The following is a 57,671-nucleotide window of genomic DNA, read 5'->3' on the forward strand; positions in this document are numbered from 1 at the left end:
GGGAGTGTTAAATAAACTGTGTCAAATCGCATTTTTAGTTCAACTCGATTTTTAACCTACCAGGAAAAAAGATATCAAGTTGAGAGATAGTTAAAGCCCAATCATGTATAGGCATAGTCCATTTTTCTCTTACCTTTTTTATAGCACAATATACCTGTTTATACAAGGCATTTGTGCTAGTAAATGAGCCCTTGGTTTTAGTAAATTTTCTGATCTGTCTATGTAGTCCCTCAATAGGATTTGTGGTATAAATTAATTTTCTTACAGGGCCAGAATATTTTAAATAACTAGACAGATTTTCCCAATTATTCTCCCAAAACTAAAGTATATTTTTCTCCTATGATTATTGTCCAGTAGAAATTTCAAATTTTGTAAAATCTTTAAAAACCCAGTTATTTTTAAGAGTGTAGAAAATAGTTATAAGAAATTTTCTAGCAGTAGCAGTTATAGCCTTAGCAGAACCACGCTTCTTTTTTATATGTTCATAAAAGCTTTTCAAGTAAGGACTGTAACGTACAGCAATCCAAGTACATTGAACTAAAGAAGTACGAGCTATTTTTGACCCTCGTTTGGTAATTCTTCCAATTGTACATTGCTGATTAGATTGAGAAACTCTTGGTACAACTCCAAAATATGCAGTAAGTTTCTCAGGTCTACGGAAATCATTAATGTCTCCGATTGTTACAATAAAAACAGCTGCAGAAATTGGACCTATTCCCTTTATGCTGATAAGATTGCTGAACCCAGGAAGTTGTTTAGCGAAAGCTATAATTTCCTTTTTAAGCTTTTTAAGGCTTTCTCGGATAGCTTCTAAATGATAGCTAATCACTTCAATTTCAACTTTTTCTAAAGGATCCCAATTATGCTTTTGAGTAGCACGTTCAAATCCTACTTTAGTTGTAAGTACTTCTTTTTTAATTTTTATTCCATGGTAATTAAAAAGACCATGAACTTTATTGATTAAAGATACCCGTGACTTTACTAACTGATCTCTCATTTGAAGAAGAGAAGCTAACTGCTGGCATTGTTTGTTTTTGCACCTTGCCTCAGGCAACATATCTTTGCTGAGAAAGAAAGCAATAGCTCGTGCATCATGCTTATCTGTTTTGTTCACAGAGCGACGAACAACTTCAAACTGCCCAGGAGCAATTATTACTATGCGTTTAACGTAAGGTGAAACTGTATCATAAAAGAAACAGCTGTTACCTGTTGCCTCTATGGCTACTTCATCTGTTTCTTGAAGATCTTTGGTGAAATTATCCAAGTCTTTTAAGCGAAACGTTTGAATATGCTCAGGTTTCCCTTCTTGTAAGTAACAAACAGTAAAACTATTGGTATGTAAATCGACTCCAATGTGACGCATATTTTTTCCTCTTGTTCCAAACTCCTATACGAGGTCATCACATTTTGTGAGCCTCACGATGATTTTCGGTGGCAGGGGCAGTTAATCTCCCCCACGAAGTCTTCTTTCTACTCCCTAGGCAGAAAGTGCTTCAGAAAAACATCCAACCTGCCACCTATCCACTCTGAGAAGTCATTATCTTCTCTTGCTTCCAACCAAGCAATACTTATTCATACCATCTCCCTATTTTTCCTCCAGTTCAAGTAAATAATTCTCGGCTATTTCTCTACTTGATATGTTTTTTTCAAATCATTCATGAAAACTTTTGCTCGATACATATTTCAGTGAATTTCTTATCTGATGTACTATACATTTCTGCTTTAGGAAATACACTGTTTATTGCTTTAGGAAAGCTTTTTAACACATACAATCAGGATATCTTCTACTCCTTTCTCTTTTAAGTCATTTAACATCCCTAGCCAAAAGTTAGCTCCCTCACTTTCTGCTATATAAAAGCCTAAAACTTCTTTTCTGCCATTTTGCTAATATGTTATACATACATTTGCTTACACAATGCCCGTCCTCCTTGACCTTAAAAAACCATGAACACTATTGGATATACAGATTGCAGCGGACGACTGCGCCATTCGTTGATTACCAGTAACAATTTGTCAGTAATACTTGATATCTCTGCTGCAGATATTTTATATTTCTTCTACATGCGATGCTATATCCCATGCCACTGGCATATGTACTTAAAACCTTTGCTTCAAGTTCGGTTGTTTGCCTTTTTCTGACTACTTGTGGCTCGAAACTTCCTTCTCTATCTCTTGGTGTCAATAGTTCAAATACTTGTCCGTAAAGTCTTTGAATTTCTTCGGTTGTTTTCTTCGCTTTCAGCCGACAAATGGTTTTCTATCTCGCCTTCCCTCTAGCAGTTTTTTTATAAATGGTGTTAATGCTCCATCTCTTCCTGTCAATGGTTTTCCTTCTCGTATAGATGATAAGATATTTGTTTCTAATTCTTTATAGTCTACCAAACCGGTAGTTCTGTTTGCTTGACTCATTGTCAAACCTCCATTTTTTTATCAATTTATTACTTTACTTCTCGGTTTGACACAGTTTATTTAACACTCCCCAAGCTTAATAGACAAATGGTAGGCAAAAAGCTTGTTACACCACCTCCAACGTTTCCATTACCCTTTTCCTTAAGTCATAACTATATGCTACTGGCATCCTTACCTTCACTACTATAAATCCATATCTTACTCTTTTTGGACTATTATGAGAAGGGCTATAGTTCCTTCTTTCTTTATCATTTATTTTGATAGTTCCAATCCTATGTTTATCACTATAACCAACACTGCCTGGCTCTAAATTAAAAAGCATCTTCGCTCCTCTTGTTTTTACATTTTAGTATAATGCAGATAATTTGTATTATCATAATCCTGGACCATATCCCCTTGCATTTACTTTGAGTAGTTGATTTTTATTAACCCCCTCTAGAAAGCTAGATGGATTTTCTATTGTATAATCTGACTGTTTAATAGCCTTATCTAACTCTTCAAATACGCTGCTATTTCTTTTAAAATACCCATATTCTATAGCTGTTAAAACACTTTTCCCCCCTAATAGACAATTTAGCCCTAAACTTGATTTATTCTCTAATTTGTTAAATCTTACTTCATCGACAAGCCTCACCTCTATTTTATTACTATCTTTCTCATTAGGACATAGATGAATACTGATCTCTCCTACTTCAGTGGTAAAAGACATTTCAATGATATCTCCTGAGATGTCTGTATAATTTCTCCTTCCTTCTATGTTTTCAACTCTAATTATACTTTTTCCAACTTGAACTATACCAATATTTGGATTTAAATCTTTAGCTTTTTGATTATTGAATATCTTTGCAACTTCAATAGTACTATTTTGTGGGTAATCTATACAAAAATATCCATTATCTATTTCTAGTTCAAAGTCATGTTTATCAATTTGCTCACTTTTACTTATAATACTTTCAAGTGCTAACTCCTTCAGCTTTGAAAGGTTTGCTTTTCGCTGACCTAAGGTATCTTTATCTGAACAAATTACGTTTACTACATCTCCATGCTCTTCATCGCTAAATCTGTTTAAAGATGCACCTTCTGATATTATCTGAAATATTTTTTTCTTGTGTAAAAACTCATAAATTCGAGTAGTGTCAGCAGATAAATATAGCTTTGGGAATGTGTCAGCTATACGATCTATCAAGGACATATCAGATTTATATGGAAAAGTGAACATTATTCCTTGTTTTAGTGCTTCGTTTATAACTTTATCAAGTTCTTTTTCGCACTCCTCATAATCTTCTTCGCTACCAGAGTAACCTAAAATGTCCAGATAATCATGGATCTTATTTATTTTTTGCCAAATACTTTCATACTTTTCTTCTTCTCTTGTATTCGGTTTTACTTTCGCTAAAGAAAAAGAATCTTTTTGACGAATTAAAACAAAAGTATCTTTTTCTTTATGAATTATGGCTTCATCATAGAATAGTTGACTGTAACGCCTACCAAAACTTTCATCATAATCAGGGCAAGGGCTAACATTGTTGTCATCGTCACTTTCACTATCCGTTTCGTTCCATACTTCAATTGGGAAATCATTATTTTCAAGGTTTTCATCTTCACTTGTTCGGCAATTTTCTGTTTTTCCATATAGCCAGGTTGATTTCTGGTCATCGCTACTTTCATCGTCAGCTTCATTCCATACTCCAATCTCGAAATCATTATTTTTAAGGTTTTCATCTTCACTTGTTCGACAATTTTCTGTTTTCCCATATAGCCAGGTTGATTTCTGGTCATCGCTACTTTCATCGTCAGCTTCATTCCATACTCCAATCTCGAAATCATTATTTTCAAGGTTTTTATCTTCACTTGTTCGATAATTTTCTGCTTCTCTATCTGGTAAGGTTGATTCTTGGTCATTATTATCAATAATATGTTTAATTTTCACTTCAGGTACAAACTGAAGCTTTGCTATTTCTTCTATTACGTTTTCTTTGTTTATTTCATCTGCAAGAGACACTTCATTACTAATATAGAAATTTTTCTGTTTTAAACTTTCGTTTTCCTTCTGCAGTCTATTGAATTCTGCAAATAGTTCTTTATACTCTGATAAATAAATACAAAATTGATCTCTTACATCATTAAGCTCCTTCTCTTTTTCTAATATCTGATTTTCATAATCACCTTTCAAATCCTCTATACTGTTTATCAGCACTATACTTTCTTTTCTTACTCTATTTAACTCATCTTCAGTCAAAACCAGTTTTTGCTGTAACTCTTCATTTATTTTGTCTGTTAACTGAATTTCATTCTTTGCCTCTTTTAATTGATTATTTAAGTTCTTAATTATATCACTTTTGTTCTGAGTTTCTAATAATAATATTTCTATTTTCTTTTTTAGCTGTTCGATGTCTTGATCATTTTCAGTTAAATTTCTCGTCCTTCTTTGTAATTCAACTTCAAGCCTTTTAATTTTCCCTTCTAGGGTTTGCATTTCTCTGGTAAGTTCACTTACTTCTTCGTAATACTCTTCTACTCTTTTCTTATAGTGTTTTTGTAACTCTACATTTTTTTAAAGATCAAAATTTTCTTGTTGTAGATTTTCTATTTTACTTTTTAAACTATCTATTGCTTGATTTTCTTCATTGCTAATCTCAAATTCCTCTTCAGGAAAATCTTCAAATTCACAAGATGAATTGCCTTCAAGGTCGTTACTACCAAATAAATTATATTGTACTACCTGCTTTAAACTAAACATACCTATACCCCCTACTAAAATAAACAAGTAATATATTGTATGCGCTATATATCATAAATACAATCAATTTGAATATAATCTATTTACTAATTCGTATTGTGAATTTTTATAGAGTAGGTTTAGGTGTAAAATATTATAATACCATTAAAGCAGGTGAATAAAGCACTGTCTTTTTGAGAGGATAAATTTAATGAAAAGACCATACTAATTAGTGTTATAAGGAATTGAATTATTGACTCTTCTGAAATTGCAAAAAAGATCGTATATTTTTGAGAACAAGCAGCGTAAAAATAAGGTTATAAAAATAGAAGATTTAAATTATTTCAATAAGCTTAGGCAAAACAGTTCGTATGTAGATATGGATGAAATGGGCTAATATGGCTAGTTTTAGCGTATAATAAAATCACCATATAAAAAAGTTCGTATGGATTACGTGGTAGACCAATTGATTCCAAGAAAAACACTTCTCACCACCATTAGTTTTGAACACTGGAAATGGTCATATTGTTTAGGTTCTTAATAATACTTAATATTAAATTAACAGTAATCCATTTGAGAATAGCAAAAGACCTGCTGCAAAAGGTAATTGAAAAAGTGATGCGAGAGAGGTAGAAGAAGAATAAGCAGATCGAGTAAGGTAAAAAATGAGCTTTAGTTACTATAAAATGAAGAAGCACCCAAGAAACTTTCGTAATATAACAGGTTTAACTATAGAGGAGTTTGAAAAGGTGGTGGAAAAAGTGAGGTCTGAGTGGAAAAAACTTAAAAAACAGAAAAAGTGCCATGGTAGAAGATCACAACTACCAACTCTGGAAGATAAGTTATTTTGCGTAATTTTGTACTATCGCACTTACATAACACATAGATTTTTAGGGTGCCTGTTCAATATGCACAACGCAAATGTATGTAGGTTACTGAAGAAAATAGAGCCATTACTTGCCAAGAAAGTTACTATAACAAAAGATAGAAGTATGACATCAGAAAAAATACTAAAGATTCTGGCTGATGTTACAGAACAGCAAATACAGAGGCCAGAAGATAGTAAAAAACGGAAGAAGTCATATTCAGGAAAAAAAAAAGAACCAACACTATGAAAACTGAGATTGTTATCGAAGAAGATGGAAGAATTTTATCAGTCTCAAAGTCATATCGTGGTAGAATTAGTGATTTTCGCATAAGGAAACAAGGAAAATATCTACCACTCGATAGCATAAAATATGCCGATTCTGGATATCAAGGTTGGCAAAAATTGCAAAGTAATGTCATATAAAAAGTACCGTAAAAAGCCATTAACTTCAGAGCAGAAAGAGCATAATAGACGATTAGCATCATTTAGAATGAGAGTAGAAAATAAGATCCGTGAGGTAAAGATATTTAAGATTATGTCCCATGTTTACCGCAATTTTCAGAAAAAATATAACCTGAGGTTCAATATTATTGCTGGTATTGTGAATCTTAAGCACTCCTTTTAGTTAACCTTGATTTTAGTCACCCTCCTTCCCTTTTTTTATCGCTTGATTCGCAGCAGGTCTTATGCTATAGATACTCAAATTTATATAATTTAGTAACAGCTTTATAGTGTAAAGAAAGGTTAATATCATTGGGGGGTTATGCAAATATCTGAGCTTACTACAGAAACTTCAACAACTATAACAGAGGTTTCTATTGAGAACCCAAACAGCGAATTATTTGATGCTGTAAAAAAGGTAACCTTGATAGAGTTAAGGAGCTTATAGAAAGAGGAGCCAGCATTAACACTAAAGGTAGTGATGGCAATACTCCTTTACACTTAGCTGCTAAAGTTGGTAATTTGAGTGTAGTAACCTATCTTGTGGGTGAAGAAAGAGCTGATATTTATGCAAAAAATCAATACGGACAAACACCTATATCTCTTGCTGCTAAAAATAATCACTTAGAGCATGTCTTCAAACCAAAAAATTAGCTAATTTGTGAAGTATAATAGTGATCATATTAAAGAAGATATTAGTTTTTGAAGTGAGGGGAGAATGCTCATAATCCTTGTTCATACGTCTAAAATTGGAAAGCCAGGCAAATGTCCGTTCTACGATCCAACGTTTAGGAATAATCTGAAATCCTGTATCAACCAATTTCTTGGCAATTGTTAGCAAACATCCAGTTTCCAATAAACATCGATTTTGTAATTTACCTGTGTACCCTTGATCGGCAAAAAACTTTCGTAAGGTTGGGGCTTTGCATTTAGCCTGAGCAAAAAGATCTAGAGCACTATCGCGATCTTGAATACTTGCACTGTGTACTTCAGCAGCAATTACAAGACCCACAGTATCTACAATGATATAGCGTTTTCTGCCCTTTATTTTCTTTCCAGCATCGTATCCCTCTCGATCCCCTTTTTGAGTCGTTTTTACTGACTGGCTGTCTATTATTCCCACTGATGGAGTTTCATTCTTACCGATTATCTCTCTTACTTTTTTAACTAGAAAATCATGAATTTCTTGCCATATTCCACTTTTTTTTAAGCGCGAATCACAACTATACACGGTTTTCCATGGTGGAAAATCTTTAGGCAGTTGTCTTCATTGACATCCTGTTCTCATCATATAGCGGATTGCGTTAACAATTGTTCTAATACTATGTTTTCTTGCTCTGCCGGTCTTTTAAGGTTCAAAATATGGCTCTATTATCTTCCATTCTTTGTCACTTATGTCGCTTGGTACATCTTAAAATATATCTTATACCATACTTCTTAACTTCTTTCTACTCAGTTTCAAGACGGGCTCTAACAACCCCAACTTTGATTTTAGTATTTTTTCTTGTGTTGTACTCATATCTGACACTCCTTTAAAATTTGTTTATATTTTTATCTTACTTTATTACCCTGTCAGATTAAGTCTAAACTATTACATCTGCAATCTCTCCTATTTGACCTACCAACAATGAGTATTGGTATTAGCAATGGGATAAAAAACAAATAGCAAACACTGAAATTAAATAAGTACATAAGCAAAGTGCTCTAGTTCGTTTGTGTATCCCTATAACTATCAAGGGCTCTCTCTGCTTTTACATTATTTTGAATATTAGAGCTAGGTTTATCTCCTTTTTCTTTCTCATATAATGACCACCCACATAGTCCAATTACTGCAGGTACAATAAGTGCTGCTAAAAATATATATGTTTGTGTCACAAATGCTAATGCTATAATCAAAGCTGAAAGAGATGCTGATAAAGTGAAATACACAGTTGACCTGTGACGTTGAATGTTTTGTGTCTTATTTTGTACTCTGTCAGATTTTACATTTTCTCCCCTGTAACAATTTTTATCTAGCACCTTTTCATTAAATGCTCCACTAAACATTAACACAGTTTCTCCTAACGTTCTTCTAGTAAGATTTTCCTCCACTGCAATATTACCTCGTGCGGATAATGCACCATTACCAACGTATCCAACTCCCTCACCCATTATAGATTCTGCAAACTTTCCTTCTTTTGATACCCTACTTGGCGCGCTAAGATCACCATAATTAATAGCAATGCTTTTGATGCCACTGTCGCTTATCAGCTTATTTAAATCTTGAGTATTTCCAGTATTGACAAATATCCCACAAAATCCTGAGTATTTTCCACTATCTTGCTCTATTTCCTTAGCAGCTTCTATTGCTGCATTGACAAAAGCTATTTTTGCTTCTTTTTGCTCATCATTACTCAAACCACTCAAAAAAGCATTAGGTACCACAATGCTTAATCCTTCTTTATATTTGGCAGCCATTAAGGCATTCAGTTTTACTACGTTTTTAAACTTATCTTGTAGCTCAGATTTTCTGCTACCTATTAACTCTCGACTTCTAGCAAAATACTTGTAGTCTAAGGTATTTCCTTTTAACTTAGGAAAAGTAGTATAATGAACAACGCTTTCTATAGGATCATTCAGCAGCTTTCCTGAATGATCTAAATGTTGTGTTACTTCAGCCCTTATAACTATATAAGAAGATTTTTTTCTGTAGCTCTCTCCTATAATCTTCAAAACTTTTATATTTAGATGGTATTGTTACTCTTTTACCAGCCTTAAGAAGCTGAATATCATGCACTTCTTTTGCGCCAATACGATCCTTATCATATATTAAATCTATTTTTTGTTGTTTATTTTTAATCTCTTTTGCATATACTGTTTTAGTTGTGTTATCTATTACTATATCCGCATCCACTCCTTGTGTAAGCTGCACAATAGGGGCTAATTTATTATCAGTTATCATGCACTTCCCAGTGTACGGATTAGAACAACAGCCTTTTTTAGACCCTAGCCCAAACATTTCCATTAGTGGCCTTCGAATTTCATAATGCAATGAATAAGGAGTTGTGCAAAATGGAATTTCTTTTGTTTCTTCCTGAATTAGTCTAAGATTCATAACCTCCTCACTTTACACATTGTAGTATCATTAATGATAGCATTTTATAAATCAGGAGTCAAGCATTCCAAACAAATATAAGCTACATATACAAAGCACAAAGATTTTTGAAAATAGCTCTAAATAGAACTCTTGTATTGTGAATCAGATAGCTAAAATGCTGCTAGATAATGGAGAAAATGCTAACTTAAAAATCAGGATTGTGTACCATTACACCTTGCAGCTCAAAAAGGTTACAGAGAAATTGTCGAAATTCTGTTAAACAATAATGCAGATCCTGAATGGCTTTGTTGCATAGCTGTCAATAAGATGTAGAGATGGAAGGAATTTACAAGGCAAATTCGAAAAGAGGCATACCGATATCAGTAAATTTATTAAGTAATACCAATTCCCATTCCCACTATACAAAGAACGGATAGACAATAATGGAAAAAAAGCCATACTAAAGTAAGTGAAGTAGCGAGGTTTAAATGGCATTAAGATCAAAATTATTGGATGAAAAAGTGAGCAAAAGAAATGCTGAAGAAAGTAAGGAACAATGCATATGTTTCAAAAAAACTAAATGCTGTAATTGAGGCAAAAAAGCATAGTATAACGGCTGTAGCAAAAATATATTGCATTTCAAGAAGCGCACTAACTTCGTGGATAAAATTCTTAAAATTTGGCAGAGAAGAAAAACTGTTTGCTCCTCCACAACGCCGTAAAAGAACTAAATTAAATCAGGCTCAACTACAGCAAGTTGAAGCATGGATAGAAGAAAATCCTAATATTACCATTAAAGAAATGAGAATAAGAATCCAGGAAAAGTTCGGATTAAATATCAGCAAATCTACAGTACACCGCCATATACAAAAGATGAAATTTTCATATATTACACCAAGACCAGTACACAACGTACAAGATAAAAGTAAACAAGAGGAATTCAAAAAAAAATCTCAATGAAGTTATTGGCAAGTATCCAGAAAAAGAGCTATTTTTCTTTGATGAATCAAGGTTTGGCACACATTCGAAAGTTGGGCTCTGTAATATCTTTCTTCATAGGTAATCTCCTAAATTGAAAGAATTACTTGGAGTTTACCCACTTTCCAGCCTTTTTTCACTTCTTTCTAACCCATAGTTGGGGTTAATAGAATTTTTTTTGTGCCGTTAAACTTTACACAATTTTTTAGCTGTGTTTTATCTTGAACCGATAGAAAATCATAGTATATTGAGTATTTTAATCGGGTTAGGTAATGAATTACACTCTAATGCCATCACTTAAGCATAAAGCTCTTGTGGAAATAGCTATTACGTTATGGAATCAAGATGATGCCTGGGATTTAGCGTCAAAGTTTTACTTCTCATCACCAATCCTAAATGTCAGTGAAAGAAAAAGAGAATGGCAAAAGGTAGAGGATGAAGTGATAAAAAAGGTACTAAAACTTCCGCTGCCAGAATTGTTAAAAAAGGAACTATCAAGTTTTGTTGAAGCAATAGGTTGGCAGATACTCATATGGAAACAATATCATAAAAATCTTTTAGGTGGCAAAGATGCTAGAGCAAGCTTAAGCAAGCTTTGTTGGACACCACAAGGCACTATTGATAAAGAGAAAACAGCAAAGATATTAGTGCAAGATGAAAATTTAGATATTGCTAAGCGCTATAGATTAGCATGCACTTATTGTTTAGAAGATAACATTCTCACCCTATGGAAACAAATCAGTGGTAGGAAACTCTATGGAAAAGATCTTAGGAAAATAAGAATAAATGAATCACCTCTAGTATCGTTCTGGTCCCATCATATAGAAGAAGAAACAGCTCAGTTAGGCGATATAATAAGAAGATATTGTCAAGATGATAGTGTTACTCATTATGAGTATGCATTTCGACGTTCAGCAGTTAGTGGCAATGAAGCAGCAACCAGATATTTCCTACAAAAGTTAACTCCTGAAGAAAAAGATAAGGTCTTAGTAAGAACTGCAGAATATGTGGCAAAAAGACGTTGTGACTGTGTTAGTGAGTTTACAGATTTTTCCAGGGAGAATTATATTGATGTTTTGTGCTTTTTACTTTCAGAAATGGATAGAGAACAACAAATGGAAGTGTTCAAGAGCTGCTCTTATGAAGTGCTAAAGTGCTTTTTGGATTGGCCATGGCAGAGTTTTTTTATGGAAACAGCGCAGCATATGTGGGCTTTCCTTTCTGAAGAAGGTTATGATTGTTTATTGAGAGTAATCGTTAATAAGATGATAGATGGTAATAAAGATTACAATTATCAAAAGCTCTTTGGAATATTTTGGCAGCAAGGTCCTAGTACTCACACAAAACATGTAATAGATAAATGCGGATCAGGTGGGTTATTATTACTAGACTTATTTAAGGTTGAAGATGTGGAAAATATCAAACTGATCTTTCAAGATGCAACTCCCAAAGAGAAAGAAAGGCTTATTTTTTGTAGTAGGGGGCAAGATATTTGCCAAGATTTGATTTATGGTGATAGGGGGGGATTTATTGAGTTCTTCATTCGAGAATGTATATCATCAAAAAATGAAATGGTAAAATTTAGGGAGGAATTTAAAGAACGTATAACATGGTGTTGTTCAAGAGAGGAATTTACAAAGAGGAAAGATAAATGGGATAAGTTTTTTCAATTACTGGATAATCTTATTCAAGAAAATGACAAAAAGAGAGGAATAGAAGGAGAAGAAAGTAGTCCAGCAAAGAAACTTCGTAGTATAGAACTTGAGGAAGTGACACACAGTATGAAGAAATAGATAAGAAAATGCCAAGAGCAACAGCTGAAGCGAAACATATTGAACACAAGCTTGAGTTAATAGAATTATTACTCACTGAACCAATTAATCCAGGTAACAGTAAGGGTAACCCTGTTCTCTCAGTAAATTTCGATGCACCTAAGGGATTTGCTGAAAAGTTTAGTTTATTTCTTCGTGAAACTCCAAATATTGGTTCAACATCTAGTCCTGAGTTTTTTATTCATAGCATATTAGGATCGATTTTAACCCTTCCTAATAGTGGTCTAGTAGAAAAGCTTGGCATCAATAAGGTGTATATTAAACGTACTAATTTGAAAGTAGAGGGATTGAAAAATGAGATTAGCATTGTAAAACTATGCTTTTTTCTTGAAAAAAGTGGAAGAAAACAAGTGGTTCTTAGAGCTTTTACAAATGATCAAATTACAGGTTATGGGGATTTAAAACGGAAATATTGTTATAATGATGATGAACTTAAAGAGATAGCAAAAACACTAGAGATCTCTGACATAGATAACACAGATATAAATGAGTATTCGTTTCATATGCGTACTGAAGAAGATTTAGGCAACCTGTCATTCGAACTATATAGAGAACAAAGAGATAGAGTAAAAGAAAAATTTAAGGATTTGGTGTCTTCTCCATCTCAAACTAGTGAATTTGAGGAGATCAATATAGGTCGGTCTACAAGTCTTGAAGGTGCATTTAAACAGCTTTCTGATAAGAGTATAGATCAAGTAATAGTTGGTATTAGAGAAATTTTTCTTGAACTGGCCGAAATATACAAAAGTAATCAGGGAAAGTTTTCACTGGGCAACTCAGAAGCAGCATATCATGGGTTTGTTTATGGAGCTTTAGCATTAAATTTTAAATATCGTTATGGTCTTAATTGTTATGTTGAACGTGCTGCAGGTAACGGACGTGCAGATTTAATACTTATGTCACGTACAAAAGATGCAAATGGTAGGATAAATCCTAAACCTGTTCCAGTAGTTGTTGAGTTTAAAGGAGAAGGTCATACTGCTGATGAAGCTATAACACAGATCAAGAACAAAGGTTATTTGTATAACCTCAGCATTAGAACTAAAGCAGAAGAGGCGGTTATAGTGGGAATTAGTTATGCTGAAGTAAAGACAGAACAAGCTAAGATTTTTCAATCCCAAGGTTTTGTGCATCAATTATTAGAAGGTGCTAAAGATTTTGATGGCAATGAAGCAAAGGAAAATTTAAAGGCAGAACTAAAGAACTTATATCACTTGATACCAAGTAAGGATAAAAACTATTTAAGCAAACTAGTGTTCGGACAGATTTTAGCTATGGATAGTATAGATAAAAATATTTTCACTTATCAGAATGAAGATAGAAGTATAGGAAGAGAGGCTACTACATTTCTACTATTCAATCAAGGGGAAGATAGAGCAGTAATATTAAATATTATAGAACGTAGTGGTGAATTAAGAGAACTTAGAAGGCAAAAGAGATTTGACAGTAATAAAATTCCTCCAATTGATGAACTGGATATTGATTCTGCAGTTAAAATCGACCTGATAATAAACACAGGAGTAAAGAATAACCTAGGTGGGTTTGAAGTAGGAGAAAGAAAAGATAAGTCTTATTTTCAGGATATAAATATAAAAGAAGTCTCTCATAACTCTAAAAATAGATACAAGGGTAAATTTGAAAGAATAGGGAATGTTGACGTAAATAGCTTAATTGAACAATTACGTGGAATTGATGTTGTAGACTTGCTTAAGGAAAGTAAAGATGAAGAGATGATGGGAAATAAGTTAAAAGAGTCACTATCTCCTTTAGTAGAAGCTTTATTGCCTTTTAAGGAATTAATAAAAAGAGAAGTGGACTTTCAAGCAATAATGCAAGGGTTATTGATAAATGGAAAAACGCAAGATGGTAAAGAGATTAAAGTGTATGTGGAATCTAATATATCTTCATTAGGGAAAATGGACCTGGCGCTATCTTTTACATATTTGCAAGGAGATGAATCTACTATTGAGGAAGATGAACCAATTATCATAGAATTAAAATGTGCTAATAGTAGTGTAAAGAAAAAATTAGGACATGCAGAAAAACAGATGAGTGACAAATATAAAATTCTTAGATCTTTTACTGATAAGAGAACAGCCAAGTTTTTAGCCATGGTTTTTAATCAATCTAGTAGGTCCGATAAAGATTTAATTACAGCAAGCATAAAAAGTATTGAAGTCTATCATACCACATCTCAAGGTGAGATTAGCTCTCCCGAAAGAGGTGGTGCAAGAAAAAGGCTAAGGCTTAAAACTGGGCCTCAAATGGAATGTTTAGAAGCTAAAAGAAGAAAAATAAGAAATATAGGCATGTACTGCATAGACTCACGTGATGAAGAAAATATTACAGAGGAAGAAAAAGAGCAACGTATTAAAGAGTTGTTTAATGCTAACAAGGTAGCGGAAAGAGTAAAGAATATTGAGTTTTATGATCAGCTTTTCAAAGTTTCTGAACGAATCTCTAGAGGTGAAGCTACAGACCAAAATGTTGAAGAAGCATTTATTGCAAAGGTTAAAAATGTAGATCTAAATTCAATAGACCCAGAGATCAAGGATATTGTAAAGGAGATGAAAGAAAATAAAGAAGAAATCAAAAATATTCTCAGAGGATATGGGGTAGCAGAAAAAATAGGGAAAGTAGCAGAAAGTGCAGGTTTTGCCTTTACAGTATTTTTAGTTGGTAAACATATAGCAAATGGAGATGTAGAAGGCCTAGGTTATGATGCATTAAATCTCTGGGTAATGCCGAAGATTGGTGAGAAAATCTCTGGAAAAATATTAGGATTAGGAGAAAAACTTGATTCTCAAATGCTAAAGGGGTTTGCCCCAGTTATGGGACCTGCTATAGGTAACTTTGCAGCATTTTTAGGGTTAGCAGAGTCGATAAAAGCTCGGGAAAGTGCAACGAATCCTGTAGATATAAAGATTGCTGACCTAAACATCGCAACTAACTCCATTTTTATAGCTGCAGATGTACCTGCGATTGTTACTGAGACAATGTCAGCCGTAGGAATAGAAGCTGGAGTAATGGGAGAATTTGCTGGTCCAGTTGGTACTGCTATTTCAGTTGCTGTTATTATTATATCGCAATTTGTAGAAGCAGAGCTTGAGGTAGAGAAATTGGAAGAGCACATAAATCTTACAGATCAGGAGAAGCATGATTTGTATTGGGATTTCTTTCTTGCTAAAAAAGTACCAGATTATATAGAAAATGATATAGAGGCAGAAAGTATATATAAACAATATGTATTAAAGCTTATAAGCCAATATAAAGGTAATTATGATAAAATAGTTATGTCGCTGCCTTATATATTGGTTACAAAGGAAAAGCGTGTTTATGGGGAAATACAACCCTTCAGAGTTTATTGTCGTACTAACACAAAAATAGTTGATACTAAGTTTGATTTTGGATTCAATACGAATGTTACATATCCATTTCATATCAGTAATATTAATTCTAGAGTGATTCCTACGAACATTGAAAGTTATAGTGTCGTTTGCGGACCACACGATAGCGATATTAAAGTACAAATTGATAATCCTCCCTGTACTGACTGTGTTGTAAATGGAATTGGCTCAGGATGTGATAACTTATATGATCATAGTAATGTATTACTAAATAGAACATTTGAAAAGTGGTTTTTACAAGAATACCCTAGCGACTGTTATAATGCGGTTATATACAGAAATAAGAATTTCCGTGGGTATGAAAGCGTATACTATATAACAGCTCAAAATGCTAATATTAATGTTGTTTTTCAAGAAAAGGATATTTTAAATGGTGATCGAGGTAGAAGAGGTAAGGTAGAAAATAGGTACTATTTTGAAAAGTCATTAGATAGTTGCAAGGTGTATAACTCAGGTAGAAATTTCTTTTACATAGCAGGGAAGTTCTCTTGTGATTTAGGAGTAGATAGACAAAAGAATATAGTTATAACACAAGGTAATCTTACTACAGATTCAATAAACATACATTCTATTATCGGCAGTAATAGAACTAATTATATAAAGTTCTCTAATGCAGATTATGTAGATGGTAAGGGTGGAAATGATATAATAACAGCAAAAAACTTTGCTACAATAAAAGGTTATTTTGGTGATTCTATTCACGGAAGTGGCTTAGTATTATTGCCGATAAATTTTAGTGATATAGATAAAATAACTCATGTTAACGACAGAACAAATATTTATAATAAAAGTGGAGATTCTATAAGTGTAGATAAACAGACATTAATAAAAACAGCAGATGGTTTGTTTGTAACTCCAACGAAAGTAGAGAGTAATACTGGAACAGTAGCAAGTCTACAAATAACAAAAAGCGTTGGTAGTGATGTTATATTAGATGATGAGTTAGATAAGTTGCAAACAATAGATAATCGGAACTTTAATATTACAAAGCAATTATCAAGTACTAATTATCGTAGTACTATAGGTAGTTTTAGTAATCATATTTTTTATCCTGATAAAGAGCACCATAATTTTTACTGGGAAGCTCCAAGTAATATAAACCATCTTTATCTTTTCGATGAAAAAAGTGCTAATATTACGATTGCTCAAGCAAATGGTATATTAGACTTTAGTCAATTAAATAGCACATTAAATGATATACAATTTGCAGAGAATAATGAAGGAGAAATAAAGATTAACAAAAGTAGACTAAATGTAACCCTGCTACCAGATTATAAAGATGTTACGGTAACATTTGATAGGGAAAAATATTATAAACTTCAGAATGGTGAACTAGAGCGTGATTATTGTTCTCATAGCTTAAAAATAGATGGAAGATTTAGCGTTAATGGTACTGATCTGTTAAATCATTATAATTGTTTCACATTTGATTCAGATAAGGTGCTTTTTTTAAAACTCAATAATGATTTGCTATTGTTATCAGATAAAGGAGCATATATCACAGATTACTATTCTTTTGTTCATAGAAACTGGGATTTATCTATAGAACTAAACAATAGAATTATAGAACCAGAAGAATTTGGAGAAAGAGCTGATGATTTTAGTTCTTTCAGGTATTATAAACCAGATGAACAAGGGTTACAGATTTATCATAATCAGCCTATTAATAAGAATGATATTGGTTTAGTTGATTTGAAAGGTAAGTCTATATTAGATTTCGATATGAAAGTTATGAATGATACCTTATTGCTATCACATAAAAATAACACTCTTGTAAAAGTAGAGAACTGGAATACTTATCAACCAGCAAGAGAAATGATGTTTGCTTTTAATGATACAATAGTTTCTAACTCAAAATGTATAGCTTCTACTTGCAATCCACAAGATGTTATAATGGACTTTAATAAAGAAAAACAGAAACAGTATTCTCAGCTAATAAAAACCTCAGGGCCTGAAGAAGCAAAGTCACTTATAAGAAAAGCTATCCAGGAGAATAAGTCGAACTTGCTTGAAGCTCTTCTTGATGGTATGAGAAACAGGGATGATAGATATACTCTTATCAATGCTAAAAACGATTTCGGCGAGACATTTCTGCACCTTGCTATCTCTCAGTGTTTTGTTGATAACGGCGTTAATAACCTAAAAGATACTAAGTTAAAGATTGTAGAGCTGCTGCTTAACAGTGGTATTGATGTTAATGCTCAGGATACCCAGGGCAAGACGTCTTTGCACCGCGTTGTCCTTCTAATGGGTTATTTAGTTCAAAATAATCATGATTTTAGTTTGTTACAACTTCTGATTTTTAAAAATGCTGATGTTAATATTCGTGACAATAATAGTAAGAAGCCTTTAGATATTGCAAGAGATAAAGGTTTCACAAACATAATTTCCTTTTTAGAGAAGGCAGAAAGAAGAAATGAATACGTTGCACCAAAGCATATACGTCATCATAAAAGACATGCTTATCATAGAGGGAACCGTCATCGTTATTCACCTATTGAAAAGACAACAAAAGCTAGAATAGAAGGAAAAGCTATAGTAGGTAAAATTGAGTCTATGATAGATGAAAAAAGTCCTACAGTAGGATATGATGATGTAGAGGTTATGGTAGTAGGTGGCATAGAGATTGCTGCAATAAATAGAAAAAAAATCAAAGTGAATAAGGCAGAAGAGGTGCGCTATAAGAAAGCTACAAGCAGAGCAAGTGCACTATCTTCATGGATAAACAGTTTGTTCGGTTCAGTAAAAACCTCAATAGGTCGGTTATTAGATTCTAAACCTACATTGTCTGACGGAGTATCAAGTACTACAAGTCCAATCTCACAAGTTGATTCACCAGTAGATATAAACGGCACAATCATGTTACTTGATGTGCTTATTAGAAAAGTTACAGGTCAAAAATACATTTCTACAGCAGATCAGCACGTATCATTACTGGAAGCGCAGGGCTATGCATTAAATATTACAGAGGAATTTGAGAAAGTAGTAGAACAAGCTGCATTAAAAAGTGGCATATCAATGCATCGGTTAAATATTGATTTTGTTGAAATACAGAAAGAAGTTACAGGAAAAATCATGAGTGGTAAATTTGATGAGATTTCGGGGATTTTTAACTCATATGTAGAGAAAGCATGTTCTGGTAAAGAAGCTGGTAAATTAAGTCCGAAGAAATTTGAAAAGTTTATAGCTCAATTTAATAAGGGTCTGCTAAATCAATCAATAGAGCAGATATTACACAACAGAGATGGTAGATTAGAAGTTGATGATGCAAAGCAAATGAGTTTAGAGCCTCAAAGTTATTTAAGTAATGCTTCAGTTCACAGCCATTCAAAAGTATCAACTTGTCTTTCTGAGATAGGAGTAACTAAGCTTGGAGTTAATCTCAATAGGTAGGTTATAATATAAGAGGTGGAGCTATAATATGCCAAGTAGTGGAAAATTTAAAGTGAGGGTAGCCAAAATAATTAGGGAAACAACCAGTAGCAAGTTTGATAGTCTTAATCCTAAAATGGATGAAGTAGACATTAAATGCTAAGTGGTTAATGTGTTTTCCATATTGAACTTACAGTACGTAGCTTTGATATAGAAGTTTGGGTAATGTTATGATAGTAATTTATATAATTCTGTGTGCAATCTTCATAGCTGTTTTAGACAGTTCACTAGATTCTTAATTAGGGGACATGTCTAACTTAGAAAAGGTTTTTATAAATGTTAAAGTGAATAATTATGTTTTTTCCCTGAGTTGTAAAATTTCAGAATGAGAGAGACCGGTAATTTGAGCTATAACATCTATAGGAACACCGGCCTTGAGTGAGTTTTCGGCCACAGCTATTTTAGCCTGTTGTTCACCCTTCTCTTCACCAATTTTGATGCCGCGTTCTTCACCAATGAGAATGCCTTCTTGTCTACCTTTGTGAGTAGCATCATCGAGTTTTTGAGCAAGGATAGCCTTTTCTTTCTGCACGCTCAATATTCTTTCTTCATATGCGATCAAATCCTTTTCATTCCAGCGAAACCTGTCTAATTCATCATATGCTAGCTTTATTATCGGAGCTTCTGCTGCTATCTTTTTTAGATCTTCTTCAGTTGTTTCTTCTGCGTATTTAAAAAAGAAACACCATCTCTCTGTAGTATTCTCTAATTGCTCTACCTTATTTTTTGAAAACTTAGGCAACTCAATAAAGACAAATTGTAGATCTTTTAAGTAATGACCATTGGTTTTGATATCCCGTATATTATGAGTAGAAATATAGTCAACTTCTCCAGGCAGAAGGTTACAATTGGAAATAGCAATAAAAAAGACTTTCTGAAGATCAATGTAATTACCAGATTTATCTAATTGTCTTGAGTAAGCCTTAGCAGCATAAAGTTGAGCACGTTTTTCAAAGCCTTTATCACGAGCGAGCTGCATTTCGATGACAAATCTATTACCAATAGAGTCTTTGCAAAGAACATCAACAATGCTTTGTTTGTCAGAAGCAATTTCAGGATCCATGATAGTACTGAGGAATTCAATCTCCATTATTTGATCAGAAGTAGAAAAACCTAAGATATCGTTGAGGAAGTGAATGAGGATATTTTTATTCTTTTCAGAGCTAAAGATTTTCTTGAAACTAAGATCGTTTTTTGGATCAAGAAATTTAGATAAAGTCATAGGAAATCCACTTAAAAAGCATTAGTAATTATACACAATTGTGAAGAAATATTCAACGTTTTTGTGCTAAAGTCTATTAAGGTTAGCTAAATTTCAAGAGTCGGCAAAAAACTACCTTCATAAATGACCCTAGAATGCTACCACGCACCTTAATGTTATATTTTATCATCTTTTACAACTCCCTCTATAAACCCCAGCAAATGAATTCATGAGCTATTAAGAGCTTTAAAAACAATTATTTTGGGTATGAGAGACTAACCTCCTAATAAAAATACGAGCCTAAAAGCTCAATTACGATTTACCTAACATCGTGAGGACAGGTTCATTAGCCTCCCACACCTTTACATGATAAAGATCTTGAAACTTAATGTCAACATTTCGGTGGCAAATTTACGTTGAATCTATATTCTGTAAGTATGGGCGAAAAAAAAAAGGTTATAATATATACAGATGGATGGAAATCCAGGTCCTGGTGGATGGGCAGCTGTGATGATGTATGAAAAAAAAGTGTCTTTATCAAAAAACGTATCTCTGGAGGTGAAGAAAACACAACGAACAACAAAAAGGCTGTGATTAACGGGCTAAAGATGTTGAAAGTTTCTTGCAAAGTTGTTTTACACACTGATAGTCAGTATATTAAACGAGGTATAACAGAGTGGATCAATAAGTGGAGAACAAATGGTTGGAAGACAGCCAATAGAAAATCAGTAAAAAACGTTGAGTTATGGAAGGAATTGGATGAAATTGTCTTGCAGCATGATATTAACTGGAAGTGGGTTAAGGCTCACAGTGGTAATACCTATAATGAAGAGGCAGATAGACTTGCTAGAAAGGAATCTAAAAAGCTAAAATATAGAGATTGTGAGATCAAGAAATCACAAAAAAATAGAGGGAGCTCTAAGTTTCATAGATTGGAGGGAGTGTTATGGCAATAATTCTTTTAGACACAAAAACTATAAACCGTATAGCAGCAGGAGAGGTAATAGAAAGGCCAGCGAGTGTAGTAAAGGAATTAGTAGAAAATGCAATAGATGCTGGAAGTTCAGAGATAGAGATCAAAATAGAAAGTGGTGGACGTAACCTTATAACTGTGACAGATGATGGAAATGGAATAGAAAAGAACGATCTGGAACTAGCACTTATGAGGCATGCCACTTCAAAATTAAGTGATAGTGAGTTAATAGAGATCAGACATCTTGGCTTTAGAGGAGAGGCTCTGCCTTCAATTGCAGCAGTAAGCAGAATGAAATTATCATCTAAGGCGAGTGGAGCAAAGGAAGCATGGTCTACAAGATATGAGGGAGGAGAAAAAATAAGAGAGATTATCCCTTGTTCTTTGTTGCAAGGTACATATATTGAAATTCGTGACTTATTTTTTGCCACACCAAATAGATTAAAATTTCTAAAAACCGAGAGGGCAGAAACACAAAGCATTGTTGACATTGTAAATAACTTAGCAATGATTAACTATAGTATTGGGTTTACTCTCACTTCCGGTAATAAAAAGCTCTTAAAATATGTTAAGCAAACTTCATTATTTAACAGATTATGTGAAACAGAAGAAGAATTTCAGAGCAATTCGCTGGAAGTTAAAGAGGAAGAAGACGGCATCAAACTTACGGGACACATCTGTAAACCAACTATTAGTCGTGGTAATTCAACTCAGATCTATACGTTTGTTAATGGCAGGCCAATAAAAGACAATCTACTTATTGGTGCAATTCGATATGCGTATCAGGACTTTATTCCAAGTGGGAGGTATCCTTTTGCAGTGCTGCACTTAGAGATACCATACGATCAAGTAGATGTAAATGTGCATCCAAATAAATCAGAGGTAAGGTTTCAGAACAAGAGGCTAGTATATGAAATAGTGAGAAGAGGAATAATAAAAGCATTATCGACTAGAGTAGGCACGTTTGCAGCAAGTGATGTTGAGTCTCAAAGTATTGAGGAGTTTGATAGCCAAGAGCCGGTTAATAGTAAAGAGAAAAAAAATCAAAAAGAGTTTTATGAAAAGAGGCCGAGTCTTTTAGAAAATCGTTTAATGAAAGAATTCAATGCACCAGATGAAAGAAGGCAAAGCTTACCAGAAACGTTTAAATATGGAGAATCTCCACCCCAAAAGGGAACGATGGTTCTAGAAAAGAAGCAAATTGATTTGATAGAGGATCACCCTCTAGGATATGCACGCTGTCAGGTCTACAATACTTACATTATTGCTGAGGCTGGAGATAGGCTGATTATAGTAGATCAACATGCAGCCTATGAGAGATTGATATACGAGTGCTTAACAAGCATAAAAAGACAAAAACTTCTCATTCCTGAAATAGTTAAAATTAAAAACCAAGCTGGAATGGAGATGGTTAAAACTTATAAAGATAAGCTTTTTGAAATGGGTTTTGGTATTGAAATAGAATCAGAAGATAAAGTAAGGGTAAAAGAAATACCTGCAATCTTGGGAACAATAGATATAAAAGAGATGCTAGTTGATATAGTAGATAAGTTAATGGAAATAGAAGATACGCTACCAATAGAGGATAAGGTGAACAAAATATCATCCATAATCGCTTGCCACGGAGCAGGAAGAAAAATGAAATTGGAAGAGATGAATGAGATACTAAGACAAATTGAGAAAACTCCATATTCTGATCACGGAAGACCAACGTATATAGAAATGAAACTAAGTGATATAGAAAAATTGTTTGAAAGGAGATGAGTTCAGTTTGTCAAAAAGGTTCCCAATTAAGTATACGTAACAGCTCTTCTGGTTATGGAGTATAAAATGTGAAAAAAGAGAATAAATGCTCTAATTTTTTAGATTACAAAGTAATAGGACAGGAAGTAAGAAATCGTAGATTAGCAAAGGGATATACTCAAAAAGATTTAGCAAAAAAAAAATCGGTGTAACGTATCAAATAGTACTACAATATGAAAAAGGAACACGTAAAATTTCGATTGAAAAGTTGTATGCTATAGCAGAGATATTGTCGATTGGTATTGTAGACCTAATTCCTGTATCAAATGAAAAAATCTGTTTTGAAGATGAGGGAGAGGAAATATTAAATCTAGTAAGAAAATATAAAACGATTAATGATCAGGAATTACGTAGAATGTTTTGTTTACTAACCAAATTTGTTCAAGTTAGTGAGAAAAATAGTAAAAAAACGGAGAGAATAAAAATTGCAAAAGGTCTGGTTAAAGCAGGAGTTTCTGTTGATACTGTTTCAAAAACAATTGGTCTATCTGCTGATGAATGTGTTGAAGAAAAAACGGGTTCTATCTACTACCAAATAGGAAAAAAGATAAAAGAATGGAGACTAGTGCGGGAATATACTCAGAAGGATTTAGCAGAAAAAATGAGTACAACACGTGATGAAATAAGCAACTATGAGCAAGGACGTGTGGCCATTCCACTGGAAAAATTATATGCAATAGCAGAAACATTATCAATTAGCATTACAGATCTGCTCATAGAAGAAGATGAGATAGTAGAAAATGAACTACCTGATTTAATAAAAGAATACAAAAAGATTGAAAGTCAAGAACTACGTAATGCATTAATAAGATCTCTATTTGAAGGCATACGGATTTGCGAAGAAAAAGTGAAAAGAGCAGAAAAGATCAAAATTGCAAAAGACTTAGTAAAAAAAGGAATTTCTATCAATATTATTTTAAAAACAGTAGGCATCTCTTTAGACGAAATTCAACAAATTTAAAATAAAAAAATCAGTATCTATCAATATCTTTACCTCTTGATGAAAAAATAAGTAAAAAGGATTGAGAAATTGATTTGACTTCACTCGAAAGCTATGGCCTTATGCCAATGCTGATAAAAAACAGCAGTAAATATTTAAAAAAAGTTTGTTGTTAGTGAAAGGTAAATTATATGAGTAAAAGTAAAGAGGAAATAGAGTTCAGAATATTAGAAAGCAAAGGCAAAGCACTACTTGATCGTGAAATAATGGAAACATTTTTAAGTGCAGTACATGAAAGGCCGCAAGCTCAAGAAATTGCTAAAAATCTGGTGAATACTTATGCAGGAGTAGGAAGGATTTTAGGTAGAGAAATGGATGACCTGAAAGTCATAGAAGGAGTAACTGATTCTGCAGTAGCAATGATTATGTGTGTTAAGGAAACACTAGAAAGGGTACTGAGAGAAAAGCTCAAAAGTGAGCCAATAATGGACTTACAAGGGCTAGTAGAGTACTTAAACGTAAGTATAGGCCACTCAGAAAGGGAATGTGTAAAAATACTGTACTTGAATAAAAGGCGCCAATTAATCGGAGAAGAATCCTATATTGGCGAAATGGAAAAAGCACCAGTATACATAAAGGAGATTATAAAAAAAGCATTAATAAAGAATGCAACATTAGTAATAATGTCACATAACCATCCTGGAGGAAGCTTAGAGCCTTCAGAAGAAGATCAAGCAGTAACAAAGAGCTTAGCAGCAGCGTGTAGTACTGTAAGCGTTAGATTATTTGATCACATTATCATCACAAGTGGTGGCTATTTTAGCTTTAGAGAAAACGGATTGTTATAGCAGAAAGTATTTGCAAATCTACTCACTATAATTTATAATGAGTAATAGAATATACAAACTAAGGTTTGTATACTTAAAAAGTATTTTTAATAGTGGGGATAATATGGTTAATAAAACAATTGTACCTTTTAATGATAAAAAGGGAGGTACTTACGAATTAAATATTGATCTTGATAAATTATCAAAAGGTGAGATGTTGAATACTATTATAGGAATTGGTCGTGTTAACCAGCAGTCCACTTTTGTAAGCAAAATTAATAAGGCTAAAAAACCTGGAGAAGTGCCTTCCCTAATAGAGACGTTCAAATCAACTACGGAAAGGGACTTGATTACATATATGGCACAAAACCTATAAGTGATCAAGAAGATAAAAATCCATTTACCTCTGCCTTGCAAAAAATAAAGCCAAGTAGAGGTGAAAGTGAAAAGTTAAGCTGGTTTAAAAGTGCTGTGGTAAGAGCAAAAAGTCCAAATGAACTGCACAAGGTTGTAGACGAAGCACTAGCTGCTGGAGCAAGGCTAAATGCATGTAATGATGGAGAGTGGAGCATTGCAGAGTATGTAGTATTGGGTACACATTTTCATAAATTTGATAAGACTGATCGAAAAAAGATAATGCGTAAATTAATGCTAAGTGGTGCAGATTTTCATGATACTTTATTGCAGAATAAACTAATAGGTGAAATCTATAATGAGCTACAGCCAGAAGTTCAGCCACAGATAGATAAGAGACTAGAAGAACTAGAGAAGGCTGGCGAAAGTGCTGTGCAAGAAGGAGAATTAATAGATATCGAGATAGACAATGCAACATTATATATAGAATTTTCTGAGGACAGTAAAGTAGAGGTTGCCAAAATACTGAGAGAGTTAGGAAGTAATATTTTAAAAATTGGCAATGATGCAGTTGAGGTTAAAAGTGAGAAGGGAGGTATAAGAAACTATACCGATATTTCAGATGGCAGCTCTGTCATGTTAGAATTTCCTACAAGCATTGGTAAGCTAAATATTGTATTGTACCAGGACGTAAAAAACTGCAGTCAGGTACAAGTAAAAGTAGCGGATAAGGAAATGTGGGCTGAATTACAAAAAAGAGGAGAAGAAATTGGAAAAAATTGCCTTTTTGGGGGAGTGAAACTTAAGGAAGTGGTAGAAAGAGGTAATTTCACTAGATGTGGCATATGGAGTGAAAAGCAGAAGGAAGTAAGTGAAAAATTGTTTTCATGGGCAGACAAAGTACGTGAAAATAGTAAAGAAACTTGTAGGGCACTTTAATTTAAAGGTTCCAGAGTCTGGCTATTATATCTGGAGCCTTTGAGCTATAGTAGAAAATATTATATATGGTTCTTTGCGTGGAAAGAAGTCTAGACTATGAAGTAGGGCAAAAAGTAAAAAGTTGGAGGTTAGAGAGAGGGTATACTCAGAAGGATTTAGCTAAGAAAATTGGTGTAAAGTATTGGGTAATACTGCAATATGAGAAAGGGAATCGTAGAGTTCCAATTGAAAGGTTATATGCTATAGCTGAGGCACTATCAATCAGTATTACGGATCTCATTCCTGTATCAAATGAAAAAATCTGTTTTGAAGATAAGGGAGAGGAAATATTAGATCTAGTAAGAGAATATAAAAAGATTAATGATCAAGAGTTACGTAAGATATTTTGTTTACTAACCAAGTTTGTTCAAATTAGTGAGAAAAGTAGTAAAAAAGCAGAGAAAATAAAAATTGCAAAGGGTCTGGTTAAAGCAGGAGTTTCTGTTGATATTGTTTCACAAGCAATTGGTCTCTCTGCTGATGAATGTGTTGAAGAAAAAATAGGTTCTATCTACTACAAAATAGGGAAAAAGATAAAGGAATGGAGACTGGTAAGAGAGTGCACTCAAAAGGATTTAGCAGAGAAAATGACTACAACACGTGATGAAATAAGTAACTATGAGCAAGGAAGGGTTGCTGTTCCACTTGATAAATTATATGAAATGGCAGAGGCGTTATCGATTAATATCGTGGATCTACTTGAACCAGCAGAAGATGCAGATGAAAGAGTAGGAAATGAATTACCGAATTTAATTGAAGAATACAAAAAGATTGAAAATCAAGAACTACGTAATGCACTAATAAAATCTATGTTTGAGGGAATACGTATTTGTGAGGAGAAAGTGAGAGAGATAGAAAGGATTAAAGTTGCAAAGGATCTAGTAAAAGGTGGAATTTCTATTGATATTATTTTGCAAGGGTAGGTTTACCTGTTGATGTAGTTTTAGATGGATAGCTCGTAAAAAAATTACAGCAATAAAGTTTTTTTCTTAAATGGAGGATAAATGTTTGTTTCTGCAAGCAATGTTAGTTACGGAATAGGGCAAAGAATAGAAAATTGTAGGTTAATGCGAGGGCATACTCAAATAGGATTAGCAAGTCAAATAGGTTTAACATACCAAGAAGTAAACAGCTATGAAGATGGGTATATTCCTATTCCAATTGAAGTACTATATATAATAGCAAGAGTATTATCAGTTGACGTTGTAGATTTATTACCTGAACCAGTAATAGTAAGGGAAGACAGCTATGAAGACGAGGAAATACTCTATCTAACGAAAATATACGAGAATCAAAAGTTAGGCAAAATAGTACCTTCATTAATCAGGTTTGTTCATATTAGCGAGAAAATCAATCAAGAGGAGGCAAGATTAGAAGTAGCAAAAAATCTAGTTAAAGAAGGAGTTTTAGTTGACATAATTTCCCAAGCAACCGGCTTATCTATTTATGAGTATGATAATACAGAGAGAGAAATCTGCACTGATTCTATATATTACAGAGTAGGGCAAAGAATAAAAGAATGGAGATTGATAAGAAGGTATACTCAAAAAGATTTGGCGGATAAAGTTGGTGTAACACTCAAGGAAATACACGAATATGAAAAAGGATATACTGAAATATCATTTGATAAATTATATGAAATAGCAGGGGAATTATCAGTGAATATTAAAGTTCTGCTGCCTAAAACAAGAGAAAGCAAAAAGCTATTGAGTTTAATGGATGAGTACGGAGAACAAGAATCATTAGTCAAATCTCTATCTGAAGATATGAAAAGTGGCAAGGAAAAAGTTAAAAAAACAGAAAGGATCAAGGTTGCAAAAAATCTAGCAAAGGAAGGTGTTGCTATTGATATTATTGTGCGAGCAAGTGGCCTAACTGCCGATGAGTGTGAAAATTGAATTGTGTTTAAGATATAAGTAAAAATGGTTAATATATTATCTATTCTAAACCCTTATTTAGCTCTGCAGAATTTTTTTGGCATTTCTACGTATCAAGATAAAACATCACAGAATTTATCGACTACTTTTTGATTTTCCTCTATCATTGCATTTGCTTCTTGCTGAAGAGATTTGATATTTTTTGATGTAATATTATCCATGTCAGGTGATGCTATTTTTAGTTGCGATTGTATACGTATATATTTATCAGCTATAACTTGATCAAGTTGGTAATTTACTGCATCTAAACTTGAGGCAAACATTACGTTCAACAGAGGTTTTATCCAACCTATCTTTCCAAATCTCCTTGAATTAGCTATGCTTCTATCTCTTCTTCCAGTACCTATTGATAACAGTAGAATATCATCATTTGGAAATAACCTCTTACCACTTGCATATGCACAAGCCGCTGGATTATTGGCAAACACCCCACCATCCACTAATACTCTTTTTATCTGGTTAATTTTGAGATGTTTTGGCATGAAATAAGTAGGTGCAGCCGTTGCAGCTCTGAGTGCATCTTTCAGCTTAATATTACCTTCTTTCCAGCTTTTAAAGAAAAATGGACGATTATTGTGAATATCATAACTTGTTATCAGTACCTTACTTAATGTGTTTTTTAGAATATCCTCTCCAAAATATTTATCCAGTACAGATTCAATATTTTTATGTGGGTATTGTGCGCAGTTAAACCAAGATAATATTGATCTCCTAAAAAATGAAGACTTAAAAATATATGCTCCGTACTCTTGGTAAAGCTCAACTAAATCATTGGCTGAATATTGGGGATTTCCTCGTTCATCTTTTCTACATAATCCCGCTACAACAATTCCACCGGTTGAAGTACCTGCTATAAGATCAAAGATTTCAGCTATAGTTCTTCTTGTTCTTTTTTCTATTTCTGCTAGTATAATGGCTGGTATGATGCCCCTTATGCCTCCACCGTCAACTGAAAGAATATATTTGGCCATGTTTAGATATTTATTGATTTTTTTGACTTGTTTGCTTTTATCAGGTTGTGTTTCTTGTCCAAGTACTACTGTATGTTTCACTCCTAGAGAAAATTGCACCAACCTAATAATTGATTCCGTGGGTCATGCTAAAAAATCCGTGTTGGTTCAGGCATACCAATTTACCTCAAAGCCTATTGCTGAATCCTTGGTTCAAGCTAAAAAGCGTGGAGTTGATATTAAGGTTATTCTAGATGAATCACAAACTATAGTATTTCCTAAAGTAAATGATAAAGGTATAATAAAGTATTTGAGTTATAATGGCATATAGTGTGGATTTAAGGGAAAAGGCAGTATTGATGATAGAAAAAGGGAAGACAAAGGTTGAGATAGCAGAGCTCATGGAGATAGGAATAGCAACTCTGTACCGCTGGTTAAAAAAGAAAGCTGCTGGTGAAAGCTTAAAGCCATCTAAAAACGGTAGCTTTATTCGAAAAATAGACCCAAAAATACTCGAAGAATATGTTACAAAGAATCCAGATCATACTCTGGCAGAGATGAAACAAAATCTTGGATTTGGAATAAATTCAATTTGGTATAGACTAAAACAGCTAAAAATTACTTTAAAAAAAAGTCACACTATATCAAGAGCGCAATCAAGAAGATAGGCAGCAATTCATTGATAAAATCTCAAAAATAGACCATTCCAGCATCTTATATATAGATGAAGCAGGAGTTGATAATAAGTTATACCGAGAATATGGACGTGCTCCAAGAGGAAAGAAAATTTATGCAGATATTCCAGCGAGAGAGAATCAGTATAGTAGCCGGGTGGATTGGAATGAGATTTATTGCACCAATGACTTTCAAAGGTGGGTGTGACAAAGAGGTATTCAATATATGGTTGGAGAAACCTAAATTGCCACTTGGCACAACCATAGTTATGGATAATGCTACATTTCATAAGACCACTAAAACAAAATCATTAATAGAGTCTTTTTGCTGTCATGTGCTGTATCTTCCAACATATTCACCAGATTTGAATCCCATAGAACACTGTTGGCATACCATCAAAAGCCGCCTCAGACCTCTAATGTATAAATGTACAGACTTACAACTTTTGGTTGGTAATACCATAATGGAAATTTATCATTCATTTTAGAAAATACTATAGTTCAAAACATAGTGTAATTAACGAATTATTTGAGCACAAAATCTCGATATGGATTGACTTTAAACCCGCTATTGCTCATAGCAAGGTAATTATTATTGATGAGCAAAAAATCATAACCGGATCATTTAACTTTTTAGATGCCGCTCAGCAAAGAAATGCTAAAAACCTACTGATCATAACAGGAGATTCTCCACTAGTTGAACAATACGTCAAAAATTGGAAAAATCGCCAATCGCAGTCTAAGCATTATACACCAGACTTTAAGTTATCTTTGAATTCATCTAATTCCTCAGAAAGATTTTTTACCCTTTCCTCAAGTACTAACACTTTTTCCATTAAACCATATTCAATGAGTTTATCGTGAAATTGTACCCTTGAGTCTAGCTTGGATAACCACCATATGATTGCTACGGTTTGGATTAATAACGTGATAATTACTGTAACTGGAACTTTTTGCTTTTTTATGTGAAAGTATTAATCTGTTATGGATAGTTTTGGAAGTTTATATAGAGATCATAGAAAACTTATAGCTTTAATGATTACTTTTTGTTGATTCGTATCGGTCCTCTGCTTCTGCAAGTAGCTTTATTATTTCTCTGTAAGGTTTATCTTTGTTGTGCCTTGATGCCATTACAGCTATTCTTCTAGGGCTTTTTCCATTGCTATCCTTTATGTTAGGATTCGCTCCTTTTTCTAATAGAAACTCAACGATTTCTAAATAGCCTTGATCTGCAGCAGAATGTAGCGCTGTCCATTTAAATTTATTAGTAGCATTAATATCAATACCATCTTCTACTAAAAACCTTACGATTTCTAAACATCCTTCTCCTGCAACATAACGTAATGATTTTTCACCAATACTTATATTATCTTTTATCAAGGATTTTACAGTTTCCAAGTCACAGTTCTTAGCTGCGATTTCTAATGTGGCGCTGTAACTCTCATCTCCTTTTTTAAACAAGGAAAAATATATAACCACAATACACACCGTTAGCACTATAAGAAAAATTAATCCATCAAATTCTCCTTGACGTATAATTGAATTTTTATGAAAAAGCCTTCTTACATTTCTGCTCATGTAGTACTGCAATAATTATACCCATCTAGAATTAAATAATCATTTGCTTAAGTTTCATTTAAATAGCTTTGCTCACTTTTGCCTCTACTATAGTTTGATATCCTCTATTATTCAGAATATGTTCTGCCTTGCTAATTATCCATTCACCTTCAATTTCCTGACAAAATCCTGAAAGGCTGATCTTAGCTTCTGCAAATAATTCTGGATTACCAGGAACAGTTACATTTAAGTTTGATGTACTACGTTTTAGTTGTCTTAACTTAGCTGCTGCTGCACTAATTGCTGATTCTACGGTAGAGTAAAGCGTTTGCAGGGTATAACTTGGACCCTCATTTCCCACTTTCTCTTCTATAGTTTCTCCCTTTTCATAACTGTGCCATTTTGCAATAACAGATCCATATTTGTTACGCACATTAAAATTTACCTCCCAATTTATAACATCTTTAGGTGTAAGTACTGTTGTGCCTAACATCTTTCCAGTTGCTGATCTTGCTTCTCCCTTTGGAATAAAAATTATATATCCTCCTGCTGGTTTTACTAGTGCATCATATTTTTTCCCTAACCCTTCCAAAAAACTCATGTCGCTTTCATCTGCTTGAATGATATGTGGTATAAATATATTTTCAAATCTTTCAGCGACTTTACCTTCATACCCATGCTTTTGTGCTATTTCTTTAATTAAATCTCCTAAGGTAATGTCCTTCCATTCCTTTGATTTTCTTTCCTTTAATGATCCTCTTAAACTTGCAGCATCACATTTTATTCTTAAAGTTTGCGGTGGACTTTGTATTGTAATTTGATTTGCCTTATATACTCCCATAGGCAATAAACCTGTTTCTTTGTATCCGAGAAAAATTTGTAAATTACCCTTAAGTTCTAAAGCGCTAGAGTTATAACTAATATATATCTCAGCTTCGTCACTTGTAGTACCGGATCCATCAGTAACACGTAATAATATTAAACTCTTTTTTAAAACCTCTGTTACTGGGTTATTTTTTGCTACTATATCAAAGTCTGGCGTCATTCATCTAAAATATTTATGACAGATTCTTTCGATATTTTCTGAATTTTAGGAAGCTTAATTCTTAATCCAGCGGGCAAAAAGCTTGCGTATTCTGCAAGGCCTGGATTTTTAAGCAATACTTCCTCCACTGCTCCACTACTGTATCCATAATGTTTCCAGCAAATGTAATCCAACATTTCGTTTTCTTTCGTGTAATAATAAATCACTTACTGTAACTTTTTAACTTCAAAATAAACTCAACTTTTCTCGGTTTTCCATCAGGAAAAAATAATATCTGCTTTTCTTCTACATTAGTAATGACAAAATTTCCAAATACACTTCCTGAATTATCAACTAGAACGTGTGGTTATTGAGTGTTACGTATATTTTTTAGCTGTTCTAAGCCATTACTCTGATAACGTGAATAAATCACTCCTGTTAAATCAATACATTCAATTCCTGAACCAATGTTTTGTAGCGACGTTTTTTGAATACATTCAATTGTATACCACCTTTCTTCTTTACTGTATCTTAGGCTTGTTGGTTCAAGCTTACATTTTCCAAACAACATTAATGCAACTCTTCAACTATATCAAAAAGTGCTCCACGTGCTTGTTCTCTAAATCTTTCTATTACTGCATCAGCAACGCTGCGCACATCTTCAGACTTAATATTGATATTAAACGTTTGATAGAATGCTTGGTTATATACTTTCGATTCCCTATTTTCACATCTACTTTTCTTGAATGCTTTCTCAACTTCTTCTTGCTCCATAGCTCTTTTTTCTTCTATAACACTTTTAACTTTAAAACTTTCAAAATTGCTTTTGCTATTTTCTGAAAATTGTTTAATAGCACTATTATTTGTCAATGGGTTTCCATTACTGAAAATACTATTTTTAGAAAGCTTATTAACAGAATTTCTATTATTTTCAAATTTTCTAATCGGGCTATTCTCAGCAAATATGCTACTAACTGTATTTCCCATCCATGAAAAGGTTTCTCCTATAGGTTTAATGAGTGATTTCCAAAAGCTAGAGAAAAAGTCTTTCACTTTTTGCCAGTTAGTGATAACAAGAGCTGCACCAGTGACAAGACTTGCTACTAAAAGTCCAATCGGGTTACTCATTACAGCAAACGTTATTGCTCTTAGTCCTCTTACTACTGCAGGAAAAACTGTAGCTGATAAAAATGAAAATACTCCAAGTAGGTTTGCTTTCAGACCAAAAATCGTACTTCCTAGCAATGTAAATCCGTATCCTAGTCCTACTGCTGCAATTTTTAAACTTATCAAAGCTGCTAAAGTACTCATGATTGCCGTAGTTAAAGTTGGATGTTTTTCTGCAAAAGAAGCTATACGCTCTGTTATTGTTTTCAAACTTCCAGCTACATAATTTAAAGTAGGTAACATTACTGACCCTAGATTCATTCCAGCTTCAAATACTGCATTTTTAAGTAATTGTAATTTATTAGCTGTAGTATTTGCCCGATTGTTAAATTCGTCCTGCATTGAAGCGTTATATTTTTCTTTATCAGCTAAATGTTCAATAGCTTTCTTGTAAATGTCTAAGCTTCCTACTAAAAGAGCAATGTCATCTTGAAACCCAGCACCAAATAGATTCATAAGAATACCGGCACGCTCTTGATCATCTATTTCTTTTAAAGTTTTAAGAAATTGTAATATTGCCTCTTGAGGATTTTTTTTAATGGTTTGTTCAAGCTCTTCTATACTTGTTCCCATCTCATCTAATGCATCATGAAATTCAGGACTTTGCTCTCTTGCAGTCTGTAGTTTACTAAGAAAGTTATTTATAGCAGTTGCTGCTTTTTCAGGTTGTTTACCTAAGCTTATGAACGCACTTGCTAAGCTACTTGCTTGATCAATTTCTAAACCAAACTGTTTAGCATTACCACCAATTCTATTCAGTGTAAGAACCATTTCCTTAGCTTTGGCAGCAGTATTATCTGAAAGATGGTTTATTATGTTACCTACATTTTCCATACCACCAACTTTAATTCCATAGACATTGGATATTTTCGCAATAGCATTACCAGCTTCTTCTGAAGACATGTCAAACGCTGTGGTCATTTTAGCAACTACTGTTGTAAACTTCATAAGATCATCTTTGTCAATACCAAGTTGACCACCACTTACCCCTACAACAACATTGCAAGCATTGATTTTTTTCCATATGAAAAGAGTCTGGAAGCTCTTTTACTCTAAACACGATGTTTACATCCTCAAAATTAATCTCAATTCGCTTAACTAACGTTCTAATAATATCACGTTTAGTTAGCCAGTCTGCATTATTAAGACTTGAGTTAATACTAGAGGAAAACCCCTCTAAATTTGTTACTACTAGAGTTAACTCTTGTGTGAGTTTTTTCTGATCAAATATCTTTTTCTTTTGTTCTTCAACCATTTTTAAGTTTTGTTTCATTGCTTTAACTCTTGGCTCAAATTCTTCTTGATCAATATATTCTTGAGCATAACTATCAATTAACCTTGCAATACCTCGTTTTAACTTATCTTCTTGTGTTTCAAGCAAAGCGCTTTTTTGATCTAGTGGTGATTTTTTAAGTTCTGAAAGTCTACGTTTATACTCCTCTAATATTCTATTTGGATTTTTTAATAGGTGTTTTACCTCTTCCCACACAGCCATGTCCAATGTATCTGTACGAATTAATTTGTTGTTACACATTTTATTACCGCCAAAACGGTATGAATCCGTACCAATACAACGATAATATACCTGATTATTAGTTTTTTTCCCCTCCTTATTCCTTGCAGTGCTAGTACCATAATATGCATAATTGCAAAGCTTACATACTACTAAACCTTGCAATAAATGTTTTGCTCCTCTTTGTCTTGTTCTTGCTATTTTTCTATTCTCAGCTAATTGTTCTTGAACGATTTCAAATAAATCTTCGCTTACTATACTAGGTACTTTAATATAAATCCAATCCTCTTTTGGAACAGGATAAGTAGAATAATTATCTTTTGGATGCTCGCAGGAGTTTTTTTTCGGTCTTATATGTTTTAGTTTTACGCCAAACCTTGTTTTACCAAAAGCTGCTTGTCCTTTATAAGCAGTGTTTTTTAACATACTCAAAACTACAGCCCTATCCCAATACTCTTTTCCAGTTCTCGTCATAATGGAAATAGCACTTAGCCTACGACATACTTCTCCTATACTGGCTCTTTCTCTTCCTACCCAAGAAAATACTTTACGAACAACTTCAGCTTCTTCTTCATAAATCTCAAATAAGGCCTGTCCTGTTTCTGTATTTTTGTTTATATAACGATAGCCATAAGGAGCAGCACTCATTACACTTATACAACCCTTATTTGCTGCATAAATCTTTCCTCGACGACTTCGTTCCATGATTTTTGCACGTTCGTATTCTGCTATCATACCTTGCATTTGTAATAGTAATTGAGATTCTGGATTATCGCTAATTTGATAATTTAAAAAAATGACTTCCACTCCTAACTTCTTAAACTCTTCAAGTAATATCATCTGATATGCATACTTACGAGATAAACGATCAGGAGAATGAATATAAACCTTATCAATGTTACCTTCTGCTATTTTATCACGTAATTTTTCCAAACCAGGACGGATTATGTTAGAACCACTATAACCATTATCAATAAATTTATATTCATTTAATAATTTATGTCCATCCATACTAATTTGATTCTCTATAGCAGCAATTTGGCTTGCTATTGTATCTTCTTGTGCTTGCCTCCCTGAAGAAACTCTTGCATATAAACTAACTGTTACCATTTTACCGTCCTCAAATCTACTTTCTTATATTCAGAGTTTTCTTCCTTTTTGCTCGCTTTTATTGGTTTACTTAACACTAATTTTTCATATGCATCTAATAGATACAACTCTGCTAATCGATTTACTTCATAACTACAACTAATCCGCACTATTAATTTCTTGTTGCCCATGAGCTCTACCATATATTATCCATCGAGACATATGGTTATTTGATCATTAGCTCTATAAATAAATTCAACTCTCCGTTCTTTTTGTAGAAGCTTTCGAGAAATAGTCTTCTCAAGTTTCAGGTTTATTGCAATATTGTTGGCGGAGTCCTTACCCCGCCAACAATGTTGCAAAAAACGTAAAATTAGAGAAAAGCATTTCTCGAAAACTTCTATGTCCAAAAACAAGAGTGCCATTTATTTATAGTGCCAACAATCAATTAACCATCAGTTTCAATGAATGATATGAACATATTATTTCAAGGAAAGTTTATGGAAAATAAGAGATTAGCTATACGGATTAGCTGTAGCTATGAAACTAACCGGTTGGCAGAAAAGTATTTGTTAGATGCTTATGAAAAAGCCGTGTCAAAGCAAGTAAGCCAAAAAAATTTAAAACATAAAAATGGGATTCAAGGAGGATCAAATGGTAACAGTGAGTTTATATGCAAGAGTTTCTTCGGGGAAACAAGCACAAGAAAATACAATAGCAAGTCAAGTTGCAGCTTTAGAGAAGCAAATTAGTACGGATGGATACAAATTATTAAGTGAGTATAAATTTATTGATAATGGCTACAGTGGATCTAATCTAGTCCGTCCTGATCTAGAAAAGTTACGTGATAAAGTAACAGAAGGTAAAATTGATAGAATTTACATTCATTCACCTGATCGCTTATCTAGAAAATATGCATATCAAATGGTATTACTTGAAGAATTTGAGAAAGCAGGAGCAGAAACGGTTTTCTTAAATTATGAGATTAACGATAATCCAGAATCTCAATTGCTGTTACAAATGCAAGGTATGATAGCAGAATATGAACGAGCGAAAATTATGGAACGAAGTCGTCGCGGAAAGATTTATGCAGCTAATAAAGGTTGTGTAAGCGTAATGGGAGGAGCTCCTTATGGTTATCGTTATATAGATAAATATATGGGAGGAGGACAAGCTTTATTTGAAATAAACGAAGAAGAAGCTATGTTGTTAGGAAAGTATTTTTGTGGATAGGAAGAGAAAGGACAAGTATTGGGGAAGTGTGTCGTCGGCTAAACACTATGTCTATTATAACACGAACAGGAAAAAAGTGCTGGGATAGAAGTGTGATTTGGGGTATGTTAAAAAATCCTGCTTACAAAGGACAAGCGGCTTTTGGTAAAACAAAAGTAGGTATAAAGTTACAACATATCAGACCACAGAAACATTCTTGTGAACAACCGAAAGATAATTACTCTACCTATTCTGTTGAAAAAGCAAATTGGATTTATGTTAAAGTGCCAAATATAGTGGACGAAGATGTATTTGATATAGTTCAAGAACAATTAGCTGAGAATAGAAAAATAGCAAGGACAAGAGAAAGAGGAGCAAAACATTTACTACAAGGTTTAATCGTATGTAAGCGTTGTCGTTATGCATATTACGGAAGTCCTGTAAGAAATAAGCGAGGAGAAAAAATTGATCATTATGCTTATTATCGTTGTATTGGTAGAGATTCTTACCGTTTTGGTGGTAATAAAATTTGTGATAATAAACACATTCGTACAGATGCATTAGAAACAGCCGTGTGGGAAGAGGTTAAGCATTTATTGAAAAATCCAAATAGGGTTTTAGAAGAATACAGGCGTAGACTTTCAGAGCTTAAAAAATCATCATGGGATCAAAAAAGCGATTTACTAGAGAAACAAGAAAATAAATTAAAACGTGGTATTGCTAGACTTATTGATAGTTATGCTCAAGAATATATTAATCAAGAAGAATTTGAACCACGAATTAAAGCAATGAAACAAAGTTTAAAAACAATTGAAGAGGAGAAGAAAAGGATATTCGATCAAAAGAAATTAAAACAGGAATTAACTTTGGTTGTAACCAATTTAGAAGACTTTTCTTCCAATATTACATCAAACCTTGATAACGCAGACTGGCTAACTAAACGTGATATTATTAGAACGTTAGTCAAGAGAATTGAAATTAACCTTGAGGACGTAAATGTGGTATTTCGTGTAAAAGAGCTACCAAACTCTCCTGGAAATAATCGAGAAGAAAAGAAAAATTTGCAACATTGTTGGCGGGGTAAATACACCATTACATGTTGCTGTAAGCAAAAATCATCAAGACATTGTTGAACTTCTTTTGAATGTGTCTGGTATAGATGTAAACATTCAAAATAATCAAGGTAATACTCCTTTACATATTGCTATTTCTAAAGGTAATGAAGAATTAGTACGATTACTCCTAAGTAAAGGAGCAAAGATTAATATTAAAAATAAGGATGATAAAACTCCACTAGATAATGCTAAGCAATCAAATAAGGAAAAGATTATTAAGACTTTAGAAGAACATTTAAGAAAATCTTCTAGTCAAGTAGAAAGACTTTCTGCACAGGAGAAGGAAGTGCATGAAAAGCTCAGAAAGTTTGTTGAAGATTTTGTTTTTATTTATGAACGCTCTTTATCAGAATACTATGAAAGACTAGAAAATCAAAAAGGAAAAACAGGTAAGTGGGCTGATTTTGCTAATACGATAATGGGAACAGGACAAGGTGGAACAGAAGGAGTGGAGATAACAAAAATAAAGGCATCTTCTCTTGTTGTGATTAACGTTCTTCGATTAGCAATATCCAGCATTGGTAGTAGTTATAATAGAGACGAGCTTAAAAAGCTGATAGATCAATTATATATATTTAAAAAAGATCCGATCAAAGTTAGGGAAGAGTTAGTAAAATCTGGTGTTGAGATTTTTCAAAGTTTTGAGAGCCAATTTGTACAAGTTAAAGTAGATGGAAGTTGGCAGAGAGCAATGACAAAATTAGCAGAAGATGCTGTTAGTAGAGTGGTTGATTACTATAGAAAAAATACCGAAAAAGAGTTTTCTACTTACTCAATTACTGAAGGTATCGTTTTTGGAAAGTCAAAAAAAATATAAACAAACCTCCACTGTTATTCCTCACATTAAGCCAGGACACACTTTAGAAAGTAAAAATTCAAATTCATGGAATACTGCAGAACTATTTGATAAAGCGGGATTAGTAATAATAAAGAGTGATGGTAGTGCTGATAAATACTACAAGAGAATAGATGAAAAGAGTGATACTAGCAAATATGGTTATCGTCTTCTTTTTAAATGGGAGTTGGAAAATAAAATAAAAAAATTCGTGAGAGAATACAGTGAAGAAAAGCCTCCTAGAGAAGAGTATAGGTATGTTTTAAAGTTAGATGGGAAAACAAATGAAGAATGGGAAGGTGAATTATTGAATGAGATTAATAAGCAAGATCCGAAGTTAATTGAAGAGAGGTTACTAAGCAATTTTAAAGAAGAAATGAAACAGGAAGCTGAAAAAAACTTCAATGAATTAGAGAATTTCATAGATAAAAACTTTAATGAGCTATCAAGTTACATAGAAAGTAATCAAAATGAGATTGAGAAAGTCTTTAGTGAATTAATGAGTCGACATCAGGAAGCTAGTCAAAAGGTAGTACACTCTATTGCAGAGGGAAGAAAAGAAAGTAGAGAAAGTTTCGAGAAAGTAGATAAAAAGCTTGATGAAATACATAGTATAATCGTAGCAAGAGAGCAATTAAGAGAGCCAATTTGGTTTGATGTGAAAAAGCCAGTAAGTTTGTTTACTGGAAGAAGGGAAGAGTTAATTGACCTACATAACAAGATACAACGTAGTCGAGAAAAGATAACAGTAATATCACAAATAACCTCAATTAGCGGTTTAGGGGGAATAGGTAAAACTGAGTTAGCTAGACAATATGTTCAAGAATATAGTAAAAATTATTATGACAACGTTATATGGATCAACGGTGAAAGCGAGGTAGCTCTTATTGAATCATTTACTCGATTAGCGAAGGATAAGCTAAAAATTGATACAAAAGATGCAAATGGAAAAGAAAAGGATATAGGATCTATCGTAGAAGAAGTTTACAATTTTTTTAGTAATAGCAAAAGCTTATTTATTTTTGATGATGCTGAGGAAAGTAATTATTTGAATAAATTTTTACCACTACATGATTCATTACCGGGTGGTAATGGACCTTATATTTTAATTACTTCTCGTAATCTAGAGTGGGACAAAGGGATAGAAATTATTAACCTGAACGAATTAAAGCCAGAAGAAGCGATAGAATTTGTAAAAAAGGGCTTGAGTATAGAAGATGAATCTCAAAATGAAAAGATAGAAGCTTTAGTGGAAAAGTTAAAACACTTTCCTTTAGCTATACAGCAAGCGATAGCATATATTGAAGATCAAAGAGTTACAGGAGAATTTGATATAGATGATTATCTGAACGAATATGAAAAGAAGACAAAAGACTTGCTTAATTATGAAGCATTTAAAGGAATTGATAATGACTATGCAAAAACAACTTTTACAACTTGGAAGATGACAATTGATAAAATAGCAAGCAATGAAAAGTATGGAAATTTAGCTTTAAGGATTCTTGATGTTATCTCTTATCTTGCACCTGAGAAGATTAGGAGAGAAGTATTTTTAGGTTTGACAGGGAGTAGTGAGGAGGAATTAAGGTCAGCTGTTCGTTTACTTGTAAAATATTCTATGGTGAATGGTGAACAAAGGCAAAGTGTGTTAAGTACTCATAAATTAGTTCAAGAAGTGACAAGAATAGCATTAGCAGAGGAGGGTAAAAGCAAGGAGGTTATGGACGAGACTTTCAAGTTACTAGAATCAAATTTTCCTTATGGTGGTGATAAATTAGAAGACTATCTTAGGAAACGAGAATTATTACCACACTTAGAGGCATTTTTATCACATATAGATAATTGGTTAAAAAAGAACCCTCAAGATAAAGAAAAAATAGAAGAAGATTACCTTGAGAATTTATTAATATGGATAAGTGATGGGTATTTTAGCTTTGGTAATCCCAAAAGACAAAAGGAGTTGCTAGAAAGGGCTTTACCTATTTTAGAGAAGCATTACGGAGTAGAGCACTTTGAAGTTGCTAAAACATTAATAAACTTGAGCATCCCTTATGAGGCTTTAGGTGATTATGAAGAAGCAAAAGATTTACTAGAAAGGGCTTTACCTATTTTAGATTATATGGGAGATCATGTTGAAGTAGCTAAAACATTAGTAAACCTGAGCATCCCTTATGGAGCTTTAGGTGATTATCAAAAAGCAAAAGAGCTGCTAGAAAATGCTTTATTTATTTTAGAAAAATATTATGGAGAAGATCATTTTGAAGTAGCTATGGCTCTAGTAAATCTTAGTACCACTTATGGAGCTTTAGGTGATTATGAAGAAGCAAAAGAGTTACTAGAAAGGGCTTTACCTATTTTCGAAAGACATTATGGAGAAGATCATTTTTACGTAGCTCTGGTTCTAGCAAATCTTGGTGTTGTTTACGAGATTTTGGGTGATGCTCAAAGAACAAAAGATTTGCTAGAAAGGGCTTTACCTATTTTAGAGAAGCATTATGGAGAAGATCATTTTGAAGTAGCTATAGCTCTAACGAATCTTAGTAACTCTTACGAAACTTTAGGTGATTATGAAGAAGCAAAAGACTTACTAGAAAGGGCTTTGCCTATTTTAGAGAAGCACTATGGAACAGGGCATTTTCAAGTAGGGATAATGCTAGAAAGTTTAGGTATGTCTTGTCTGGTTTTAGGTGATTATGAAGAAGCAAAAGAGTTACTAGAAAGGGCTTTACCTATTTTAGAGAGACATTACGGAGAAGATCATTTTGAAGTAGCTGAAACATTAGTAAATCTGGGTATCAATTATGGAGCTTTAAATGATTATCAGCAACAGAGTGAGTTGCTAGAAAGGGCTTTGCCTATTTTAGAGAAGCATTATGGAGAAGATCATTTTGAAGTAGCTATAGCCTTAGAAAATTTAGCTTTTGCTGAGAAAGCTTTAGGTAATCATCAAAGAGCAACGGAGTTACTAGAAAGGGCTGATAAAATATATCGAAAAGGTAAAGTTGAAGAATGTTTGCCGAGTACAAGTTTAGGAAGAAGAAAAAGAGAAGTAAAGATCGGGGAATGTGAGCTTTCTTGGGAAGATGTAGATAAATTTAACACAGAAAAAGATGAGAAAAGAGATTTTAGTAAAATTAAGATAGATAGTGAAAAGTTCGTTAATTATATTAAAGATCTACCAGAGGAAAAGCATTCTCAGCTAATTGAGCTAGCAGGTAAAGTTCAAGTTAAGGGTAGATTTAGCAATTTGGTTGATAAGCTTACCAGTAATCAGAAAGTCATGAATCATTTAAGTAGAGTAAAGAAAATCTCTAGCATAACCATGCATGGAATGATGGTTAAAAATGTTTTAGCTGACTTTTTTAATGGAGATTATCAGGGTGTAGCAATTAATGTTGGTTTTATAGCCGGTGGTCAAGGGTTTGCTAAAGTTGCTGAAGCTGCATCTCGTAAAGGATTAAATTTACTCTCAGAAGGAAAGTCATTACTTGGTAGGTCTTTAAGGGTTGCATCACCTTTTCTTGCTCGAGGTACTTCTGCGTTTGTTATTTATGATCTAGTAAATCAGATAAAAGCATTTAAAAATAGTACTGAAGAAGCACTAGTTGGCGTAATAGGAGATAGTATTTATCTTGGAGTGGATAGCGCAGAGATTGGTATAGAAGTTGCTGAAGTTTTTGAAGTACTAGAAGGAGTATCAAGTGTTACTGGACCTATTGGAGCAGGAATCGGCGCTGTAGTATTTGTTGGAACTGATGTTTACATGGCAGTAAAGAGAGTTGAAAATATTGATCAACTGATTCATTTAAATGGAGGAGAAAAATTTATTGAAGGTTTGCGTGCATTTATAGGTATGCAACCTGAACAATATATAGAAGAGTTAATGAGGAAAAACAACTTTATAACCAATTAGTTAAGCAAGGATTTGAGTATTTAAGGGAGAATCGTGCTATTCAAAGCTATGTTTTTCCTACTGGTAAATCAGTTGTAGATTTTTGTCGTGAAATGTCATACCCAACATCAATTGGAATGATATTAGGCTATCATACTGAAGAATGCACAACTAAGTTTGAGATAGATTTGAACAGTACAGTACTACTTGATAGAAAAAGAAATGATATAAAATGGAGCAGAACAAGACCGAATGATCCAAGCGGTGGAAGATTATTTTGTTTACCAAGGGGAGATGGTGAGCCTGCTTCGAGTTATGGGTCATATTTATGTAAAAATGCAATTGGTTTATCTGATAACAAAACAGAAGGGTATACTCTAATTAATTTAGGAGAAGGTGAAGATTATGCAAAAGGATTTAAGAATAGCCCGAACATATTTGTAGTGAATGATGGTTCTAAAGAATACTATGGGGGAAATAAGAATGATATATTTGTTTTACAGGGAGATCTTATAGAAGGATCCTTGTACGGAAAGGGTGGAATTGATACCTTAGATCTCACTGGATTGACTCAAGAAGATGTAAGTGTGGCGGTTAATTTAAATGCAAACATTGGTCTTATCGTACATAAGCTCCGTGGTCATTCTGGCTTCAAAATTAATTCAGTGGAAAGAGTGCTTGGTAGAAAAGCTAAGGCAGATCATATATTTAGTGCATGTAAAACTAAATTTTTGGATGGTAATAGTGGTAGCGAAGAACAACTTGATTATTTGCAAATAGAAAGTAATAACTGTGCCTATAATATACAAGTAATAGTTAGGCCTTATACTGAAGTAAATAGTCTGGCACTAAAAGGTAACTTTAGCTATATTGTACCATTTCAAAAAGGTAGTGCATCTGTTAAATTACTTACTAATTTAGAAAGTAATCATAGGTTTATATTCGACTACTTGCTTGCTGATATTCAGAGTGTTGATGTTAAAGATCAAAATAGCATAAAGTTCAATTTTTTCCAAAAGTTGCAAATGGAAACTTTAGTATAGCTATCTCATATAACATAATGAACAATATAATCTATCAATTAAAAGACAGCGCTGAAATAAAAGTGGGTAAGGAAAGAAATTTGTATTCAATACAGAGTACTAATACAACTATTGATGAAATTATAAAAAGTTATCCAGCTATAGCGAATAAACTCAATATGACTATCGCTGTGCAATCAGGTGGTGAATCTATACTTGTTGGCCATGGGAAATTTGAGGCGCTTCACAATCACCCGATTCATAACAGTCACTTAATTGGAAATGGTGGTGAGAATATATACGTAATTACTATAGCTTCAGGTAAGAAAAGATATGAACATAGTATTTCTTCTATACCAGAAGTAAACATCTATAATTTTGATGAAGGAAGTTCCATAGATACATTAGATTTACGTAACGTGGTAAAAATAATACAAGATGATTTGAAAATACATATTAATCTGCCAAGAATTTTTCAAGATGGAAATGATTTGCTAGTTAAGTTAGAAACAGAAATGGGACAAAGTTTTTTATTAGAAGTGCTAACAATAAGATTAAAAGACGGTTTGGATTGGTATGAAAATCTTCATATTATCTCAGATAGTGCGCCTATGAAAATAAGTTCTGAATTAGAATTAAAACCACAACCTTTGATATTTGAAAAGGATAAGGAGATTATTGTAGTAACGAATCAAGATGTGGAGAAAGGTACTGAGCTTATCACGCCTAGAAAAGGAGGAAACTATACTTTTGTTCGTAACAATTTCCGTGATTTAATAATAACTAATGCTTTTGACTCGACTATTACTAAAGATAATCTCTGCAGTATTACACTTAGTAAATTCTATAAAATACCTAAGATGAAAGCGTTATCAATAAAATTTGCTGATAAAGAGATAGTGTTAAAAGATCATGAGAAGGAAATAAATGCTGCAAGAGATATAAATATTGTAAAAAGAGAACATAGGAATCAAGTTTATAGTGATGTTTTCACAGAAGTTATGATGTTATCTGACCAACCTCATAGACATAGGCAGCACATTAGAAATCGTAGAAGTGAGTACGCAATTAGTAGTGGTACAAGACCATCTTCATGGATAAATGGTTTATTTGGTTGGATAAAAAGCTCTATAGGTGGGTTTAGAGCTGCTTTGCCTGAAACCTCAGCAAATTATTCTAATACAGCTGGTACTAGCCAATTTAGCAGTGAAGTTTGTGTCAGCAACAATATTGGCTTAGGATTCTTCTTATTACAAAGTTTCTTAGATAAAAAATATCCTCTTCCTAAGTTTTGTTCTGTTACTCCTGAAGAAGCTCTGGCTAACACACTGAATATCGTAGAAGAATTTGAAAAGATATTTGAAAAAACAGCTAAACAATCTGATGTACTAGTAAAAGATGTTAACTTTTTTAAAGTATATTTAGATATAGCAGGCCACGTAAGGAACGAGAGTTACTCCCAAATACCAAATATTTTATATTCAGCTGCAAAAGAAGCTTGTCTGAAAGATGAAAAGTTTTTGAGTATTTTAAAAGGCAATATTGAAAAGATGTGTGATGAGCAACAAATGGTTAACAGTAATAATCAGGAACAAGGTATAGCTAATGTAGATCCTTCATCTTTACTTAATAGGGTTGTTATAGAATTCGCGAATAATAAGGGCTTGAAAGGAGTTGATTGTGCAGGGGAGTGTTAAATAAACTGTGTCAAACCGAGAAGTAAAGTAATAAATTGATAAAAAAATGGAGGTTTGACAATGAGTCAAGCAAACAGAACTACCGGTTTGGTAGACTATAAAGAATTAGAAACAAATATCTTATCATCTATACGAGAAGGAAGACCATTGACAGGAAGAGATGGAGCATTAACACCATTTATAAAAAAACTGCTAGAGGGAAGGCGTATTGTGCTATAAAGAAGGCAGGAGAGAAATGGACTATGCCTATACATGATTGGGCTTTAACTATCTCTCAACTTGATATCTTTTTTCCTGGTAGGTTAAAAATCGAGTTGAACTAAAAATACGATTTGACACAGTTTATTTAATACTCCCTTTGAGTTTAGATCAAAGATTGTAAGGTTAAATCTTCCATCCAAATAACCACGCACTCTACCTGCTTATCTGGGTAGACTTCTTGCACTAAGGTTTTATAGATCAACATTTGCTTTTTTATTTCATTTGATGAGGAAATAGAAACGTTATGGTGTGATTTATAGTCAATTATGATTGCTTTGTCTTCTGTTATACACACTCTGTCTAGCCGCACTAATACTGGTTTTCCGTCAATTGTTCCACTAAGTGGAATTTCTGATTTGCCCTCCAAGTCGAACAGGTAATCATATTTTTCATTAAAGGTTAATATTTTGCTGTAAATTTCATCCTTATCTTCACTAGTGTTTATGCTATCAAGATATTTCCTAACCCAATTTTTTCTCCTGTCTTTCTCTATCTTGGGCATATATTGCAATATACTGTGAATTATTAAGCCTCTTGCATAGCTGTCTGTCGTCCCAATGCTCCTTTTTGTCATTCCAGCATTCTCATCTGTCATCCCAGTGCTTGACACTGGCTTTTTTTCTCCAGGTTCCAGCGTCACGTGCTGCAATGACATTGATAGGTTTGATGGAGGTAAAATCACTGGAACATCAAAATAATCACGTTTTTTATAAATAGAAGGGTAGTTTGCATTCATGCATAGCACTTCAACTTTTTCTTTAAATATCGGCTGTAAGTATAGTTTTTTCCTCTCATATAATGCTCCATATTGAATAACTAGATCATACCAAGAGCCCTTTTGCACTGGCTCTTTGCCTAAAATGTATAACTCATCTTCAGCACGCGTAAGTGCCACGTACAGCAAACGCAAATATTCGTTATAATCCTCTAGTTTTCTCTCTCTTTTTACTTGATTACAATAAGCATTACTATTTTTGCCACACCAAAATGGTGCTTCCGTTGCATCAAACAAAATATTTTCGCTGTTTCTTGGTACTGTATTTGTGTCAACTAAAAACACTATTGGAGCTTGTAGACCTTTTGATTTATGAATTGTCATTATTCGTACAGCATTGAGTTCTGATTGCATATCGTTTTTAATCTCAGGATTATTTTCTTTGATCCACTGAACAAATGCTTGAAGAGATGGGTGCTCAAATTGCAATACGAGGTTCATAAATTCGTCTAGAATCTCGAAGCACTCAAGACCTAGCCTTGCAGCAAATTTCTTTTTACCTTTGCGTAATATATGCGTGAATAATGTAAGAGGGGATTTTGTCTGAGATAAGTTAATCAGATAGTTTAATTCGCTATAAATAACCTCATGATAATCATGAATTTTTTCCCACAATGACTGCTCTTTACGATTATATGCAATATTGAATAAATCGTCCTCAGTAAAGTTAAATAGCGGTGATTTCAAAACATTTGCAAGAGCAAGATCATTTGCCTGGAGGAGCAAAAATTCAGCTAAAGCTATTAAGTCCTGCACAGCTATGTAATCCATAATTCTAAAATAATCTCGGCCTATAACTGGTACATTTACTTTTTTTAGTTCACTTATTATGTAGTCAACTAGCGCATTTCGTTGCCGTACCAAAATCATAATGTCCCTTGGTTCTATATGGCGATCTTTGGTGACTAAAATCCGCCCTTCGTTTAACCAATTGTGAATTCTTTGGGCTATTGCCTGAGCAAGTAATCGATCCTTTACTACATAATCTTTCCTCTGTGTTAAATGAATTTGTAAGGCTTGCTGCTCTTCCTCTTTATACCTTGGCAGTAACGGCCAGATTTCAATGTACCCTTGATCGTTTTCTCTATATGGAATATGTTTTATCTTGTTATCATTGAAAGATATTTCTTCACGAAAATTGTTAAATATTCTGTCTACAAGCATCAAAACTTCTGGAGTTGAGCGAAATGACTTTTCAAGTTGACATGATACCCAATCTCTGCCACCGGTTTTCGTGTGAAAATATTGCTGCATGTAATTAAATAGATGGGGATTTGCTCCTTGAAATCTGTAAATTGATTGTTTTACATCTCCAACAACGAATAAAGTTCTCTTTTCGTCACCACCGGTAAAAAATTCATTGCAGAGATTTGTTATAATTTTCCATTGACTAATACTATTGTCTTGTGCCTCGTCAACAAGAATGTGGTCTATTTTTTGGTCTAGATTAAACAATATCCAATCTTTATTGACTGGATTGCTAAGGAGATTTGTTGCTAAATTGATGATATCATCATAATCAAGCAGTGCATTCTTTGATTTTTCATTATTATATAGATCAACATATACTTTAAATATACTAAGTAAACTACTGGTTCTTCCGAATATTTGATAAGAATTTATGTCCTTTACATGGGTAAACAATGCATTTTGAATGCTTTCTATCATTTGCTCTACGTCTTCAAATTTTTCCAAAGCACCCTTTGTTATAATGGATGATATGCTCTTTTTTTCGTACGATTCTGATTTGAGAAATACTTTAGCTAAGTTCTCTATCTTGTTATCATCCCAGTGCTTGACACTGGGATCTAGAAAAAAAGAAATATGGATCCCAGTGTCAAGCACTGGGATGATAACATTTGGTACGGACGATTTTGTGCTATTACACCAATCATAAAGTATCGCACTGTAACTCTGATCTCTTTTGCTTCCCTTACTTAATATTTTAGCTAATCTTTTTATCTGCTCAATCGTTTCATTCTGTAAATTGTCAATCTTGTCTGGGACGCTTAGTTTATCTTTTATATATCCTAAATTATTTTCTAGAGCTGATCTCTTTATACATAAGGTATAGAGCAAATCACGCAGCTTATTTTCATCAATTTCAGCTGCAACGATATTGATATCGTCCTGCACAGTTTCGTTATGAAGCGTTTTTTCAAATACGATGGAATGCAATTCTTTACATTCGCTCAACGTACAATTTGGAGCGATACCAGCTTCTGTAGGAAAGCTGGAGATTAATTTGTAACAAAAGGCGTGTATAGTTTGAATATTAAGACCAAGATTTTCCAGTTCAGAAAAAAGCCTTCTTGCTCTTGTTAAATAATCTTTATTTTCTCTGGTCACACACTGGGCTAATTGTTCTAAATCTGTGACCAATATACCCTCTGGACATATTGCCCACTTACTAAGTGTACTGTAAATGCGATCCTCCATTTCATTTGCTGCAGCATTGGTAAATGTTAAGCAGAGAATATTTCTCTTATTCTCTAATAGAAGTCTTAATACTCTGTCTATTAAGATCTTTGTTTTACCTGTACCAGCTGATGCACTTACCCATACAGAGAAGTTAGGATTTATGGCATTTGATCTCATTAGGAGTGTATAAAGTTTGACTGAAGTGGCATTTCAAGTATAGTAAATAAGATAGTGTTAGTGAAGATATACAGATGGAAAGTTTTTGTGTAAAGGCTCCTGCAAAGATCAATCTTTTTTTACATATTATAAATAGAGAAGAAAGAGGGTATCATTTAATTGAAAGTTTGGTTGTCTTTGCTAAACTTTCTAATTTTTTAGAGATAAAAGTAGGAGAAAAAAACTTTAGATATGATAACTCTACAGTTCAATTTGTAAACTCTGAGTTTAAAATAAATTATCGATATAATACTATAACGAAAGCATTGAGTCTACTGCTTAGGTACGCTCCTATACGAACTAAAGTCACTGTAAAGGTTATAAAAAATGTACCAATTGCTGCAGGATTTGGTAGTGGTTCCTCAGATGCTGGAGCTGTGATACGCACGCTAGGAGAGCTGTGGGATATTGATAGGCAAATTTTAAGTGATATAGCTTTAAGCGTTGGTGCTGATGTGCCTGCAAGTGTAGATAGTAAGCCAGTTTTTGTTAGAGGTGTTGGTGAGGAATTATGTCCCATTAAACAATGCTCTTTACCCATAAGTCTGGTACTTGTGAAACCAAAAAAAAAGTTTTTGAATACATCAGAAGTATTTTCCAAGTATAAAGAGGATTTCTCTAATCCAATTAAGTGGAGTGATAACACTGAGGAGAATTTGTTAGAGCTTCTTAAAGAGACAAAAAATGACCTTCAAGAAGCAGCAATAGGTTTTGTACCTGAAATTCAGAATGTAATATCAACACTAGAGTCACAAGAAGGCTCTATACTTTCTCGTATGTCAGGTAGTGGTGTAGCGTGTTTTGGAATGTTTGATAGTGAAGAAAGTGCAAAAGCTGCAGCGGCAAATATCAAAAAGGAATATCCAGAATGGTGGGTGTGCGACACGGAATTAATAGTTTGATTTATGCCCTTAATTTCCAAGAAGAAAAATCTTATAGATGGTTACAGGGAAGAAAGATTTTGGGTAAATAATCAAGAATATCATGGCTCAATTATAATTTTTCCTAAAAAGGTGATTGAATTGAAAGAAAGTGATATAAATAACAAGAAGTATTTTAAATCTTTTTTAACAGAGGAAATAGAGATTTTGATAATAGGTACTGGTAAGATACGCGATTGTTCAATGAAGTCTTATCTTATGGAGCAAAAGAATTTAAATTTTGAATTTATGACGACGGGTTCTGCATGCAGAACCCATAACGTTTTAATATCTGAAGATAGATTTGTTGTCAGTTATCTGATAGCATGTTAGAGATATTTACACAGAGTTTTTTTATAAATAGTCTAATTGCGGTAATTATGATTAGCCTAGTCACAGGAGCTCTAGGGTCATTTATGATATGGCAAAGGTTATCGTATTTGGGTGATAGTTTGTCCCATTCTTCATTGCTTGGTATTGCACTTGCTTTGATCTTTAATATCAGCCCATCGGTAAGTATAATGCTCATTGCAATTATGTTTGCTATACTACTTTCTCTTAATTTTAATAAATTATACTCTGCTGATACGATATTGAACATAGTTACCAATGTAGTTTTATCATCGAGTTTAATACTTATGTCTTTTCTTCCATCAGGTAATAATAGTATTATTAGCTCACTTTTTGGTGACATATTAATGATTGACCAAAGTAATATAATATCAATTTTTCTAACCTCCGTAATAGTTACTTTGATATTAATATTTAGATGGCGCTATTGGCTGATGATTTCGATTAATCAAGATTTGGCAACAGTTGAGAAAGTACATGTTAATTTTGTTAGGCTAGAATTTTTGATTATACTCGCTATCTTTATTGCAATTTCTGCTCAATTAATAGGAATATTACTCATTGCTGCATTTTTGTTAATACCTGCTGCATCAGCAAGACTCATTTCAAAAACTCCAATGCAAATGATTATTGTTGCAACAGTTTTTTCTGTGATTTCTGGAGTATCAGGTTTGATATTATCTGCAAGTTTTGACTTATTAACTGGACCTGCAATTATACTTATCGCAGCTGTGTATTTAATCATTGCTTATTTTATAAGATTGGTGTTAAGTAGATCGACTTAATTTTGGTCTCGGAAGTTCATAATTCATTAACAAATGAGTGTAACTATCTGAGCGTAAAGTAGTTTTTGCTACGTTGTTTTTATGTGCTAATTGTTAATTTGTGGAGTGAAAGATATGGCCGAAGGATTTTTTTCTAGATATATAGGACAGCCTATAAAAAATTTTTATAATTATGTTACGGGAAAGAAAGAAGTGTCTGATGATATGCAGAATACAGCAAATCAAGAAAGCTCAGAATTGTTGGAAACTGATGTGCAATCAAATGATGTACCACCAAATAGTGATCATATAATATAGATGGCATGAGAATCACGCCATCTAAAGTTAAAAAATTCCTTGAGAAACCCGATACTTTAAGTGGTGTATTAATTCATGGGAGTGACAATAGTAAGGTCGATATTTTTGTACAGAAAATAATTGCCAACTTGAATGAGTATTCAGTTCAGGTAATGGATTTTGCAGTAGTGAATAAGTCGCCTGGCTTGTTATTTTCCGAGTTGGCAAACATTTCGATGTTTACTAAAAAAAGGTTAGTTAAGCTGATAAATGTCAGTGGAAGTATATCTAAAGAGTTAAGAAACATATTGGATCATAATATAGGCGATCATTATATAGTAATGATCGCAAATGATCTTCCATATAGTTATACAACTAAAAGTTATATGGAAAGCTCAAAAATTTTCGGTGTCATTACCTGCTATAAGGACAGCGGTAGTAATCTTTGTGATATTATATCAAGTTACTTGAAACAAAATGATATAGAGTGCACAAGTGAGATAATCTACCACTTGCAGTCTTATTTTAATCATAGCAAACTGCCTATATATTCAGAGCTTGAAAAATTAGTTTTATATCTAGGAAAAAGAAAAGATCTTAAACTTGCTGATATAGATCTATGCTTTTCAACCTCCGGCAATGATTATGTTACACTTGATAATCTGTGCTCTGCAATAGTGAGTAAAGACATGGGACAATTCATCAAAATTTCCGATGTATTGATATTACAAGAGAATTTTTCACCGATAGCATTAATCCGTATTATATCAAATTATTTTCTACGGCTAGAAAGCGTTTTGCTGTTAATACAAAATGGAATGAATGAACAAGCTGCAATTGACCAGCTGAGTCCTCCATTGTTCTTCAAACAATTGCAGAGTTTTAAATCTCATTTGAAAAGTTTGCAACTTTCAGAACTTAAGAAGATCTTAGAAAATTTGATGAGCTTGGAAGTGACTTGTAAAAGAACTGACTTGGACCATAAAATGATCTTTCAGCATGAGATTAACTATTGGTGTTATTCAAATACATTCGGTGCATTTAAACCTTTTGTATGATTTTCTTCTAACCTTGCAACAATGCTCTCTCTACCGATAAAAATTAATAATTTAGCGAGTTCTGGACCTGTTTCTGTTCCTGTTAAAGCGAGGCGCAACTGCATAAATAGATCTTTTGCCTTTATATCAACTGTCTGTCGAATATTTTTAACCCATTCTGATAACGTATTTTCATTACAATCACCTTGAGGTAATGTGCTTAGCGCTATTTTTATAAATTCTTTATTAATAACCACAGGCTCTATATTGGATTTACATACTTGCCACCATTTGGCCACCTCAGAAAACCTGTTTATGTTGTTTCTTATAAAATACCAAAACTCTGAACCAATTTGACTTAAACGATCTTGCACCATTTCAAATGGCATTTGTTGCAGCACTTTGCTATTTAGCTTATACATTTCACTCAAGCTGAATTGTAAAGATGCTGAGCTAAATTTTTTGATATCAAATGAGTCAATTAAAGGCTGCATATCAACATGAGCTTCTATTGGATCAGATGTGCCAAGTTTTGCTAAATAGCTAGTTAGCGCCATTGGCTCAATCTCATCTTCTCTTATGGACTTAATATCCAACCCACCTTTCCGTTTCGATATTTTGCTATCATCAAAGTGTAGTAGGGGAAGGTGGGCAAAGATAGGAATTTTCGCTTTTAATGCTTGAATCATTTGAATCTGAACTGCGGTATTAGTTACATGATCTTCCCCGCGTACAACATGGGTTACATTAAAGTCAATGTCATCAATAACAGAAGGTAGCATGTACGTATAAATTCCATCTTCTCTTTTTATTACAGGATCGCTGATATGAATTGTTGCAATATTTATTTCGCCTTTAACTTCATCATTCCATTTTACAGTTTTATTTCTATCCAATTTAAATCTGAAATGTGGTTTTCGCCCTTCTTGCTCATAACGAATTTTCTCTTGCTCAGTTAAAAGCAACGCACCTTTATTGTAAATAGGGGGAAGACCTTGTTTTAATTGCAATTTTCGTTTAGTGTCTAATTCTTCTCTTGTTTCATAACATGCATAAATATGACCTTCTTTCATTAACTGTAAGAACACCTCGTTATAGCGCTCAAAACGCTCTGATTGCTTAAAACTTGAATTCCAATTTATGCCAATCCATTTTAGGTCTTCTATGATATTATCTACATATTTGATATCTGAACGCTCAAGATCAGTATCATCAAAACGTAGTAAAAATTTTCCATTTTGATTACGTGTGTACATCCAACAAATGAGTGCAGTTCTTATGTTTCCTACATGAAGGTAGCCAGTTGGGCTTGGAGCGAATCTTGTTAGCATTTAAATGATTACTTTAGTTTATTTTAATTTTATATAAATGTACTGCTAAAGCAAGATTCTTCTTTGTCTTGGTGTTAGTTGCTACAAAGTACAGCGAACATGAAACCTTTTTGTTAGAGTTCCATGATCTGCCTAGAATACACGGCTTTAGTTATTTACTCTAAATATATTATACGTATACTTGTTATTAAATTAAATTTGAAATGATAAGAAATGAGTGAATTTAAATCAATCCGCAATATTGCAATAATTGCACACGTTGACCACGGAAAAACTACTTTACTTGATAACATGTTAAAACAAAGTGGCACGTTTCGTGAGAATCAAGAAGTTCAAGAACGAGTGATGGATAGTGGTGATCAAGAACGTGAACGTGGGATTACAATACTTGCAAAATGTACGTCAATAATGTGGGGTGATGAGAAAATCAATATCATTGATACACCAGGACATGCGGATTTTGGTGGAGAAGTGGAAAGGGTGCTCTGCATGGCAGATGGTGTATTACTACTGGTTGATGCTGCAGAAGGTCCAATGCCACAGACTAAGTTTGTGTTGTCAAAAGCACTAAAGGCAAATTTAAAACCGATTGTGATAATCAATAAGGTTGATCGACCAGACAGCAGAATTGATGAAGTACTAAATGAAATATATGAGTTATTTTTTAACCTTGATGCAACCAACGAGCAACTAGATTTTCCAGTACTCTATGCTTCAGGTAGAAATGGTTGGTGTGCTAAGGAGCTATCTGATGAGAGAAAAGATTTAAGCCCATTATTTTCAACGGTGATAGATTACATAAAACCTTCCGTTTATGATCAAAATGCATCTTTTGCTATGCTAGTTACTTTACTTGAATCTGATAAATTTCTTGGCAGAATATTGACAGGAAAGATTTACCAAGGAATCGCGCAAGTTAACTCAGATCTTAAGGTAATTGATCTTGATGGTCAAGTGGTTGAGCGAGGGAGATTAACTAAGTTACTCTCATTTTCTGGCTTAAAACGCGTTCCAGTAGAGCAAGCTGTAGCTGGTGATATCATTGCCATTGCAGGACTTGAGAAAGCTTCAGTTTCAGACACTATAGCAGCACCAGAAGTTACAACTGCGATCAGCTCAACTCCAGTTGACCCGCCAACAATGGCGATTACTATAAGCGTGAATGACTCACTTTTTGCTGGGCAAGAGGGAACAAAACTTACCTCAACTGTTATAAAAGATCGTTTATATGCAGAAGCAGAAACAAACGTTGCAATTACTGTAACTTTGGCTCCAAGTGGTGAAGCATTTGAAGTAGGTGGACGTGGTGAGTTGCAGCTTGGGGTACTGATTGAAAATATGAGAAGGGAAGGTTTTGAACTTTCAGTTTCACGGCCTCGAGTGCTGTTTAAAGAAGAAGATGGCAAAAAACTTGAACCTATAGAGGAAGTAGTAATTGATGTAGATGATGAGTATAGTGGAATCATCATGGAAAAACTTAGCTTTCGAAAAGGTGAAGTAACTGACATGAGACCTTCTGGTAGTGGCAGAACTAGGTTGACATTTTTAGTGCCATCAAGGGGATTAATTGGCTATCAAGGAGAATTTTTAACTGATTCTCGCGGCACTGGTATAATCAACCGTTTATTTCACAGTTATGCTCCACATAAAGGTTCAATTTCCGGAAGGCGTAATGGGGTTTTAATTTCAACAGACAAAGGCGAAGCAGTAGCGTATGCAATTTTCAATCTGCAAGATAGGGGAATTATGTTTATTAAGCCACAGGATAAAGTATATTGTGGCATGATCGTCGGTCAGCATAGTCGTGACAATGATTTAGAAATAAATGTACTTAAAGGTAAGCAATTAACAAACGTAAGAGCTTCAGGTAGCGATGAAGCTATAAAGCTTACTCCACCAAAAATAATGACACTGGAGGACATGATAGCGTATATAGATGATGATGAATTGGTAGAAGTAACTCCAAAGTCTATACGTCTGCGCAAGAGATTCCTCGATCCAAATGAACGTAAACGTGCAGGAAGGGCGAAGAATAAAGAGTAATCAACGTTCCTGATAAAAATCTGAATCCCAGTGTAACTACTTGCATGATAGGAGAAGAAGTACTGTCACGACATTATTGATACTGGGCTTTTTTGCCACTCTGTTGAACGGACACTGATTAAGTTCTTCTATTTTCTTGTAGTCTATGAGAAATAGATACATTATCTAATGCAGTTCTAACATTAGTACCGTTCTGATGAATAACTACAGATAGCTCAAAAGCATTTAAAGTATATTCAACATATGGAGACAGTACAGTACTTACTGCAATAAAGACTTCTTGTAGTATACCACTATTTCGAGCTTGTATCAAAATAGAATTGATACATTCGTTATTACCTTTATATATAGCAAGGGCAAGTGGTTTGATGACATACGTCAGGCTTGGAAATTGCATAATATCTTTTGAAGTAAGGATATTGTGTAGTATACCACTATTTTGAGCTCTTATTAAAATAGAATTGATACATTCGTTATTGCCTTTATATATAGCAAAGTTAAGTGGTGTGATGATATACGTCAGACCTGGAAACTGTACAATATCTTTAGAAGCAAGGATATTGTGCAGTATACCACTATATTGAGCCTGCATTAAAATAGAATTGATACATTCGTTATTACTTCTATGTATAGCAAACGCAAGTGGTGTCAAAGTGTAAGTATAACCTCTTATTGTATAGTTCATAGTACTTGAAGTCTTAAGAATTTCTTGCAGTATACCTTTGTTGTTAGAGTGTGTTAAAATAAGATCAACAGATTCATTATTATCTTTATATATAGCAAGGTTCAGCAGTGTTAGAGTGCGTCCCCCACCTCTTGGAAATCGTGTAGTATATCCAACTGTAAGAACTTTTAGTAAATCATTCTCTGAGGCTGCTTCTAAAATATTATTAATGCTCTTTCTATTCCATATGGCCCTTTTTAACTAAAAATACAAATCTTTTTGTTTTCGTGTTAAATTTTGATGATTTAGCATATTTTTGTAACCTCGCTTTAAAGTCAATGTAGTTTAATTATTAAAATTAATGTGTCAATATACGCTAGAATAATATTAAAGGGTTTTTTAGAGAGCGTATATAGACAATGAAAGTACACTTGATCCGAATGAACGTAAGCGTGCAGGAAGGGCGAAGAATAAGGAGTAATCAACGTTCCTGATAAAAATCTGGATGAGCTACTCGGATAACACCATCATAAAGGGAACCAGTGTCAGTTACTTGAGCAGATACTGGGATGACAAGAGAAGGCTACAAAGGTGTCATGCAAGTAGCTCATCCAGCTTTTTTATAATCATCGAAAACATTGTATTTTAACATTACTTTTATACTTATAA

Annotated in this window: 44 protein-coding genes and 11 pseudogenes (1 of these 55 only partly in view); 32 read left to right on the plus strand and 23 right to left on the minus strand. The window is 33.5% G+C overall.

Annotation, left to right across the window (positions count from 1 at the left end; genetic code table 11):
* Positions 1 to 15, plus strand: a pseudogene (locus OPR44_RS01820) (hypothetical protein); its annotated part reaches 333 nt to the left of the window's first position; the annotation flags it as partial.
* A gap of 19 nt (positions 16 to 34) precedes the next feature.
* Here the strand turns inward: OPR44_RS01820 and OPR44_RS01825 are convergent.
* The 6 genes and pseudogenes from OPR44_RS01825 to OPR44_RS01850 form a co-directional block, all read right to left on the minus strand.
* A pseudogene (locus tag OPR44_RS01825) lies at positions 35 to 316 on the minus strand (transposase); the annotation flags it as partial.
* A 27-nt stretch (positions 317 to 343) separates the two neighbouring features.
* The gene (locus OPR44_RS01830; RefSeq protein ID WP_265015152.1) at positions 344 to 1,363 is read right to left on the minus strand and encodes an IS110 family RNA-guided transposase; all 1,020 of its coding nucleotides are present in this window, start codon (positions 1,361 to 1,363) and stop codon (positions 344 to 346) included.
* Positions 1,364 to 1,588: 225 nt separating this feature from the next.
* A pseudogene (locus tag OPR44_RS01835) lies at positions 1,589 to 2,409 on the minus strand (IS256 family transposase); the annotation flags it as partial.
* Positions 2,410 to 2,515: 106 nt separating this feature from the next.
* Positions 2,516 to 2,731, minus strand: coding sequence for a hypothetical protein (locus tag OPR44_RS01840; RefSeq protein WP_265015153.1), 216 nt, complete (start codon positions 2,729 to 2,731; stop codon positions 2,516 to 2,518).
* Between the two features lie 51 nt (positions 2,732 to 2,782).
* The gene (locus OPR44_RS01845; RefSeq protein WP_265015154.1) at positions 2,783 to 4,885 is read right to left on the minus strand and encodes a hypothetical protein; all 2,103 of its coding nucleotides are present in this window, start codon (positions 4,883 to 4,885) and stop codon (positions 2,783 to 2,785) included.
* A gap of 78 nt (positions 4,886 to 4,963) precedes the next feature.
* A complete protein-coding gene (locus OPR44_RS01850) occupies positions 4,964 to 5,149 on the minus strand; it encodes a hypothetical protein (RefSeq protein ID WP_265015155.1) in 186 nt (61 codons plus the stop codon).
* A 644-nt stretch (positions 5,150 to 5,793) separates the two neighbouring features.
* Here OPR44_RS01850 and OPR44_RS01855 point away from each other — a divergent pair.
* The 3 genes and pseudogenes from OPR44_RS01855 (at position 5,794) to OPR44_RS08720 (ending at position 7,091) form a co-directional block, all read left to right on the plus strand.
* A pseudogene (locus OPR44_RS01855) lies at positions 5,794 to 6,621 on the plus strand (transposase).
* A 138-nt stretch (positions 6,622 to 6,759) separates the two neighbouring features.
* On the plus strand, positions 6,760 to 6,885 hold the full coding sequence (locus tag OPR44_RS01860; RefSeq protein ID WP_255702879.1) for a hypothetical protein: 126 nt from the start codon (positions 6,760 to 6,762) through the stop codon (positions 6,883 to 6,885).
* A gap of 14 nt (positions 6,886 to 6,899) precedes the next feature.
* The gene (locus OPR44_RS08720) at positions 6,900 to 7,091 is read left to right on the plus strand and encodes an ankyrin repeat domain-containing protein (RefSeq protein WP_406829275.1); all 192 of its coding nucleotides are present in this window, start codon (positions 6,900 to 6,902) and stop codon (positions 7,089 to 7,091) included.
* Here the strand turns inward: OPR44_RS08720 and OPR44_RS01865 are convergent.
* The 3 genes from OPR44_RS01865 to OPR44_RS01875 all read right to left on the minus strand — a co-directional run bounded on the left by OPR44_RS01865 (position 7,075) and on the right by OPR44_RS01875 (position 9,531).
* Entirely contained in the window at positions 7,075 to 7,668 is a 594-nt protein-coding gene (locus tag OPR44_RS01865) for an IS5 family transposase (protein WP_265015156.1), read from the minus strand. The two genes, OPR44_RS08720 and OPR44_RS01865, sit on opposite strands and share 17 nt — an antisense overlap.
* A gap of 473 nt (positions 7,669 to 8,141) precedes the next feature.
* The gene (locus tag OPR44_RS01870; RefSeq protein WP_265015157.1) at positions 8,142 to 9,149 is read right to left on the minus strand and encodes a hypothetical protein; all 1,008 of its coding nucleotides are present in this window, start codon (positions 9,147 to 9,149) and stop codon (positions 8,142 to 8,144) included.
* The gene (locus tag OPR44_RS01875) at positions 9,091 to 9,531 is read right to left on the minus strand and encodes a hypothetical protein (protein WP_265015158.1); all 441 of its coding nucleotides are present in this window, start codon (positions 9,529 to 9,531) and stop codon (positions 9,091 to 9,093) included. The genes OPR44_RS01870 and OPR44_RS01875 overlap by 59 nt, the downstream gene beginning before the upstream one ends.
* A 237-nt stretch (positions 9,532 to 9,768) precedes the next feature.
* Here OPR44_RS01875 and OPR44_RS08725 point away from each other — a divergent pair.
* From OPR44_RS08725 to OPR44_RS01890, 4 genes and pseudogenes are all read left to right on the plus strand, one after another.
* Positions 9,769 to 9,846: pseudogene (locus tag OPR44_RS08725) on the plus strand (hypothetical protein); the annotation flags it as partial.
* A gap of 155 nt (positions 9,847 to 10,001) precedes the next feature.
* Positions 10,002 to 10,549, plus strand: a pseudogene (locus tag OPR44_RS01880) (IS630 family transposase); the annotation flags it as partial.
* A 214-nt stretch (positions 10,550 to 10,763) separates the two neighbouring features.
* On the plus strand, positions 10,764 to 12,284 hold the full coding sequence (locus tag OPR44_RS01885) for a hypothetical protein (protein ID WP_149168922.1): 1,521 nt from the start codon (positions 10,764 to 10,766) through the stop codon (positions 12,282 to 12,284).
* A gap of 8 nt (positions 12,285 to 12,292) precedes the next feature.
* Positions 12,293 to 19,123, plus strand: a complete 6,831-nt coding sequence (locus OPR44_RS01890; protein WP_265015159.1) for a latrotoxin-related protein — start codon at positions 12,293 to 12,295, stop codon at positions 19,121 to 19,123.
* 331 nt (positions 19,124 to 19,454) lie between these two features.
* Here OPR44_RS01890 and OPR44_RS01895 read toward each other — a convergent pair whose 3' ends face one another.
* Complete coding sequence (locus OPR44_RS01895; protein WP_265015160.1) at positions 19,455 to 20,384, minus strand: Rpn family recombination-promoting nuclease/putative transposase; 930 nt, start codon at positions 20,382 to 20,384, stop codon at positions 19,455 to 19,457.
* Positions 20,385 to 20,800: 416 nt separating this feature from the next.
* Between OPR44_RS01895 and rnhA the strand changes: the two are divergent.
* From rnhA to wmk (OPR44_RS01930), 7 genes and pseudogenes are all read left to right on the plus strand, one after another.
* Positions 20,801 to 21,217 (plus strand): annotated as a pseudogene (gene rnhA / locus OPR44_RS01900) (ribonuclease HI); the annotation flags it as partial.
* 92 nt (positions 21,218 to 21,309) lie between these two features.
* Positions 21,310 to 23,100, plus strand: coding sequence for a DNA mismatch repair endonuclease MutL (mutL, locus tag OPR44_RS01905; RefSeq protein ID WP_265015161.1), 1,791 nt, complete (start codon positions 21,310 to 21,312; stop codon positions 23,098 to 23,100).
* 68 nt (positions 23,101 to 23,168) lie between these two features.
* Positions 23,169 to 24,100, plus strand: a pseudogene (gene wmk / locus OPR44_RS01910) (WO male-killing family protein Wmk).
* 170 nt (positions 24,101 to 24,270) lie between these two features.
* Complete coding sequence (locus OPR44_RS01915) at positions 24,271 to 24,927, plus strand: JAB domain-containing protein (protein WP_265015162.1); 657 nt, start codon at positions 24,271 to 24,273, stop codon at positions 24,925 to 24,927.
* A gap of 103 nt (positions 24,928 to 25,030) precedes the next feature.
* A pseudogene (locus tag OPR44_RS01920) lies at positions 25,031 to 26,199 on the plus strand (hypothetical protein).
* 65 nt (positions 26,200 to 26,264) lie between these two features.
* Complete coding sequence (gene wmk, locus OPR44_RS01925; RefSeq protein ID WP_406829269.1) at positions 26,265 to 27,161, plus strand: WO male-killing family protein Wmk; 897 nt, start codon at positions 26,265 to 26,267, stop codon at positions 27,159 to 27,161.
* 81 nt (positions 27,162 to 27,242) lie between these two features.
* Complete coding sequence (gene wmk, locus OPR44_RS01930) at positions 27,243 to 28,136, plus strand: WO male-killing family protein Wmk (protein ID WP_265015163.1); 894 nt, start codon at positions 27,243 to 27,245, stop codon at positions 28,134 to 28,136.
* A gap of 92 nt (positions 28,137 to 28,228) precedes the next feature.
* On the opposite strand, the gene OPR44_RS01935 is transcribed toward wmk (OPR44_RS01930), so the two are convergent.
* The gene (locus tag OPR44_RS01935) at positions 28,229 to 29,146 is read right to left on the minus strand and encodes a patatin-like phospholipase family protein (protein ID WP_264374795.1); all 918 of its coding nucleotides are present in this window, start codon (positions 29,144 to 29,146) and stop codon (positions 28,229 to 28,231) included.
* A 118-nt stretch (positions 29,147 to 29,264) separates the two neighbouring features.
* Here OPR44_RS01935 and OPR44_RS08730 point away from each other — a divergent pair, with 118 nt between their 5' ends.
* The 4 genes and pseudogenes from OPR44_RS08730 to OPR44_RS01955 all read left to right on the plus strand — a co-directional run.
* Positions 29,265 to 29,456 carry a phospholipase D-like domain-containing protein gene (locus tag OPR44_RS08730; protein ID WP_406829270.1) on the plus strand — a complete coding sequence of 64 codons (192 nt, stop codon included), beginning with the start codon at positions 29,265 to 29,267 and terminating at the stop codon, positions 29,454 to 29,456.
* Positions 29,446 to 29,793: a transposase gene (locus OPR44_RS01945; protein ID WP_264336399.1), complete on the plus strand. Its 348-nt coding sequence runs from the start codon at positions 29,446 to 29,448 to the stop codon at positions 29,791 to 29,793. Before OPR44_RS08730 ends, OPR44_RS01945 begins: the two co-directional genes overlap by 11 nt.
* A 56-nt stretch (positions 29,794 to 29,849) precedes the next feature.
* Positions 29,850 to 30,287: a transposase gene (locus OPR44_RS08640; RefSeq protein WP_320157101.1), complete on the plus strand. Its 438-nt coding sequence runs from the start codon at positions 29,850 to 29,852 to the stop codon at positions 30,285 to 30,287.
* Between the two features lie 13 nt (positions 30,288 to 30,300).
* Positions 30,301 to 30,555: pseudogene (locus tag OPR44_RS01955) on the plus strand (phospholipase D-like domain-containing protein); the annotation flags it as partial.
* On the opposite strand, the gene OPR44_RS01960 reads toward OPR44_RS01955, so the two are convergent.
* The 9 genes from OPR44_RS01960 to OPR44_RS02000 all read right to left on the minus strand — a co-directional run bounded on the left by OPR44_RS01960 (position 30,546) and on the right by OPR44_RS02000 (position 36,352).
* Entirely contained in the window at positions 30,546 to 30,764 is a 219-nt protein-coding gene (locus OPR44_RS01960) for a hypothetical protein (protein WP_264339201.1), read from the minus strand. The pseudogene OPR44_RS01955 and the gene OPR44_RS01960 overlap by 10 nt on opposite strands.
* 67 nt (positions 30,765 to 30,831) lie before the next feature.
* On the minus strand, positions 30,832 to 31,377 hold the full coding sequence (locus OPR44_RS01965; RefSeq protein ID WP_264339202.1) for an ankyrin repeat domain-containing protein: 546 nt from the start codon (positions 31,375 to 31,377) through the stop codon (positions 30,832 to 30,834).
* A gap of 58 nt (positions 31,378 to 31,435) precedes the next feature.
* On the minus strand, positions 31,436 to 32,401 hold the full coding sequence (locus OPR44_RS01970; RefSeq protein ID WP_265015164.1) for a phage late control D family protein: 966 nt from the start codon (positions 32,399 to 32,401) through the stop codon (positions 31,436 to 31,438).
* A complete protein-coding gene (locus OPR44_RS01975; RefSeq protein ID WP_265015165.1) occupies positions 32,398 to 32,577 on the minus strand; it encodes a tail protein X in 180 nt (59 codons plus the stop codon). Before OPR44_RS01975 ends, OPR44_RS01970 begins: the two co-directional genes overlap by 4 nt.
* 26 nt (positions 32,578 to 32,603) lie before the next feature.
* Positions 32,604 to 32,699: a hypothetical protein gene (locus OPR44_RS01980; protein ID WP_264339579.1), complete on the minus strand. Its 96-nt coding sequence runs from the start codon at positions 32,697 to 32,699 to the stop codon at positions 32,604 to 32,606.
* Between the two features lie 48 nt (positions 32,700 to 32,747).
* Positions 32,748 to 32,951, minus strand: coding sequence for a hypothetical protein (locus OPR44_RS01985; RefSeq protein ID WP_265015166.1), 204 nt, complete (start codon positions 32,949 to 32,951; stop codon positions 32,748 to 32,750).
* The gene (locus OPR44_RS01990) at positions 32,951 to 34,495 is read right to left on the minus strand and encodes a phage tail tape measure protein (protein WP_265015167.1); all 1,545 of its coding nucleotides are present in this window, start codon (positions 34,493 to 34,495) and stop codon (positions 32,951 to 32,953) included. Before OPR44_RS01990 ends, OPR44_RS01985 begins: the two co-directional genes overlap by 1 nt.
* Positions 34,496 to 34,508: 13 nt before the next feature.
* On the minus strand, positions 34,509 to 36,170 hold the full coding sequence (locus tag OPR44_RS01995) for a recombinase family protein (RefSeq protein ID WP_265015168.1): 1,662 nt from the start codon (positions 36,168 to 36,170) through the stop codon (positions 34,509 to 34,511).
* Complete coding sequence (locus OPR44_RS02000) at positions 36,164 to 36,352, minus strand: hypothetical protein (RefSeq protein ID WP_038249248.1); 189 nt, start codon at positions 36,350 to 36,352, stop codon at positions 36,164 to 36,166. The genes OPR44_RS01995 and OPR44_RS02000 overlap by 7 nt, the downstream gene beginning before the upstream one ends.
* 430 nt (positions 36,353 to 36,782) lie before the next feature.
* Between OPR44_RS02000 and OPR44_RS02005 the strand changes: the two genes are divergently transcribed.
* From OPR44_RS02005 to OPR44_RS02035, 7 genes and pseudogenes are all read left to right on the plus strand, one after another.
* Positions 36,783 to 37,382, plus strand: coding sequence for a recombinase family protein (locus OPR44_RS02005; RefSeq protein WP_265015169.1), 600 nt, complete (start codon positions 36,783 to 36,785; stop codon positions 37,380 to 37,382).
* Positions 37,373 to 38,494: a recombinase family protein gene (locus OPR44_RS02010; protein ID WP_265015170.1), complete on the plus strand. Its 1,122-nt coding sequence runs from the start codon at positions 37,373 to 37,375 to the stop codon at positions 38,492 to 38,494. Before OPR44_RS02005 ends, OPR44_RS02010 begins: the two co-directional genes overlap by 10 nt.
* The gene (locus tag OPR44_RS02015; RefSeq protein ID WP_265015434.1) at positions 38,430 to 39,293 is read left to right on the plus strand and encodes an ankyrin repeat domain-containing protein; all 864 of its coding nucleotides are present in this window, start codon (positions 38,430 to 38,432) and stop codon (positions 39,291 to 39,293) included. Before OPR44_RS02010 ends, OPR44_RS02015 begins: the two co-directional genes overlap by 65 nt.
* Positions 39,271 to 43,224 (plus strand): tetratricopeptide repeat protein, encoded by a 3,954-nt coding sequence (locus tag OPR44_RS02020; RefSeq protein ID WP_265015171.1) that lies wholly within the window; start codon positions 39,271 to 39,273, stop codon positions 43,222 to 43,224. The genes OPR44_RS02015 and OPR44_RS02020 overlap by 23 nt, the downstream gene beginning before the upstream one ends.
* 92 nt (positions 43,225 to 43,316) lie before the next feature.
* Positions 43,317 to 44,246 (plus strand): hypothetical protein, encoded by a 930-nt coding sequence (locus OPR44_RS02025; RefSeq protein ID WP_265015172.1) that lies wholly within the window; start codon positions 43,317 to 43,319, stop codon positions 44,244 to 44,246.
* Positions 44,247 to 44,263: 17 nt separating this feature from the next.
* A complete protein-coding gene (locus OPR44_RS02030) occupies positions 44,264 to 45,922 on the plus strand; it encodes a hypothetical protein (protein WP_265015173.1) in 1,659 nt (552 codons plus the stop codon).
* Between the two features lie 60 nt (positions 45,923 to 45,982).
* Positions 45,983 to 46,120: pseudogene (locus OPR44_RS02035) on the plus strand (IS256 family transposase); the annotation flags it as partial.
* 166 nt (positions 46,121 to 46,286) lie between these two features.
* On the opposite strand, the gene OPR44_RS02045 reads toward OPR44_RS02035, so the two are convergent.
* On the minus strand, positions 46,287 to 49,556 hold the full coding sequence (locus OPR44_RS02045) for a UvrD-helicase domain-containing protein (protein ID WP_265015174.1): 3,270 nt from the start codon (positions 49,554 to 49,556) through the stop codon (positions 46,287 to 46,289).
* Between the two features lie 74 nt (positions 49,557 to 49,630).
* On the opposite strand from OPR44_RS02045, the gene OPR44_RS02050 reads away from it, so the two are divergent.
* The 5 genes from OPR44_RS02050 (at position 49,631) to holA (ending at position 52,985) form a co-directional block, all read left to right on the plus strand.
* On the plus strand, positions 49,631 to 50,497 hold the full coding sequence (locus OPR44_RS02050) for a 4-(cytidine 5'-diphospho)-2-C-methyl-D-erythritol kinase (protein ID WP_264377906.1): 867 nt from the start codon (positions 49,631 to 49,633) through the stop codon (positions 50,495 to 50,497).
* 3 nt (positions 50,498 to 50,500) lie between these two features.
* Complete coding sequence (locus tag OPR44_RS02055) at positions 50,501 to 50,848, plus strand: Mth938-like domain-containing protein (RefSeq protein ID WP_265015175.1); 348 nt, start codon at positions 50,501 to 50,503, stop codon at positions 50,846 to 50,848.
* Positions 50,842 to 51,651: a metal ABC transporter permease gene (locus OPR44_RS02060; protein WP_007302687.1), complete on the plus strand. Its 810-nt coding sequence runs from the start codon at positions 50,842 to 50,844 to the stop codon at positions 51,649 to 51,651. The genes OPR44_RS02055 and OPR44_RS02060 overlap by 7 nt, the downstream gene beginning before the upstream one ends.
* 114 nt (positions 51,652 to 51,765) lie before the next feature.
* Positions 51,766 to 51,948 carry a hypothetical protein gene (locus OPR44_RS02065; RefSeq protein WP_264374746.1) on the plus strand — a complete coding sequence of 61 codons (183 nt, stop codon included), beginning with the start codon at positions 51,766 to 51,768 and terminating at the stop codon, positions 51,946 to 51,948.
* A 5-nt stretch (positions 51,949 to 51,953) separates the two neighbouring features.
* Complete coding sequence (gene holA, locus OPR44_RS02070; RefSeq protein ID WP_265015176.1) at positions 51,954 to 52,985, plus strand: DNA polymerase III subunit delta; 1,032 nt, start codon at positions 51,954 to 51,956, stop codon at positions 52,983 to 52,985.
* On the opposite strand, the gene gltX is transcribed toward holA, so the two are convergent.
* Positions 52,946 to 54,295, minus strand: coding sequence for a glutamate--tRNA ligase (gene gltX, locus OPR44_RS02075; RefSeq protein WP_264377903.1), 1,350 nt, complete (start codon positions 54,293 to 54,295; stop codon positions 52,946 to 52,948). The genes holA and gltX overlap by 40 nt on opposite strands.
* 213 nt (positions 54,296 to 54,508) lie before the next feature.
* Here gltX and typA point away from each other — a divergent pair, with 213 nt between their 5' ends.
* Positions 54,509 to 56,338: a translational GTPase TypA gene (typA, locus tag OPR44_RS02080; RefSeq protein WP_265015177.1), complete on the plus strand. Its 1,830-nt coding sequence runs from the start codon at positions 54,509 to 54,511 to the stop codon at positions 56,336 to 56,338.
* A 118-nt stretch (positions 56,339 to 56,456) separates the two neighbouring features.
* Here the strand turns inward: typA and OPR44_RS02085 are convergent, their stop codons facing one another.
* The gene (locus tag OPR44_RS02085) at positions 56,457 to 57,023 is read right to left on the minus strand and encodes a WD_0033/WD_0034 family tandem repeat-containing protein (protein ID WP_265015178.1); all 567 of its coding nucleotides are present in this window, start codon (positions 57,021 to 57,023) and stop codon (positions 56,457 to 56,459) included.
* Between the last annotated feature and the right edge of the window lie 648 nt (positions 57,024 to 57,671).

The sequence above is a fragment of the Wolbachia endosymbiont (group B) of Camptogramma bilineatum genome (genome assembly GCF_947251825.1).
GTDB lineage: Bacteria > Pseudomonadota > Alphaproteobacteria > Rickettsiales > Anaplasmataceae > Wolbachia.

Bases quoted from the DNA above. Each gene is read 5' to 3' on its own strand.
- OPR44_RS01830 (WP_265015152.1), bottom strand. From the start codon at position 1,363: ATGCGTCACATTGGAGTCGATTTACATACCAATAGTTTTACTGTTTGT.
- OPR44_RS01840 (WP_265015153.1), bottom strand. From the start codon at position 2,731: ATGCTTTTTAATTTAGAGCCAGGCAGTGTTGGTTATAGTGATAAACAT.
- OPR44_RS01845 (WP_265015154.1), bottom strand. From the start codon at position 4,885: ATGCAAACCCTAGAAGGGAAAATTAAAAGGCTTGAAGTTGAATTACAA.
- OPR44_RS01850 (WP_265015155.1), bottom strand. From the start codon at position 5,149: ATGTTTAGTTTAAAGCAGGTAGTACAATATAATTTATTTGGTAGTAAC.
- OPR44_RS01860 (WP_255702879.1), top strand. From the start codon at position 6,760: ATGCAAATATCTGAGCTTACTACAGAAACTTCAACAACTATAACAGAG.
- OPR44_RS01875 (WP_265015158.1), bottom strand. From the start codon at position 9,531: ATGAATCTTAGACTAATTCAGGAAGAAACAAAAGAAATTCCATTTTGC.
- OPR44_RS01885 (WP_149168922.1), top strand. From the start codon at position 10,764: ATGAATTACACTCTAATGCCATCACTTAAGCATAAAGCTCTTGTGGAA.
- OPR44_RS01890 (WP_265015159.1), top strand. From the start codon at position 12,293: ATGCCAAGAGCAACAGCTGAAGCGAAACATATTGAACACAAGCTTGAG.
- OPR44_RS01895 (WP_265015160.1), bottom strand. From the start codon at position 20,384: ATGACTTTATCTAAATTTCTTGATCCAAAAAACGATCTTAGTTTCAAG.
- mutL (WP_265015161.1), top strand. From the start codon at position 21,310: ATGGCAATAATTCTTTTAGACACAAAAACTATAAACCGTATAGCAGCA.
- OPR44_RS01915 (WP_265015162.1), top strand. From the start codon at position 24,271: ATGAGTAAAAGTAAAGAGGAAATAGAGTTCAGAATATTAGAAAGCAAA.
- wmk (WP_406829269.1), top strand. From the start codon at position 26,265: ATGGTTCTTTGCGTGGAAAGAAGTCTAGACTATGAAGTAGGGCAAAAA.
- wmk (WP_265015163.1), top strand. From the start codon at position 27,243: ATGTTTGTTTCTGCAAGCAATGTTAGTTACGGAATAGGGCAAAGAATA.
- OPR44_RS01935 (WP_264374795.1), bottom strand. From the start codon at position 29,146: ATGGCCAAATATATTCTTTCAGTTGACGGTGGAGGCATAAGGGGCATC.
- OPR44_RS01945 (WP_264336399.1), top strand. From the start codon at position 29,446: ATGGCATATAGTGTGGATTTAAGGGAAAAGGCAGTATTGATGATAGAA.
- OPR44_RS08640 (WP_320157101.1), top strand. From the start codon at position 29,850: ATGAAGCAGGAGTTGATAATAAGTTATACCGAGAATATGGACGTGCTC.
- OPR44_RS01965 (WP_264339202.1), bottom strand. From the start codon at position 31,377: ATGAGCAGAAATGTAAGAAGGCTTTTTCATAAAAATTCAATTATACGT.
- OPR44_RS01970 (WP_265015164.1), bottom strand. From the start codon at position 32,401: ATGACGCCAGACTTTGATATAGTAGCAAAAAATAACCCAGTAACAGAG.
- OPR44_RS01975 (WP_265015165.1), bottom strand. From the start codon at position 32,577: ATGTTGGATTACATTTGCTGGAAACATTATGGATACAGTAGTGGAGCA.
- OPR44_RS01985 (WP_265015166.1), bottom strand. From the start codon at position 32,951: ATGTTGTTTGGAAAATGTAAGCTTGAACCAACAAGCCTAAGATACAGT.
- OPR44_RS01990 (WP_265015167.1), bottom strand. From the start codon at position 34,495: ATGAAGTTTACAACAGTAGTTGCTAAAATGACCACAGCGTTTGACATG.
- OPR44_RS01995 (WP_265015168.1), bottom strand. From the start codon at position 36,170: ATGGTAACAGTTAGTTTATATGCAAGAGTTTCTTCAGGGAGGCAAGCA.
- OPR44_RS02000 (WP_038249248.1), bottom strand. From the start codon at position 36,352: ATGGTAGAGCTCATGGGCAACAAGAAATTAATAGTGCGGATTAGTTGT.
- OPR44_RS02005 (WP_265015169.1), top strand. From the start codon at position 36,783: ATGGGATTCAAGGAGGATCAAATGGTAACAGTGAGTTTATATGCAAGA.
- OPR44_RS02025 (WP_265015172.1), top strand. From the start codon at position 43,317: ATGTCATACCCAACATCAATTGGAATGATATTAGGCTATCATACTGAA.
- OPR44_RS02030 (WP_265015173.1), top strand. From the start codon at position 44,264: ATGAACAATATAATCTATCAATTAAAAGACAGCGCTGAAATAAAAGTG.
- OPR44_RS02045 (WP_265015174.1), bottom strand. From the start codon at position 49,556: ATGAGATCAAATGCCATAAATCCTAACTTCTCTGTATGGGTAAGTGCA.
- OPR44_RS02050 (WP_264377906.1), top strand. From the start codon at position 49,631: ATGGAAAGTTTTTGTGTAAAGGCTCCTGCAAAGATCAATCTTTTTTTA.
- OPR44_RS02055 (WP_265015175.1), top strand. From the start codon at position 50,501: ATGCCCTTAATTTCCAAGAAGAAAAATCTTATAGATGGTTACAGGGAA.
- OPR44_RS02060 (WP_007302687.1), top strand. From the start codon at position 50,842: ATGTTAGAGATATTTACACAGAGTTTTTTTATAAATAGTCTAATTGCG.
- OPR44_RS02065 (WP_264374746.1), top strand. From the start codon at position 51,766: ATGGCCGAAGGATTTTTTTCTAGATATATAGGACAGCCTATAAAAAAT.
- holA (WP_265015176.1), top strand. From the start codon at position 51,954: ATGAGAATCACGCCATCTAAAGTTAAAAAATTCCTTGAGAAACCCGAT.
- gltX (WP_264377903.1), bottom strand. From the start codon at position 54,295: ATGCTAACAAGATTCGCTCCAAGCCCAACTGGCTACCTTCATGTAGGA.
- typA (WP_265015177.1), top strand. From the start codon at position 54,509: ATGAGTGAATTTAAATCAATCCGCAATATTGCAATAATTGCACACGTT.
- OPR44_RS02085 (WP_265015178.1), bottom strand. From the start codon at position 57,023: ATGAACTATACAATAAGAGGTTATACTTACACTTTGACACCACTTGCG.